Source organism: Natronorubrum tibetense GA33 (assembly GCF_000383975.1).
Taxonomy (GTDB): Archaea; Halobacteriota; Halobacteria; order Halobacteriales; family Natrialbaceae; genus Natronorubrum; species Natronorubrum tibetense.
This window is the reverse complement of sequence record NZ_KB913020.1, coordinates 168,429-214,970: the sequence shown is the minus strand read 5'-3', so window position 1 is coordinate 214,970 and position 46,542 is coordinate 168,429. Positions and strand designations below refer to the sequence as shown.

Sequence of the window (46,542 nt, the reverse complement as noted above, 5' to 3'; positions counted from 1 at the left end):
GACCGTCACCACTCCAGTCGCTCGCCGACCGCGTCGATCGACGACGACTCGAGATCCTGATGGACGGGGAGGACGACGATCTCTCGAGCCAGCCGCGTCGTGACGTCGTAGGCCGAGTTCTCGCGGACGGTGCTGGGAAGTCGCGGCCAGGTGTGAGCGCCGCCGACGCCACGCGCCTCGAGTTCGGCGAGCAATCGCTGTGGTGTCGACACTCGAATCGGGAAGACCTGCGGACAGATCCCCGGTGGCAGTGATTCGTAGAGCACGTCGACGTTCGATCGACCGTCGAAGATCCGTTGCCACGCGCGGTAGTTGTCCCGTCGAGTGGATCGAATCGAGATCGGATCCGCGTCGTCGATAACGTACGCGGACAGTTTCGACATCGATCCTTTTCCGTTCTCGTATCGTGCGTGGGGACCCGCAGTTCCGCCCGACTGCCCGGCAACGAAGTCGTCGACCGACTGGCGGATCGTCGCGTTTCTGTCGAGCAGATCCGTGAGGAGGGATTTGCAGATGAATCGATAATCGGCGAGTCGAAGCTGATCGTCGATGCCGGCCAGCGACGACGGTTCGAACGCCTCGGCGATGGCGTCGTCGTTGCAGTAGAGGATCGCCCCGTTCGGAATCGGCAGCAGCTTCCAGAGGCTCGTGACGCCGATATCGCCACGGGTACCAAGTAACGTCCCGTTGTCCACGCTGAGCGGGGCGTGAGCGTTGTCGTCGATGTGATAGCAGTCGTACTCGTCGACGAGCGCCGTGAACTCTCGAAGACCGGGCTGTGGGAAGCCGAAGTAGTTGACCGACATGATCGCCGCCGTCTCCTCGTCGATTCGGCGCTCGATATCGGCCAGGTCCGGTGCGAGATTCTCCTCGAGGCGGTAGTACCGAGCCTCGAGACCGAGTTCGTGAAACGGTTCGACGACCGCGTCGGGGAGATAGGCGGGGAGGAGGACGTTTCCACCGGGATCGACGAGCCCCGCGAGACCGTCACGAAGGGCCGTCTTGCTAGAGCCGTAGAACGTGACGGACGCGGTATATCGCCCGAAGAAGGATTCAATACCGGCCCGTCGCGGCTCGGACAGCGACCAGCCGAATAGCGACGGACTCTCACTGATCATACGAGTGTGGTTTCGACGGACGCGTGAGGACCAACACGGCCAGACGAGTAGAACTTAGTCGAACGTCGTTTTAGTGATTGGGATAGTACTGTCGGGTGATAGTGCCGCAGGCACCGCTTACAGGGGATCGACATTGGAGACTATGACTCATTGTCCGAAGGACAGTCCGAGCTTACAGGAATCCAACAGTCAAATAACAAAAACGGGGTAGGTGTCATAGTTGGGCATGGAAGGTTCGACCGACGAAACCGACGTTCGGTTGCTGGTGGTTGGTCTCGATGCTGGGTGTCGCTCCGTTCTCGAACCGCTGTTCGAAACGGGCGAAGTCCCGACGCTCGAACGGCTAATCGAGAACGGCTCCAGCGGACCACTCGAGTCACAAATCCCGCCGTGGACAGCCAGCGCCTGGCCGTCGATGTACACGGGGAAGAATCCCGGGAAACACGGCGTCTACGACTTTCTGTCGTTCGACGGCTACGACTGGAACGTCGTCAACTCGACGTACGTTCGGGAACGGCCGCTGTGGGAGTTGCTGAGCGATCACGGGATCTCGAGCGTCGTCGTCAACGTCCCTGTCACGCATCCCCCGCGAGCGTTCGACGGGGCACTGATTCCCGGGATGACCGCACCTGAGGACCCGCCCTGTCACCCCGAGGGGGTTCTGGAGGACGTAAAACTGGCCTGTGGCGACTATCACGTTTACCCGCAGAGTACGGACGCGCCCGAGCGATCCATCGAGGGATACGAGCGGACGATCGAGTGCCGTGGAGAGGCGTTTCGATACCTCTGCCGGCGGGTCAATCCCGAGTTCGGCTTCCTCCAGTTCCAGCAGACGGACACCGTCTTCCACGAACGACCGGGCGACAAGGAAGCGATCGAAGCCGTCTACCGCGCAGTCGACCGACAGCTCGCCGAGACGCTCGAGGCGGTCGATCCGGACAACGTCCTGCTCGTCAGCGACCACGGGATGGGGAAAGTGACGGGCCACGAGTTCCGGGTCAACGAGTTCCTCCGAGAGCGAGGCTATCTCGAGGTACAAAGCGGCGGCGAAGGGATGCCCGACTGGTCGGCGGCGTGGGAAAACGACCTGCTCGAGGGTGACGGCGCAGGTGAGCGCGACGAAAGCGTCCTCGAGCGAGCCATGAACGTCGCCGCGAAAGTCGGCATTACGACACAACGGGTCGCGAGCGCGCTGGATACGGTCGGGTTGAAGGAACCGATCGGGAAACGGGTTCCGAACGAGATGATCCGTGCGGCAAGCGAACAGGTCGACTTCCCCGAATCGAAAGCTTACGTCCGGTCGAAGAGCGAACTCGGCGTCCGGATCAACCTCGAGGGACGGGAGCCGAACGGGCAGGTTCCCGAGGACGAGTACGAGACCGTTCGGGACGAACTGATCGAACAGCTGTCCGCCGTCGATACGCCCGACGGCGAGCCGATGTTCGATGTCGTCGCACCCCGAGAAGCGTACTTCGACGGGCCACACCTCGAGCAGGCACCGGACATCGTAACCGTCCCCGCCGGGTTCGACAACGCGATCGTCGCCGACGTCGGCACCGACCAGTTCGGCGAGCCGATGGAGCCGTGGAATCACAAGCAGACCGGGATCGTGGCGGCCACAGGAGACGAGTTCGACGACGGAGCCGGAGTCGAGGGAGCGACGATCCTCGACGTCGCACCGACGATCTGTACGCTGTTCGACGTGCCGGTCGACACCGCCATGGACGGAACGACTCTCCCCCTCGTCGACGGAAGCACAGAAGCGGACTACCCTGCTTACGAGGCCGACCCGATCAGCGCGACCGACGACACGGCCGTCGAGGATCGACTCTCCGATCTGGGGTACCTCTAACGATGACTATCGAGATCACCACGCTTGACGCCGAGGCGGACGCCGACGAATGGAATCGCTACGTCGAGCGATCGGACGGAACGAATCCGTTTTTCCGCGCCGAGGCGCTGCAGTTACAGGCGGAAGACACCGGTTCGACGGCGCACTTACTGGCCGGTTTCAAGGGACAGGAAGCCGTCGGTCTCTTTCCGGTCTTCGAGTACAGGAAGGGGCCGATTACCGCCGCGTTCTCGCCGGCCCCGCAGTCGTGGTCGTGTTATCTCGGGCCGTCGCTGTTGAACGTCGACAAACTCAAACAACGAAAGGCCGACCGCCGGACGAAACGCTTCCTCGAGGGCTGTATTACGTGGGTCGATCGAGAGATTTCGCCGCTGTACACCAAGTTCGTCGCCGCCGAGTTCGACGACGTGCGCCCGTTCATCTGGAACGGCTACGATGTCGAGCCGGGGTATACGTACGTCGTCGACCTCGAAGGCACCGAAGAGGATCTGTTGAAGCGGTTCAGCAGCGACGCACGGAGTAACGTCCGAAACGCCGACGAAGACGCCTACGTGATCGAGGAGGGGACCAACGACGACGTCGAGCGCATCGTCGAACAAGTCGCGAATCGCTACGAGAGTCAGGGGAAATCGTTCCACCTGAACGCCGAGTTCGCCCGCGCGATCCACGAGCAGCTCCCGGACGGCTCGATCCGGCCCTACGTTTGTCGCGTCGACGACGAGTTCCTCGGCGGCATCCTCGTCGTCGACTCCGAGCGGACCAGATATCGGTGGCAGGGCGGTGTCAAACCGGATACCGGAATCGATCTGCCGATCAACGATCTCCTCGACTGGCACGTCATGCGCGACGGCCTCCGAGACGGCGCCGAGACGTACGATCTCGTCGGCGCCGGCGTGCCGAGCATCAACCGCTACAAGGCGAAGTTCAATCCGCGTCTCGAAACGCACTACCAGATCACGTCGGGCGCGTTCGGACTCGACCTCCTGGTCGATCGCTACCAGAAACACCGATAGCGGCCCTCGACCGAGTCACGTTTGCCACGCGGCCGAATCTGTCGCCGGTCGGAGATCCGATAAGCGAATGAGTCGGCGATTCGAAATCGATCAGTCGGTGATCCGATACTTCGACTGCCGAGCGTCCTCGAGGTATACGCGACTGGTGACCAGTTCTGCGTCCTCGAGTTTTCCGAGCGCATACCGGACGGTGCGCGAACAGAGCCTCGACTCGCCGGCAATCTCTTCCTGGGTCATCGACCCCTCGTACTCGAGTACCTTGTAGACGAGTTTCGAACTCGGCGGGAGTTCTGTCAGCGAACCGCTGGCATCCCCGTCAGCCGCGTCGACATCGTCCGCATCGACCTCGGCGTCGGGTTCGGTCGCGCTCATCGTTGTCCCCGCGTGTCGGTATGGGCGGTTCGTCGCGTGGCGATACCCTTCACATCGGTGGACGACTCGATTCGTGTTCGTCCGGAAGGCGCTGTACCGATCGGAGCGGACCGTCGGCTGTGAGAAGATGACGCTGAGTGCATTCTCGTGAGCATCCAACGCGAGTGGGTCGTATATACGATAACGACAGTTCAGAAATATAGGGAGAGACTAACGGGGTCGTAAACAGTGTGCGATCCGCGGCGTACCGTTCGACGGCCGTCACCCGTCGCGTGCGATCGGGCGTGAAGCGAACGCGGGGTTCTGACGACTACGGCCAGCGAAAACGGTCGGTTGCCGGACCGGGATCCACTTCGATTCCACGTCAAACAACCAGTATAGGAGCAGCATAGGACGCAAAAACGCGACTGTACGAGGAGCCGAAACGAGCGAATCCGTCGGCGGAAACCCGACGAGATTTCGGTGGTAGGTAGTCGGACGGAGAGCCGGACGTGGCGCTATCGTACGGCTGCTGGCCGCTCGAGTGACGGCGGCAGTCGGTCACCGCGAGCGAAGCAAGTGACCCGTACCGATCGACGACGACACGCGGACGAACGAGACGTCAACAAGAGACCGTTATCGCTGTTCCTTCGGAATGAAGTCGGACGTTTTCATCTCACGGTACGTTGCACAGTCGGGACAGGCGTGGACGACGTCGCGATTGTCCCCGAAGACGCGAGCGAACTGCCGGGTGACCTGGTTTCCACAGTTGACACAACGGGGGGCAGTCGTTTGCTGGCCGGACGTCATCGGCGTCCACTTCGTGTCGGTTGGTTCCGTCGACATCAACAACTCGTAGCCACAGAACGGTATTTACTATAGACAGCATAATACCGCGTCAAGGAGGGTCACGGTGAATTCAGCCGAATTGTTTATCGCAAGAAGACAGTCCAGAGAACAGCAGTTTCACACCCTCGCTCGGCAGAAATTCAATATTTCTGTACAGTAATGGTCCGTTTTACCGGGTGGCGACCGCCGCTGGCCGGGGTGTAGCCCCACGGCCGATTAGACGGCCCCAGTGAGGCGGTCGGTCCGGCGGGGGCGCCCGGACAAGTAGTCTGGTCGGACCGACGAAACGACGGCCTTTTTCGACCGGCAATCACCTGCGATTCCCCCGAAAATCGAACGGCAACGGTAGCAACCGTATAATTATCCGCGAAATTAGGGGAGGAAGACGACATGCAAGCCGTTGTGCCCACGGCGGGCGAAGGAACGCGGATCAGGCTGCTCTTCGCGGCACTGCCGAAATCCATGCTGCCCGTCGGCGCGGGGAAGGGCGTCTCGAACCGCCGTCGCGACGGTGCCGACATCGAGGTAACCGTCAAAGGCGAGAGGGTCTCCACGGGCCGACAGCGATTCGGTGTCGTGGCTGGCGACGGCGCGGAGACGGAAATCGGCACCAACCTGACGCCGGGACTGAAACTGACGACCGGCGCGAAGACGCAACCCGGCGAAACCGTCGAACAGGATCGATAGCGCGGGACCGGCTGTTTTCGACGCTCTATACGGAGAGCACGGCGCTCGAGTGAACCGTCCATCGCAAGTGTGGGCTTTATTCAATTGCGAATTGGTATCACATGTGGAGGGGGCGACCGACGGCGATACGATCGAGGCACCCTCCAGGGCGGTTCCGACTCGACCGAGTGCGGGTCACGGGTCGGTGCCCGAAGAGGCCGTGTGGACCCGAGACTATGGGGGTGGTTTCGGTTCCGACGGCGTCGACGACTCGTACTCGTCTCCGTCGACATCACTGCACACCGTGCGTCGAGCGATGCGATCGGGGCGGTCGAGCGCGGCGACGCGACCGCTCCTACTCGATATTGACGCGAGCCGCTAATGGGGAGCCGAACAGAACCGAGGGGTCGAAGCTGAACTCATTCGTTCGCAAACGCCGGATACAAACAGCGACCGCACAGCGCCATCAGAATCGATTCTCGAGCGGTTACTCGACGGTGACGCTCTTCGCTAAGTTCCGCGGCTTGTCGATCGGTCGGTCTAAGAGATCGGCCGCGTAGTAGGAAACGAGCTGGAGCTGGACGTTCGCGAGCAGCCCCGCGAGGTCGGGCTCGGTTTCGGGGATCGCGAGGTGGGCGTCGGCGATGTCGACGGCCCGATGTCCATCCGGACAGACCGCGACGACGGGTGCACCGCGAGTCTGGGCCTCCTCAGCGTTCTTCAACGTCTTCTCGTCTTCGACCCCGTTGAAGACGGCAAACACCGGCGTGTCGGGGGTCACGAGCGCGAGCGGACCGTGCTTGAGCTCGCCGGAGGCGAAGCCTTCGGCGTGCTCGTAGGTGATCTCCTTGAACTTCAGCGCGCCCTCGAGCGCGACCGGGAACCCGAGTCCGCGGCCGATAAAGAAGTACGACTGACTGTTCTCGTACCGCTCGGCGATGGCTTTGGCATCCGACTGTTCGAGCAACGCCTGGAGCGAGTCGGGCATCGCCTCGAGCTCCGGCAGGAGCGACTCGAGGTTCGCGGGCACCTCGCCGTGTAGGTCGGCGGCGATGCGCTGGCCCAGCAGCGTGAGCATCACGGCCTGCGAGGAGAACGTCTTCGTGGCGGCGACGCCGATCTCCGGCCCGGCGCGGATGAACAGCGCCTCGTCAGCCTCGCGGGCGGCCGTCGAGCCGACGACGTTCGTGACCGTCAGCGTCGACGCGCCCTCGGCTTTCGCGTGTCGCATCGCGGTCAGCGTGTCCGCCGTTTCACCGCTCTGGGTGACCGCAATGACCAGCGTGTCGTCGTCGATCGGTGGCGCGGAGACGCTGTACTCGTTGGCAAGCAGCGCGGTCGACTGGACGCCGGCCTGTTTCAACGCGAGCGAGCCGTACAACGCCGCGTGGTAGGACGTCCCGCAAGCGACGAACTGGACGCTGTCGATATCCGCGAACGTCCCCGGCTCGAAGTTCTCGAGGGCGATCCGTCCGTTTTCAGGATCGATTCGCCCCTCGAGCGCCTGGGCCAGCGCCGTGGGCTGCTCGTAGATCTCCTTGAGCATGAAGTGGTCGTACTCGCCTTTCCCCGCCTGTTCGGGGTCCCACTCGACCGTCTCGGGCTCGCGCGTGACGGGTTTGCCCTCGAGGTCGGTGTACTCGACGCCGTCCTCGTCGACGATGACGACGTCGCCGTCCTCGAGGTAGACCACGCTGTCGGTGTACTCGAGGAATGCCGGGACGTCGCTGGCGAGGAAGTACTCGCCGTCTTCGATACCGACGACCAGCGGCGAGCCTTGTCGGGCGGCGTAGAGGACGTGCTCGCCCGAGAGCATGGCCGTGACGGCGTAGCTCCCCTCGAGTTCGTCGATGGCCGTCCGGAACGCCGTCTCGTTGTCCATTCCGTCGTCGAGATAGAACTGGATGAGATGCGGGATGACCTCGGTGTCAGTGTCGCTCGTGAACGTGTGACCGTAGTCGGCCAGTTTCGATTTGAGTTCGGCGTAGTTCTCGATGATCCCGTTGTGGACGACGGCGACATCTTTCGTCTCGTCCGTGTGAGGATGGGCGTTCGCGTCGGTCGGCGGGCCGTGCGTACTCCAGCGGGTGTGCCCGATACCGACCTCACCTTCGAGCACCGTATCGCCGATCGATTCTCGCAGTTCGTCGACCTTCCCCGACCGCTTCTGGACGTCGATACCGGTGCCGTTCTGGACGGCAATTCCAGCCGAATCGTAGCCGCGGTACTCGAGGTTCTCGAGTCCAGTCAACAGCGGTTCGAGCGCGTTTCCATCACCGACGCGGCCGATTATTCCACACATTAGAAACTCACCATCCGAACGGCTGCCCGGGGAGAGACGCTCCCTCGGACGACGTTGCGGTTTGCACAGTAAGCGGGACGACGGCTCGGTCTGCACGCGGTAGCATCGGCCGAACGCGGGCGAACGTTCGCCCGTGACAGCCGTGATCGTGTCATCGGGAGTCGGTCGTCCATGGGGGCTGTTCGAGAGAGGGGACGGTGCACGGACATGATACAGACCTGCCCACCAGCACCCATTACTATAGACGGACTACTGGTCCCGGTAGCTAGGGGGTAACAGCCAGTGACGAATATCCACCCTTAAATATCAATTTTCGATACAGTAACGTGTTCGGAAGGGGTTTTGGAATATTCGTCCAGTTTGCGGTGGCGGTACGAAGATAGTTCGTCCGATGGGCCTTGCAAAAACCAGTATGTCAAGCGAACAGCGTCACAGCGTTCGAGTGTGGAAGGCCGACGTAACAGTATCAACGGCCAAACGACACAGTACGGAGAACGAAACCGTGCCAGTTTTAGTCACGATACTTGTTAGCAAGGGAACGAGTAGACGACGAACCACATCGAAACGAACAAACGTGAATTGATGGCAGGAAATGCCGTAGAAACCACTTACGTAGGCAGCTCCGCGTCCTCGGTCCGGGAACAAATTGAACGCTTATCCGCATCCGTCGTTCCAAATAGGACATTTTATTACCTATCCGGCCATTTTCTCGCAACGATTACGCTGCTCCGACCCGAAACCACACGAAAGTGGCATCGTTTGCCGGAACCGTCGCCCGACGCGCCGCCGGCGACACCTCGATGCAGACGGGGCCAAATCCGTGAATACGAGCGTTCGAACCACCGATGAACACGCCACTCGTCGTCGACGCGCTCGGTCTCCCGCTCGATCAGCCGGTGCTGGTCTTTACGATCGCGATGGCGATCTTTCTCGTCGGCCCGCTGCTGGTCAAACGGCTTGGCCAGCCGGGAATCGTCGGCATCGTCATCTTCGGTGCGGCCATCGGGCCGGGCGCGCTCGAACTCGTCGAACATTCAGACGCGATCGTGTTGCTCGGAGAGGTTGGACTGATCTATCTGCTATTCACCGTCGGTCTAGAGGTCGACATACAGGGGTTCAAGGAGGCTCCGGAGAACGCCGCCCTGTTCGGACTGGCGAGCTTTTTCATCCCGTTTATCGTCGGTACCGTCGCGACCTACACCCTTCTCTTCCCAGATAACCTGTGGGCCGCACTGTTGCTCTCGTCGGTGTTCGCCTCGCACACTTTGCTCGCCTACCCGGTCGTCAACCGCCTCGGCGTGACGAAGAATCGGGCCGTCACAGCCGTCTTCGGCGGTATTCTCTTCACCGACACGCTCGCACTGGTCGTGCTCGCGATCGTCTCCGGGGCCGTCGAGGGCGAACTCACCGTCTGGCTGTTCGCGCAGGTCTTCCTCGCGCTCGTCGTTCTCTTCGGGGCCGCCTGGTTCGTCATCCCGCCGATCTCGCGGTGGTTCTTCCAGAGTTTCAGCGAGGAGAGCTACTTCGAGTTCCTGTTCGTCATGGTCGCGATTTTCGCCGCGGCCAGTCTCGCCGAGATCCTCGAACTCGCCCCCATCCTCGGCGCGTTCGTCGCTGGAATCGCGCTCAATCAGCTCATTCCGGAGGGTGGCACGCTGATGAACCGCGTCGAGTTCGTCGGAAACGCCTTCTTCATCCCCTTTTTCCTGTTGCACGTCGGCATGCTCGTCGATCCGAGCGTCATTCTCGACGGTCCGGAGACGCTGCAGATCACCGCGCTCATCGTCGTCGTCATGGTGGCGACGAAGGGGGGTGCAGCCTGGCTCGTCGCCACGATTCAGGGGTACACGGCCAACGAACGAAACGCCATTTTCGGACTCTCAGTCGGACAGGCGGCCGCCGCGCTGGCGATCACGCTCATCGGGTTCGAAGCCGGGCTGTTCGGCTCCGAAGTGCTCAACGCCGTCGTCCTGATGTTGCTCATCACGGCTCTGATCAGTCCGTGGCTGACCGAACGGGCCGCGACGAGCCTCGCCCTCGAGCGCGAGGTCGGCGAAGGCGACGACAGCGCGAAGGATCCCAACATCCTGCTTCCGCTGTCTCGCAACGCCGAACTCCAGCAACGGCTGCTCGAGCTCGCGTTCGTGATCAAAGGCGAGCGCGGCTCCAGCCCGGTGCACGTGATGACGGTCGTCCAGCCCAGCGACGATCAGACGACCGAAACCGAAGTCGCGAGGGTCAACGACGAACTCGAGGGACTCGCCGCCGCGGGGAGTGCCGCCGAGGTCCCGATCGAAACCGAGACGCGGGTCAACCACAACGTCGCCTCCGGAATCGTACAGGGGTCGGTCGAGGTCGAAGCGAACCAGATCATCATGGGCTGGGACGCCGCCTCAACGTTCCGCCACCGGATCTTCGGAAGCATCATCGATCAAGTGCTCAAACGGACGACGCTCCCCGTCCTGATCTCGCGATTGGGCCACCCAATCAACACCACCAAACGGATCTTCGTCGTCGTCCCGATCGGTGCCGACCACCACGAAGGGTTCTACGAGGCCGTCCACATCGTCAAACGGATCGCCGCGAGCCTGGGCGCAGAGCTCCACGTGATCGTCGTGGAGGGCTCCGCCCACCAGTTCGAGCAGCTGTTCGAACTCGTCGAAGAGGACGCCACGGCCGAGTTCAGCGAACTCGGCGACTGGGGCCAGCTCCTCCCGACGCTCGAGGACGAAACCGATGACGACGACCTCATCATCGCCATCTCCCCGCGTCGTGGCGACGTCGGCTGGCACAACGAACTCGAGAACCTACCGGCCCGGCTGGCCGAGATGCCGCCGGAATCGTTCATCACGATTCACCCGCGCCAGGGCGAACCCGAGTACGACCGCCAGTATCTGCGGCTAAAGTAAGGGGCGGACTCGAGCGACGAATCGATCGAATTGGCTTCGAATTTGATCGGTTTTCGTCGATATGCGGACCGGTTCCGGGCTCGAACACACCACGGTTCCGGTCCAGACCGCACACAGGAACGGTCTCGGGGTGGGTCCGGAAACGACGGTGGCTCGGGCCGACTCTTTCATATCAGAATTAGAGAGTATTTGCCAGGAAGTTGCGAGCGAACCGGCACACCTTTGGCAGTCACTGCGAAAGATAGGGTATGGGTTTTGGTAGCTACGACGAATCCGAACAACAGCAGCAGACGGCCGACGACGATGACGACGTAGAGGCCGTCAACGTTCACGAGAACGATCACGACGGGAAGATGTCGTTCGAGTCCGACGCCTCGACCGACGAACTCGTCTCACAGCTCGACGCGATGAAAGACGACCCGGACGAGGAAGACGAGTAACCGACCGCCGCCGGGCGACTCGCCGTCCGTAGCCGAAGTCGACGTCGCTCGCTACCCGGCTCGAGCGGCTCGTGACGACGAATTCTGACCTTTTCGCGCACAAGTCACTATTACTGTCGAGTTGAACCGATAAAAAACGGACCCGTCGAGTCGACCTGTTTCTCAACAGAAGGCGCTCAAGCGACCTGTGGGACGGTCAGCACAGCTTCGACGCACAGAGTTCGCCGATCGCTCGACGAAGCCGCTGGGAAACCGCCGATTTCGAGACGCCGAGTCGGTCGGCCAGTTCGTCCTGAGAGATGCCGCGAGGGACGTCGAAGTAGCCCTCGTCGTAGGCAACTGCGAGCAGTTCTTGCTGTTTCTCCGTCAGTGCGACGACGCCGTCGTCCTCGTCGTCCGACACGCGTAGGTGGTCGACCGTCACCGAAATGTCGCGCTCGCGGCAGTAGTCGTTGAACGCGACGAGGTTGTCCCGACTGGGGAACTGAAGTTGGACGAGCCAGCCGTCGCGCGAACTCGAGAGTTCGAGCAGCCGACCGTCGGACTCCGCCGTCTGGGCAATAAAGGGAATCGCCCGGCTGGTGAGTTCGACGCGATAGACGCGTCGGTCGGGGTAGCGGTCTGCGAGAATCGGCTCGCTGATCGTCGGGTCCATTTCGAGGGCGCTCTCGAATCCGTCGAACGAGTCGCCGAAGACGCTACAGAAGACGAGCGTTCGGCCCGTGCCGATCGTCGTCCAGTACTCGGGCTCGACGGTAACGTCGGGTGCGCGACGCAGCGTCGGGCGCAGGAACAGCGACGAGTGATCGAGACGGAGCTGGGTGACGATTCCGCCGTCGGCCTGAGACCGGACGCTGGTCCGCTCGTGTTCGAACTCCGTACTCTCGATGCTCACAGGTGAATCCCCCATCCGGGCAGATGGCGGCTGTAATTCCTCGTTACCACGAACTCGCTCATTGAATGCCAAATTCGACCGCGAGTACATGGTGGTAGACGCTATATAGGAAATCGACGTGCCGCCGATACGCTATATCTATTCATCCGCCGTTCGTCCAGAGTGTTTTTATCCGATGGAAACAGCCGGTTACACCGCGTATTCATCGACAATCCGAGCAGTAATCAGGTACTACCCGCCGGGAGGAGGCGAAATCGCCCGTGACGCCGTCGGCCAGAGCGGCGGGATCACGACTCGTCGTCACCGCCGCGCTCGTCGAACAGCAACGCGAACAGCTTATCCTGGGCGAGTCGGAGGTGACGACTGAACGTCGGCTGTGAGACGCCCAGCGATTCGGCCACCGCCTCACCGGTGCTCTCGCGTGGCCACTCGAAAAAGCCGCTGTAGTAGGCCGTCTCGAGCGTCCGGAGCTGGCGCTCCGAGAGCCGACTTCGGAGTTCGGCGTCGAACGGGCGAGCGGATCGCGTGGATCGGTCGCGCTCGCGTCGAGCGACCAGCTCCGCTCCCGCATACCGTCGCTCGACCATGCTGACGAACGAGCGGACGTCGACGGTGCTGGGAAGTTCGACCACGAGCCGAGTTCGGTCGTCGACCGGGAGAACCGACCGCAACGTCCCGCCGTGGTTCGCGAACGGCTCCGCGACGGACGGCGCCGTGAGCACGAACTCGAGAAGGGAGTCCTCGGATCGCTCGCCGACGAGTCGGCCGGATTCGACCCCGGAAACGGTGTCGACGGCCGCCCGAATCGAGGCGTCGTCGGCCGCTGGGACGGTACAGTACACCGTCGATCCGCCGGACGACCGGGGAATCACCGCCTGCACGTCGAGCCGTCGGTCAAGTCGATGGGCGATCGCCGACAGGGGCTCGTCGTCCTCCCGGAGGAGGAGTTCGAGTTCGGTCAGTCGCTCGGCCAGCAGCGCCCGTTTCCGTTCGACAGCCGCGATCGCGTGGCTGGCGACGGCCGCGAGGTGAATACAGATCTGCCGCGTGACATCGTCGAACGCGGACGGCCGGTCGGCGAACACGGTGAGTACGCCGTAACAGAACTCGTCGGTCACGAGGGGAACGGCTAGAACGGACCCAAAGCCACGTTCGGTCGCCCGTCGACGCCACTCCGTGCCGTTCGGTGTGGTGTCCTCGCCACCGATATCGGCGACGGCCGCCGGCTCGAGCGTCGCAGCCGCCACCGCCGTCGGGTGGTCCGGCTCCGCGGCCGCCATCGACACCGACACCGACTCGAGGGACGCACCGTTCTCGCCCGCCCACGTGTCCGGCGTGATCCGTTCGGAGCCGGTATCGACGTGGCCGATCCAGGCCAGTTCGATCGACCCCGGCGTTTCCGCGAACGGAAGCGAGACCAGCGCGTCACAGAGCGACTGCTCGATCTCCCCGCGGCTCTCGCTGGCGAGTACCGTTCGCTCGATCGCTCGCAGGCGCCGACAGCGAGCCACGACGCCCTCGAGTCGCTCGAGTTCCGAGCGGGACGACCGGATCGTCGAGCCGCGTTCGAGCGACTCGAGCGTGATCGATGCTGCCCGCGCGACGACCGCGAGCGGCGTTCGATCGTCCCCCTCGAACGCCATCGGATCGGTGCTGGTAGCGAGCACGACGCCGTGTCCGGCGATCGGAACCGCGAGGATTCGCTCGGCGCGGATCCCCGTCTGCGCGAAGAGCGACTCGAGTTCCGACCGGTCGAAGACGGTCGTCGGCCCGGCCCGGCTCGCGTCCGCTCCCCCGTTCGCGTCCGCGTCGGCGTCCGTCCCGTCCGCCCGATAGATCCGGTCGAGCAGGTCGCGATCGATCGGCGGGAGTCCGACCGGCGAACTCACAGCCGTCGTCGCGACTGCCGCCGGCCTGAGCAGGTTGTCCTCGAGGAGGTACCAACTCGCGAGGTCGGCGTCGGTGCACTCGAGGACCGCGTCGACGGCTGCCTGGCGAACTGCGGGACGGCTCTCGGCGTCGGACATCGCCGCGATCGACCGGTCGATCGCCGATAGCGCGCCGGCGGCGGATCGTTCCCTGTCGCGGACGACACAGAGCGTTCGATCGTCGTCCGGCAACGGCGTGACGAACACGTCGACAGCTCGTTGCTCGTCGCCGAACGTGAGCGTCCCCGTGACGGGCTCCATCCACCGGACGACGGACGAACGGGCTCGCTCTCTGATCGTCGCCGCAAGCTCGTCGTCGAAAACATCGTCCAGGTCCCGATCGATGAGCGTCGCCGCGTCCGCCGACTCGAGCAACGCCGTGTTGGTGAACTGAATCGTCGATCCCTCGAGGACTGCGATCCCGTCTTCGAGTCCGTCGACGATCGACTCGAGCAGGTCGAATCGTTCTCGGTCGACAGCTGCGGTGTCGCCCTCGGCCGCCTCGCGTGCGTGCACCGTGACACCGTTGTCGCCGGGGTAGACGGAGACCGCGAGCCGCGTCTCGAGCGACGGGTACGGAGTCTCGAACTCGACGACCGACTCCGAGGCGGCGGCCTCGAGGAAACGCTCGTAGAACACTCCCCGAACGCTTTCGTCGAGGAGGTCCCAGACCACGGTTCCGGGCAACGTAGAGCCGTCCGCGTCGAACAGCCGTTCGGCGGCCGCGTTCGCGTACCGAAGCTCCCACTGTGGTCCGAGTGCGAACAGCGGCTCCACGAGGCGCTCGAGCGCCGGCCGAACGCCGCTGTCGGCCCCGACGTCGCCGGTCGAGGTCTCCGAGAGCGTCAGCACGACGCCGCCGACCAGCGGGTCCGCAAGGCGGTTGCTACACGTCAGTTCGTAGGCGTGCCAGGTGCCGTCGCCGTGGCCGATCCGGACGGCGACGCGGTCGGTCGTCCCGAACGGAGCCGCCGAGACCGCATCGAACACTTCGGTGAGCGTCTCGCGGTCGTCCGGATGGACGAGTTGAGTGAGCGGCGTCCGCTCGAGTTCGTCCGGCGTGTACCCCAGCCGCGGCTCGACGGCCGCGCTGGCGTACTCGATCGTCGCTGAATCGTCGACCACCCAGACGAGCGCGTCCGAGCGCTCGAGGATCGATCGGTCGCGGCGGACCGACGCGGTCTCGAGCCGGTAGCGCTCGGCCGCGTTCCTGACGCGGGCGGCGACGAGCGACTGGGGGTCGTCGGCGTCGAGGACATCGATCGCACCCGCCTCGAGTACCCGGTCGACTGCGTCGTCGTCATCGTCGATCGAACCCGCCTCAGCTACCGCGATAACCGGCAGCTCGCCGCCCCTCTCGCGAATGTTCTCGATCGGGAATTCGTTCGAACCGCCCTCGAGCGGAGCGACGACGCAGTGAATATCGAGGTGCATCAGCCGGGCGAGTCCGCTCGAGACCGAGCGCTCCCTGACGAGCGAGATCGAGTCGAACTGCGAGGAGAGCGCGTCCATCGCCGTGTCGACCGGCTGCGAGTCGCCGATCACGAGTATCCGAAGAACGTCGCCAACGGCGGTTGGAGTACCGTCGCTCACCGGACACCCACCTCCGCACGGGACGGGACCGCGGACGCGAGCCGGGAGATGGACGACGAACGGGAGCGTAGTCGACCGGTCGCCGGCCGACAGTGGATCGTCGTAAACCGACGGAACACGATAGGACACCTATCGGTCGCTCGGCGGTTAATTATCGATCGCGTATCGGACGCTAGTGATCGATTAGGGCGACGCTGCTGTCCGGCGGGGACACCTGACGAAGCGGTCGAGCTTTACTCCGCCTGATCCCGGACCGTGACGACCGGAACCGGCGCGTTTCGGACGATCTCCTCGGCGACGCTGCCGACGACCAGGTGATCGAGCCCGGTCCGTCCTTCGGTGCCAACGACGATCATATCGATCGCGTTCACCTCGGCGACGTCGACGATCTCTTCCTGTGGGACGCCGTGACGGACGGTCGTCGTCACCTCGAGGTCGCGCTGTGTCGCGGCCCGTTCGGCCTCCTCTAGGGCCTCCGCGGCTTCGCCCTCCGTATCCGAGCGCATGGCATCTTGCTTTTCGCTACTGTGCGGGCCGTCCTCGGACACCGAGACGATGTGGAGCGTGGCCCCGAGCCGGTCGGCGAGTTCGATCGCGTGCTCGGTCGCCTGTCGAGCGCCGTCGCTGTCGTCCGTCGCGAGTAACAGATCCTGATACATGACCTGAACGTTCACCGGACGGGCGGAAACATATCGCACTTGCCGTTGCCGGGAGTCTATTCGGCCCTCGAGCAGGGGACTCGGGGGACCCGGTGGTTTCGGGAGACGGTCGCAACGTCGCGATGAGTTCGGAGTGGAGACGGAGACGTCGAGTCCCCGCTCGTCGTCTCACGTCGTAGGCGTGACGTTCTGGTTCAGGCTGAAGCGGTTCGTCGGATCGTACTCGTCTTTCAACGCAACGAGTCGGTCGTAAGCCGATCCGAACGTGGTTTCCATCAACTCGTCGTTGTCCTCTAGCAGGCCTGGAAAGTTCAGGTAGACCGACCCGTCCGAAAACTGTCGCATGTCGGCCAGACAGTCGCGGGCCCACTCCACGTTCGCGGTATCCCGCTCGGGGTCTTTCCAGTTCGCTTCGACACCGAGGAGGTACGGCGCGTGCCGACCGGCGAAGGAACTGTCGTCGATATCGACGTCCGCGATCGCACCGCCGAGTTGCCAGATATCGACGGTCGAGAGCGGTGAGGGGGCAGCATCGGCCCAGTAAGCGATCCGGTCGATGGCCGGTTCGGAGAGGCCGTCGAGGTAGATCGAGGTCCAGTAGTATCGCATCCCGTCGGGGTAGTCTTCGTCGAGAACGCGCTGGAACTCGACGTACGGCATTGTGTCGCTGAGATCGGCGATCGGCTCGGCGAACTCCCGGAGCGGTGCGAGCGCGCGCTCACCGTCGGCAGCCGGACCGGCGTAACAGCCCATGATAGCGAACTTCTGTTCGTGAACCCAGTCAGGCGGAAACAGTTCAGCCTCCGGAAGTTCGCCCGCGAAGACGAGCGTGCTAACCGCGTCGGGCGCGTTCGAAACGAACGCTCGATACGCTCGCAACACCGACGCGAGTCGATCACCGGGGTAGAACACCAGACACGTCGCGACGTCCGGCCCGACGGGATGGAGGTCGAACTCGAATCCGGTCACGACCCCGAAGTTGCCACCCCCACCGCGAAGCCCCCAGAACAGGTCCGGATTCTCGTCCGGGCTGGCGGTAAGGAATTCGCCCGTCGCCGTGACGAGTTCGACGGACGCGACGTTGTCACAGCTCAACCCGTATTTGCACCGAAGGTGGCCGAGGCCACCCCCGAGGGTAAGTCCCGCGACGCCCGTATCCGAGACGACGCCGCCGGGCGTCGCCAGCCCGAACGCCTGGCACTCGTGGTCGACGTCGGCCCACGTCGCGCCGCCCTGGACCCGGACCGTCCGGTTATCGGGGTCCACCCACACGCCGGTCATCTCCGAGAGGTCGACGACGAGTCCGTCGTCACAGACGGCCGTTCCGGCGACGTTGTGCCCCCCACCCCGGACCGCCACGCGGAGGTCGTACTCGCCGGCGAACTCGAGAGCGCGAGCGACGTCCGCCGCGCCTCGACACCGAACGATCACCGCCGGGTACTTATCGATCATCCCGTTCCAGACCCCACGGGCGTCGTCGTACGCGGTATCGTCCGGCAGAATTACGTCCCCGAGCACGCCAGCCCGAAACTGCTCGATCCGTTCGTCGCCGATGGTGGATTGGTCCATACCGAACGATCGGCCCCGAGGGCGTTAGCCTCAGTTATCGAACGTCGTTCGACGCAGTAGGCCCGTCTCAGGTCGTGAACCGTCTCTCACCGTGCGAACGGGATACCGTTACTATCCGTGCCACCGTCACTCTAGCTACTGGTCCACATGGAATTCCAGAAAGACGATCGCCCAACCGACGAGGAACGCCCGCCCCCCGGCTCCCCGATTCTGGAGGCAGTCCTGGAGAACGCTCGAAATCAACGCTACCTCGGGCAGCGACTCGGCGCTGCGGACGACCGCGTCGACACGGACCTGCTCGGCGACATCGTTCGACACGGACCGGTTCTGGAAGCGCTTCGCGCGGAGCCGCTCGACCGCCGGGAGATCGAAGCGCGCCTGGACGTCTCGAGAGCGACGAGCCACCGGTTCACGCAGTGGCTCGGTGAGCAGGGATTCGTCGAAAAAGCCGAGGGACGATTCCGGCTGACCGGACGGGGTGAGGCCGTCACCGACGAGGTGCTCCGGTTCGAAGCAAACGTACACACCGTCGACCGTCTGGCCCCGCTTCTGGACGTGATCTGTGAAGACCACCAGGAGTTCGTCCTCGAGCCGTTCGTGGATGCGACGGTAACACTCGCCGAGCCGACCGATCCCTACCAACCGGTCGAGCGGTTTCTCTCGCTGCTGAGTGAGTCCGAGACCGTACGGGGGTTCAACACGACCCACATGGCCCCGCTCGCTCTCGGCGAGTTCCACCAGCAGATTTTCGAGGAGACCGACACCGAAATCGTCTATCTTCCACACGTCGCCGAAACACTCTTTCAAACGTACCCGGAGCGTGCCCGAGAGGCGATCGAACGCGGCCACCTGACGCTGCGGACGCGCGCCCGGTTGCCCTACGGTCTCGCGATCTTCGACGAGCGAGTCGGGATCGGCGGCTACGACGAAACCACCGGACTCATGCAAGTGTTCGTCGAGACGGATTCGCCGATCGCGTACGAATGGGCCGAGCGGGTCTACGCATCGATCAGAGCGGATTCGAACCCGCTGGACCGGAGTTTACAGCGGCCCCGCTCGGACGACAAGTGAGTTCAGACGCCGCTGGACGGTCGGAAGGAGGGGGACCACCGGTACCGTACTAAAGCTGGGGCTGTTCGCGTCCTTTCGCCTGTAAAGAGCCTCGAGTCGACGAACTCAATCCGTCGACGGCACCGCGGGACTCCGCAACCTCGACCAGCAGATCGGAGAGGTTCACCAGATCCGCGACGTACGCCTCGCGTCGCCGCTGCCAGCGGGCCGCGGCGTCGTCGTCCGTGAGGACCTCGAGCGAGCGCTCGAGAACAGCCTCGTACTCGTCGAACTGCTCGGCGAGGCCGGCGCGCTCGAGTTCCTGGAACTCGCCGTACTCGTGGTCGTCGGTGCCTCGGTACCGGAAGGCGGGCGTTCCCAGCAGCGCCGCCTCGGTGGCCATCGTCCCCGTATCCGCCACCAGCAGCGACGCCTCGGCCATCGCATCGTGGATCAGCGCGGGGTGGAGATCGTACGACCGGGCGGGAAGGTCGTCCAGATCCATGTCGTCGCCCTCGTCCGAGACGAAGACGGTCGCGTGCTCGCTCAGTCGTTCGATCAGATCGCGGCGCTGTTCCGGTTTGAATCCCTCGAGCGTGGCGTCGTGGAGCGCGTCGAGCGCGTTGAACCGAACGAGGACGTACGGTTCGTCCGGGTCGACGCCGAGATACTCGCGGACGCCCTCGTCGCGCTCGAAGACATCGGGGTGGAGATAGGCGCACTCCTTGAACCCCTCGAAGGTGTAGTGGGCGTCGCCGAGGTCCCGGCGGGTGACCGCCGGCGAGAGGATGCAGTCGGCGAAGGGCCGCGAGACGGCGTAGTTGAAGTCGCCCGGTTCGTCGTCGAGAACGAGGACGACCGGCGTGCGCGTGAGCGTGCCCGCGTAAGCCGCGTAGGGTCCTCGTCCGAAGATCACGTCCGGATCGAACCGGCGGGCCTCGCGCCCGATCGTCACCACCTGTCCGCCGAGTTCGCGGGCGAACCGGAGCTTCGAGTAGCGATCGGTCCCGTGGCCGCCGTAGACCCGGTACGGCATGTCGAAGAACTCGAGTAGGTCCGTGGTACAGGCGTACTCCCGCGTGAGAACGCGGACGTCGTGTCCCGCGTCCTCGAGGCGGTCGACGGTATGTCGATACAGGTGGACGTGTGCAGGCGTATTGGCGAAGACGAGGATCCGCATCGACAGACTGTATCCGTCTCTGAACCTTTGTAATCGTACAGCTACCCAACATGATCCGCTGTGCGGAAATTCAGCGTCGATAGATGGCGGTCGTGACGGGGGAGAAACGACTCGGAAACGGATATCAGAAATCCGCTACCCCCCGGCGGACGACAGCACGGCGAGGTTCAGTCACCGAATACTGACTCCGGGACGAGCGAATCGCGCGTCGGCGAGACGATTCAGCGCCGCTACAACGACGATACAGCGGGCAAAGAGCGGATACGCAGCTAGCGCACCGTTCGATCGAATCGAACGAACGGATCGGTTCGGGATAGCCGCCGACGTATAAGAGTACGTGAAGAAAAACTCGAGCGTCCGCGTCCGACGGCGCCGTTCTCAGCAACTGAAACGAAGATAGTCGGTGATTGCGTCTCGGCGGGCGCGGGCTGTTCGCTCTATAACAAAACGCCGGTCGCTGGTAGCTGACAGCCAGTCGGCTAATGCACGTCCTCACCCTCACGAACAGCGCCGACGCACCGTTCATGAACCAGCAGATGGCCGAACTCGAGCGCCGCGGCGTCTCCTTTACGACGCTGTCGGTGTCGGGCGACGTGGACGCGACGACCGCGCGCGGACCGACGGACTACCTCCGGACCGTCCCGAAGGTCATCAGCGAGTCGAGCCGCGGCTACGATCTGATTCACGCCCACTACGGGCTGATGGCCCCGATGGCGCTCGCCCAGTTCGGAACGCCGGTGGTGCTGTCGCTGTGGGGGTCGGACGTGCACGGACCCGTCAAACCGGTCAGCAGCCTCTGTGCGCCGCTGTGTGAGGAAGTCATCGTGATGTCCGAAGAGATGCGTGAGGAGCTCGGACGCGATGCCCGGGTGATCCCCGACGGGGTCGACCTCGATCGGTTCCAGCCGGAGCCACAGGAACGCGCGCGCGAGAAGGTCGGCTGGGACGACGCCGGCGACGCCTACCAGGTGCTGTTTCCCTATCCCCCCGAGCGCGAGGTGAAGAACTACCCGCGAGCGCGCCGGATCGTCACCGCGGCCGACAACTTACTCGATCGACCGGTCGAACTCCGGACCGTCCACGGCGTCGACCACGATACCGTCCCGGACTACATGAACGCCGCGGACGCCCTCCTGTTGACCTCCCACAGCGAGGGGTCGCCCAACTCGGTCAAGGAGGCGATGGCCTGCAACCTGCCCGTCGTCGCCGTCGACGTCGGGGACGTGCGGGAACGGCTGGCCAGCGTCGAACCGTCGTGGGTCGGAACCAGCGACGAGGAGCTAATTACGGGGCTAATGGACGTCCTCGAGCGCGGGGAGCGTTCGAACGGTCGCGAGGCCGCGAAGGAAGTGAGTATCGAGCGAACGACGGAGCGGATACTCGAGGTTTACGAGCGAGTCGCCGGCAAACAGGCCCAACGGGTGCGGGACGCGCCACAGATCGAGTGATCGCTCGAGGGTGGCGGACGCCGCGCAAATGGCAAAACATCGTTTCCGTCCCAAAAACTATTTTTCCACAGCGCGTAGGGATTCGTATGGACCAGAGCGACCCGCAGGTGTCCGACATCGACCCGTTTCCGGAGACGGACGCCCAGAGTAACGTAAACGACACCGCCGAACAGGAGTGGAAAGCCGCGACGACGGCGTTCGAACGCGTCGACGCGGTGCTCGGGCGGACGACCGAGTGGCAGAGTGCGAGCGAGATTGCGAATCGAGCCCGCGTCTCGGAGCCGACCGCTCGAAAACACCTCGTCGCCCTGGCCGACTCCGGACACGCGTCGACGAACCAAACCGGGAACGCCACGCAGTTCCGACGCGATCCCGATCGACGACGGCTCGAGCGCGTCCAACAGCTCGCCGACGAGCACTCGCGACCGGAACTGGAACGGGCGATTCGAGAGATGAAAACGCGTGTTCGCGAGTTCGAAGACGAGTACGGAGCGACGAGTCCGGAAGAGCTTGTCGACGGTTTAGAGCCGGACGACGAGGCGGGATGGAACGACCGCTCACGGTGGAAGACAACGCGCCGAAACCTCGCGTTCGCGAAGACGGCGCTCTCGTTCAAGGAGACGCGGCTCGTCGATGCGATGAGCACCGGTGAAGACGGCGCCGTCGAAAAGAATGCCTGAGGAACGCGGTCCGATCGACTGGGATGCGTTGCAAACCGTCGAACGCGTCTTCCGCGATCGGCTGGACGGGCTGGTGACGGCCACGGAGTACGTGCCGAACGCTATCGACCCCGTCGAGTTGCGCCTCTCGATCGGCACCGGATTCGACACGGACAGCAGCCGGTTCGACGTCCAGTGGTGGACCAACCACGGCTACAAGTACCACTACAGCGAGCGTGACCTCGAGTTCCGATTCGGCTGGGAGATCCGTCCGAAGTCGCAGTATCCGAAAAAACACTTCCACCCGCCCGAGAACCCGTCCGCTCATCGCGAGTCCTGCATCACCCACGAGGAGCCCGAACTGGTCACGCTCGCCGTACTCGCGTGCTGGTGGAACGCCCTCGAGGCCGACGATCCGTCGGTTTTGAACGCGACCGAAAATCCGCCGTGAGAAACCGGTTCAAAACGACGTTCGACGCTACTGCACGTCCTCTCGATACCACGCCATCGTCTCCGGCAGGTGGGCTTCGATCGGCTGGTACTCGTAACCGAGTTCGCGCTCCGCCTTCCTCGAGGTGTAGAACATCCGCTGAGTCGCGAGTTTGGCCATCTGTCGGTCGAAGGGGAACACGCGCACGTCGGCGACGGCGCTGGCCGCTTCCGCGACCGGACCGGCCGCGTGGATCGCCATCGCTGGAACCGGAATCCGGGCGGGCGACCCGTCGGTGGCGTGGGCGATCCGCGAAACCGCCTGATCGAACGTCAGGTTCTCGCCGCCGAGGATGTAGTGTTCGCCGCTGGTTCCCCGTTCGTCGGCCAGTAGCAGGCCGTCGACGACGTCCGAGACGCCGACGATGCTCAGCCCACCGGGCAGGTACGCCGGCATCGTCGGCTCGAGCCCCATCGCCAGCAACTGGGCGGTGAACTCCTCGTCGCCGGGGCCGAAGATCGAAGTCGGGTGGACGGTGACGGCGTCGCCGCCAGCGCTCGCGTACTCGTCGACCAGTCGCTCGGCCTCCGCCTTCGATTCCTGATAGGCACCGATCGGCTCCGCCACGTCCGTCTCGTCGGCGAACTCGTCGTCGCCCGACTGCCGACGCGTGCCGGACGTGCTGGTGAAGACGAGTCGGCCGACATCGCCGGCTCGACAGGCCTCGAGGACGCGCTCGGTCCCGTCGACGTTAACCCGGTGGACAGTTTCGGGGCCGGCGCTCCAGAGCCCGATGCCGGCGAGGTGGAAGACGGTGTCCGCGCCGTCGACCAGTTCGCGTAGCGTCTCGTCGTCGAAGAGATCACCGACGTACCAGTCGATCCCCTCGAGATCCGGGCGATCCGAGGTGGGGCGGCTGAGCCCGCGAACCTCCCAGCCCTCCTCGAGCAGGCGTTCACAGAGCGCCGAGCCGAGAAAGCCCGTCGCGCCGGTGACCGCCGCGGTTCGCTGGTCGGTCATCGTCCACTCTCGAGCTGTGGCGGGACGGCGTCACCGGCCACCCGCGCGTAGAGTCGGTAGGCGAGCGTCACGGCGGGGTGGGTCTCGTCCCGCGGCGGGAGCTCCCCGTTCGGGAGCCGGCGTCTGAGCGTCGTGAGGTCGACATCGGGACCGGTCCCGCCGGTGTTCTCGACGGTGATCGACGGTTCTTCCACGCCAAAGGCCGAGCGGAGTACCGGATCCTCCTCGATCGATCGCTCGAGCAGCGACGAGGCGATCGCGTCGACCCGCTGTGTCGGCCCGGCGAACAGGGTGTCCGCCGCGATCGGATCACCGGCGTACGCGGTCGTCGCGTCCAGCACCGAGAGGGCGGGTTCGACCGTTCGCGTCGCCGCGACGGCCGTCGAGTCGGCGTCGGCCGCGCTCGAGACGAGTCTGCCGAGCGCGCGCATCCCGCCGGCGACCGGGCCGGTTTCGGTCGGGCGCAGCGTCGGGACGACCACGACGGTGCTGTCGAGGAGTCGCTCCGGCACCGAGACCGACACCTGCTCGTCGTCCACGGTGACGACGCTGTTGCGCCGCGACTCGTCCTCGAGGTCGACGATCTCGGCGCCGAAGCGCTCGACGATGTCGGGATAGCTAAGATACTCGGCGGTCCGGTCGAACGCGATGCGATCGTCGCTTGCCCCGGCGATAGCGACGTCGGCCTCGGTCCAGCCCGCGAGGTGGTCGGCGATCGAGCCGACGACGGCGGGGTCCGTGACCATCCCCGTGGAGGGGTGGAATGGATAGTGCGCGTCGGGGACGATCGTGATCCGGTCCGTCGCGGTGAGCGAGCTAACGTAGGGCTCGAGGACGGACCGAGCCGGCGACTCGAACGACGCGAGTCGCGCGTCGGTGTCGGCGATCCATCCGCCGCGTCGGTCGGTCGCGTCGACGCCGGCCACGTGAACGCTCACGTCATCACCTCCGGTGGCTCGAGCTCCGCACCGTCGCCCTCGGCCGCGAGTTCGTACGCGGTTTCGGCCAGTTCGAGCGTTCGCAGGCCGAGTTCGCCCCCGACCGGCGGTTCTTCGTCGTTCCGAATCGCGTCACAGAAGTCTTCCAGCGCGTCGTAGTGGGCCTGCAGGTAGAACGTCGGCCCGAAGACGTCCGGCTCGCCGCCGGTGAATCGGCTCGCGACGTTCGAGAGTGCGGCCTTGGCCGCGCCCGCGTAGAAGTTCCCGGGCATGTGCGCTTTGTTACTGATCGTCCCCGTGACGCCCTCGAGTCGCAATCGGGTATTGACCTCGGGTAGCTGTTCCCACTGGTAAGTCCCACAGTGGAGGTTGATCGTCGTCTCCGTCTCCGGCGCGCGGAGCAACACCGTCGCGGCGTCCTCGGCCGGAATGTTGAGGGTTTTCCCCATCGTCGCGTCCTGGACCTCGAGGTCGCCGAACAGCCACTCGAGGAGGTCGAAACAGTGGACGCCGAGTTCGATGAGCGAGCCGCCGCCGGCGGCGTCGGGATCCATCGGCCAGGCCGGCGGGGCCTCGTCTGCGGGCGGCTTTCCGAGCGGGTGATCGTTGAGCCGCGTGATCGAGGCGTAGGGGACGTGCCCGACGCTGCCGTCGTTGTACTCCGCCTTGACGCCCTTCATGTCGGGCTGGTAGCGGAGCGTGTGGTCGACGCCGAGCGCGATGTTCGCCTCGCGGGCAGTCTCGATCATCGCCTCGGCTTCCGCAGCCGTTCGCGCGAGCGGTTTCTCGACGAACACGTCGACCCCGGCTTCGGCGGCACACTCGACCGCGTCGGCGTGGAGGAACGGCGGCAACGCGACCACCGCGGCGTCGAGGTCCTCCTGCTCGAGCAGCGTGGTGTAATCGTCGTACGTTCGGGTCGCGCCGGCGCTAGCGGCCTTGTCGCGGTTCGCCGGCATCGCGTCGGCGGCCGCGACGACGTCGACGCCGGGCATCGCGAGTGCCGACTTCAGATGTACCATGCCGATGTTTCCGACACCGAGGACGCCGAGTTGCAGCGCGCTCGAGTCGGACCACCGGTCGAGAAAGGGTGGAGCCATTCGGTCGAAAACGGACCAGCAGCGGGCTTTGTTATCGTCGCCATACCGACGAGAGCGGGCGGGTAGCACCTGCATTCGTTCCGCCCGTGGGCGCTCGAGGTGCCGAGATAGCAGGCGATTCGGCTGAGAACAACCGTCACTGGCGGGAGCAATAGCCGTCAGTTACCGCTCGCCGGGACCTGTCCGTCGGCCCGTTCCATGACGCCGGCTCCCTCAAATCCCTGAAACCGCCGAGCGACCGCACCCATCGTTTCAACCGTGAGATCCGTCTCCGCGCGCCGCCGCTCGAGGTACGCGAGAATCGCTCGCATGCGACGGTCGTCCCGTTCGCTCGTCAGGTTGTTCGGGTGCAGCCACATGTGGAAGACGCCGTCGGACTCGACCGCGTCGTCGATGCCGCGACGAGCGAGTTCGAGCATGGGATCGGTCCAGACCGACTCGACGACGGTCCGTGCCGGTCCCTCGAACCCGAAGAGAAACATCGAGGCCGGAACGTTGACCAGCCCGTACTCGTCGATTTCGGGCTCTGTGATCATCGATTGACCTCGGAGTGTCGAGTCGACGAGGCCGCGGACGCCGTCTCTGGTCGGGGATTTGCCGCGATACGCCGAGAGACCGTGATCCGCAAGGACGTCCCGATGGCCCACATCGTTGCGCGGGTAGACGAACGAATCGATCGACTGGTCCCAGACGTCGGCAATCTCGACCGCCCGCTCGAGTTCGGCGTCGGCCAGTTCTCGGTCCGTCCCCTCGTCACCGAAGAGCACGTGGGAGAAGGAGTGGCTCGCGAACTCGTGGTCGGCGTCGGCCCGGAGAATGTCGGTGACGAGATCCGGAGCGAACCGGAGGTCCTCGCGGTCGCGCCACGAGCCGCGTTCGCGATCGAACCAGCCCGGCGGGGCCGGGTGGTCGGCGTGTCGGCCGTCACACTCCTCGAGCATCAGGTGGCCGACGACGGCCCACGTCGCGGGGATATCGAACTCGTCTAGGAGTTCGAGCATGACGTTCCAGCCGCGACGGCCCGATTCGACTCGATCCTCCGGTGGGTCCTCGAGATCGTGAAAGCCCCAGCCGAGTTCAGCGTCGAGAGAAATAATGACACTACCCACGACAGTCACCACCAGCGTACAGTCGATGAATCCGTCTCATATGTCACAGCTATCCGACGTATAGTTTTGTTATGGATTGCCTGTTCGGGACGGCGGAGGTCTTGCCGACGTATAGTGGTTGGATATAGGCGTGGTAGATGAGAACACGATAGGAGGCCACATTCGACAATAAATCGAGCAAATTCGCAGGCCATCGTCCGGACGGTAGGTGAAATCTCCCCATAACAAAGCCGACAACCAGTAACTTCCAGCACAGCAGACGTCCCCAACGTCTCAGATATCCAATCATGAGCAGGTCTTCCCAGACAGTCGAGCGCGCATTCGTGCTCGGATTCGACGGCGTACCGTGGAGACTCATCGAACAATGGAGCGACGAGGGCGAGCTCCCGAATTTCGCCCGGATGCGCGAAGACGGCGCCTCCGGCACCCTCGAGAGCACCCAGCCGGCGACGACGCCGCTGGCGTGGCCGACCATCGCGACGGGCGTCTGGCCCGACAAACACGGTCTCTACGGCTTCCAGAACCTCTCGTCGAACTACACGCACGAGATGTACACCAGCTACGATATGCAACAACCGACGCTCTGGGAGCAGCTCTCGCCAGCCCACGTCGGCAACGTCCCGATGACGTATCCGGCTAAGGAGATCGACGGGACGATGGTCACCGGCATGATGACCCCGTCGACCGAGAAGGAGTACACGCACCCGCCCGAGTTCAAAGACGAGATCGAGTCCCGAATCCCCGACTACGAGATCAGCCTGGACTACCCCGACTACGCGGACCGGCTCGACGAGTTCGAGGTCGCGGTCGACGATATGCTCGAAAACCGGCGCGAACTGATGCGACTCCAGATGGAGAAAGCCGGCGACGACTGGGAGCTGTTCTTTTTCGTCTTCACCGCGCCCGACCGATTCCAGCACCTCATCTGGGATATGGACCGGCTGCTAGACCACTACAAGAAACTCGACGACATCCTCGGCGAGGTGATGAACTACACCGACGAGCACGATGCAGACCTCTACACCGTCTCCGACCACGGCTTCGGGCCAATCGAGGAACTGGTCTACGTCAACCACATCTTAGAGCAGGACGGCTACCTCTTCCGGGAGGAAGACGACGGGACCCGCGGTGCGCTCTCGAGTCTCGGCATCTCCCGGGATCGGATCACGGACGCGCTCGATCGAGTCGGCATCTCCGAGGAGAAGATCGTCTCGACGCTCCCCCGATCGATCGTCGACACGGTCGCTGAACAGATTCCGGGCGATCACGCCCTCTACGACGTCGACTACGAGCGGACCGTCGCGTTCGTCCACGGCGCCGGCTGCCTGTACATCAACGACACCGAACGCTTCGACAGCGGGGTCGTCGATCCGAGCCAGGTGCCGGCGGTCAAAGACGAACTCACCGACCTCTTCGAGTCGGTGACCGACGACGACGGCGAGCCGATGCTCAAGGTGTTCGACGGCGACGAACTGTTCCCGACCGACGACGGCTCGCCCGATCTGATCGTCAACGGACGAGGCGTCTACGAGGCGCGAAACGCGCTCACCGACGAGCCGACCGGCGACACCGGAAACTACGATGCGAGCCACCGCAAGGAGGGGATCGTCCTCTGTCGCGGCCCCTCGATCGATGCCGGGGCGGAGCTGCGCGGCGCGCGCGTCGTCGACATCGCGCCGACGCTGCTCCACGGCATCGGCAAACCGGTCCCGAAGAACGCCGACGGTCGCGTCCTCTTCGACGCGTTCGACGAGGAGACGGCCCCCGCGTCGACGAAAGTCGAACGGACGGGCGTCTCACAGGGTGGCACCGACGAGGAGGTCGACGACGACTTCGGAGACGTAGAAGACCGCCTGAAGGGCCTCGGCTACATGGAGTGACTGGACGACGTGCAATCTGCCACGACTAGTCCTCGGGTTGCGGTTTCGATCAGCGCGGTAACGGATACGGGATGAGGTGACAGCCGCCCGGAGCCGGTACTGTGTCGGCTCATCTATCGATCGAATCGGCGTGTTCAGGCTCAGAGCCGTTCGGTTATCGTGATGAAACGAACATATTCGGCGTGAACCGAACGACCGACTACTCGCGCGCTGTTAGCACGATACTTCATCATGGGAGAATCCACATCGCCGGCGACCCAGCCGTCGTATACGATCCGCTCGTTCGAGCCCAGCGACCGCGACGCGCTGTTGTCGCTGTACGAGACCGTCTTCGAGAAAGAGCGCGGCGCGGACTGGTTCCGCTGGAAGTACGCCGAGAACCCGTACGTCGACCACGTGCCGATCGTCGTCGCCGAAGCGGACGGCGAACTCGTCGGCTGTCGGGCCTTCTTTGCCCTCGAGATGCGCGTCGGCGACGACTGCACGGTCGCGTTCCAACCCTGTGATACGATGGTTCACCCCGAACACCGGGACCGGGGTCTGTTCAGCCGCATGAACGAGTACGCCCTCGAGCGATACGCCGACGGCTCGCCGTCGTTGTGCTTTAACTTCCCGAACGAGAGCGCCAAGCCGGGAAACCTCAAACACGGCTGGAAGGAGATCGCGACGGTACCGACGTACTACCGGCCACAAGACCCAGTCGAGAGCGTGAAAAAAGTCGCAACCGACGGTGACGAAGACGACATAGCAGCGTGCGATGAGACAGCGGCGAACAGCGATACAGCGGCGAGCGCCAACACGGCGGTGAGAAACGATACAGCGGTGACCAGCGATAGGCAAGACGAGTGGGTGTACCGCGATCTTCCATCCGAGGGCGTCGATTCCGATCTTCCCGGCAACGACGACGGCATAGCCGAGGTCCTCTCCGACATCATCACGGGCTCGCAGCTCGCGGGCGATACGCTGGTAACGCAGGCCGACTCGGAGATCGCCGCGATCCGATTCGAGACGCCGCCCGCGAAGGTTCTCGAGACGGTCTACCGACGATCGATTCCCGACGAGATACACACGAATCGCACCGCCGAGTTCTACCGATGGCGCCTCGAGAACCCCGCACGGAGCTATAAGACCTATGTCGCGACGCGAGACGGCGAAACGCCGATCGCGGCGCTGGTCTGTTCGCGCGTCGACGACCACCTCCGGATCGTCGAGACCCTTCCACGAGCGATTACGTCAGCACAGGGCGCGATCAATCAGCTACTAGCGGCAGCACTAGCCGATTGCCCGGATCGAAACTACGTCACTGCGTTCGGGGAGACGCTACCGACGCCGATCCGGTACCGGTTCTATCCCGACACCCGGTTTCCGCTCTCGACGCTGGAGCAGCCGACCGCGCTGACGCTACTCGCTCGTGACCTCGATCGGGAAACCGAATTCGAGGAGACAACGGGGGACGAGTGGTCGCTCTCAGGCCTCGATGTAGACACGTCATAACATTTCTATTCCGGACGGGAACTGGGCGTATGGAGACTGCTGGTCAGGGTGGGACGAAATCAGTCGTCATTCCGGGAGTCGCCGCACCGAGTTCCGTCGCCTGCGTCAGGTCGCTCGGTCGGCGCGGCATCCGGACGATCGTCGTCTCGAGTGACGAATCGACGCCAGCGTTCGCGTCGAAGTACTGCGCCGAGGCGGTCCACGCCCCGTCGCCGCACGAGGATCTCGTGGCGTACAAGGATGTCCTCTGCTCGCTCGCGAGGCGGCCCGACGTCGAGACGGTTATTCCCGTCCGAGAGCCGGATATCTACGTGCTGTCGAAGTACAGAGACGAGTTCGCAGAGTTCGTGAGTACCCCCTGGCCGACGTTCGAGACGCTGTCGCGCACCCAGGATCGGATACAGCTGTTCGAGGCCGCCGCCGCGGCAGGGGTCGCCGCGCCGGAGACGACCCTCTTCACGGCAACCCCCGACAGGGAACGCGAGTGGATCGTCAAGCCGCGGTATACGATTCTGGGCGACGAGTACCTCGAGGAGTACGCGCCCGAACGGTGCGTCGCACCGCCATCAACGCAGTATCTCGAGTCGAACCCCCCCAGAAGCACTGAGGATGTCCGGACCGAGATGGAACACGTCCCGCTGGTCCAGGAGTACGTGTCGACGACCGAGGAGTACGGCTTCTTCGCCCTCTACGACGAGGGCGAGCCGGTCGCGACGTTCCAGCACCGACAGCGACGGGGGTACAGCTACGCCGGCGGTCCCAGCGCGTTCCGGGAGTCGATCGACATTCCGGCGCTCGAGGAGTCCGGACTGGCGCTACTCGACGAACTCGAGTGGCACGGGCTCGCGATGGTCGAGTTCCTGCGCGACGACGAGACCGGCGAATTCAAACTGATGGAGGTCAACCCGCGGTTCTGGTCGTCGCTTCCGTTTTCCGTACAGACCGGCGCGGACTTTCCGTACTACTACTGGCTGCTGGCCAACGGGATGCGAGACCGAATCGATCACAGCTACCAGCCGGGAATCGGCGGCCACCTCCTCCGCGGCGAGCTGCTGTATCTCCGCTCCGTCCTCACCGACGAGATCGATCTGGTCGAGAAGCCGGGGCTGGCGGACGCCGTCTTTGATATCGGTCGCTCGCTCCTCGAGCAGCCGCGATTCGACTACCTCTCTCGCGACGACCCACAGCCGTTCGTTCGGGATTTTATAAACACGCTCTCGGCGATCCGGCGGTAACGCGATCGGTTCCGATGGCCGAAAATAGCGACGAACGATCACACCGATCTGGCAGTATCAGCGACCGTTCCGACCGATCCATCACCGACCCTGGCTGTCCAGTTCTCGTCAGCAACAAGACGGCGGTTCATCGCAGTGTCAGTATCCAACCGAGTGTATTTCCAAAACAGCTACCATTAATTCGACAGGAAAGCTTATACCGGGATACTCGGGTTACCACAGTATGGCACGTGACACTCCGGTACAGAACAAAGCTGCCACGACCGACGCTGAACCACTCCCGAACCTCGTAACGATCGTTGGACGCGGCGTTCCCTCGAGTTTCGAGATCACCGTCGACGGTGAGATCGAGATGGACACAAACGATCCCGTCGAGGAAGCGACCATCGTTTCGGGCAGCGTCGCCGAAGGATCGATCGACTTCGGCGTCCAGCGGTTCCGATTCGACGGCCAGGTAACGAACGTCCACCTCGTCGACTGGAACGGCGTCCCCGCGCCGGAATCCGCGAGCGTTCCGAACGTTCACGTCGACTACGGCGTTCCCGAGCGATAGACGCGCCGCGTCCAGGTAGGGGTCCGGTTTTTGCGGCTGACAGTCGAGTGAGCGACCAGTCGAGCGTGGCGAGGTTGGGTACTGCCACACGCCGGTTGCGGCCGCCACATCGTCAGCGACTTCGCACGCGCTGCAGTCCGGACTTCGCGCTCCGCCAGGCCGGGTAGACGGTGTTGTAGACGCGGGCCGGCGTGTTTCTCGCGCCCGCGTGAAGGATTCGATGGGACAGCGGCGACCCCGATTCGGAGACGAGTTCGTCGAGGTCGGCGTCGTCGAGCCACGCGAAAAAGGCCGCCTCGTCGGGTGAGGACGGCTCCGTCTCGCGCGCGCGATCGCGGATATCCTCCCACATGTAGCGTTCGTCCTGTCCGAGAACCCACTGGCCCTCCTCGAGTGCGGTCCGGATCTCCCGGTAGTCCTCGTGTTCGAACTGGTAGCCGTGGGCCGTCGGCTCGAGGCCCGAGAGGCGGAGGCCCACGGCGGTCCGGTAACACTTCTCGCACTCGCCGCAGTTGCCGTCCATTCGAACGTTACAGGTCTGCAACTGGAGGTCCGGCTCTTCCGCTTCGATGTAGTCGGCGATGGCGTCGAGTCGCTCCTGTCGGGTCAGATCGTAGGAGTCGTGGTGGCACTGCGTGCCGGCCCACCGGACGTGATCGTCGATGTCCGGTCGCGAGCCCCACTCGAGGTCGATCCCCTCCCAGTGGGTCGCGGCGACGTAGAGGTCGTCCATGCCGCGCGCGTAGGCCATCGGCGCACAGAGGCCGAGCAGCCCGAGACCGTGGCCGACGGAGCTGTACCACGCGCCGTCGACGTGGCGCTTGTAGTGGGCCAACAGCATCGGGTGGGCAAGAAACGAGAGCATGTTCGACTCGATGAACTCGGTCTCGAGACCGTGATCGTCGGCGAACGACGAGACGCGGGAGCGGAGGTGGTCCCACTTGTCGTCGTCAACGGCGTCCGGCGTAATCGTCCAGCCGCGGATACTGATCAGCGTCGGCTCCTCCTCGCGGTGGCGAACGTACGAGCAGGTCGAGTCGACGCCGCCGGTAAACAGCAGGCCGCTCTCGCCGCCCGCCGCTCGCTCGACGTCGACGGTCTCTTTCGCATAGAGGGTGCCGCCCTCGAGGAAGTCGTGCATCGAGCACAGCGACGTCTGAACGTCGTCTAACGCCGCGGCGAACGTCGCGTCGACCTCGTCGACGTAGACGTCGGCACCGTTCGCCCACGCGACGGGACAGACCTGCGCGAGAACGGGAATGACAAGAACTGCGTCGGGAACGTCTTCGATCGAGACGTTGTACTCGGTTCGAAACGATTCGTCGGAGAAGAACCGCTCGAGTTCCGTAGACGTCCGAACGTCACACTCGAGGGTCGTACCGTCTGCGCTGACGTGGTCGATGACGATTGATGACATAGTTGGATCGGGATCGCGCCACAGTGTCGGTTGCGCACTGTCCGCTGTCGACTCGACGGATCACGAACGAGTACAAAAAGCATCAGAATCGTTGATCGTTCCGAACTCGAGAATGCAATCCATAGCAACGGGTTGGGATCGGTAATAGATGCCTACTGCCGATCGATAACGGTCCGGAAGTGGATGGTTCGAATCGGCCGGAGAGCGATCGGCGGGCCGGATGAGCCGTTCGAAAGGGGCGTCGGCGGGACGTGGGCGGCTACAAACCTGAAGGAACGGGCTGGCTGATCCGCTCGCGTTGGCGTTCGTTGCCTGTCGGTCAGCTGTGACGACGTCGGAGTGAGCGAGCAACCGACCCCTTCTCCGCGTGCAAAACCGATAGGAGCCGTATAACAAACGTCGCTATCGATGACCCTCCGTCCAACACATGCGTATCGCCACTGGACCGGACAGCGCCCCTCCTGAGAGACCATGAAACGGTCGACACTCAACGTCACGTTTGCCATCGGCTTCTTTGCGACAGCGATCGCGATCCTCGTCGCGAGAGCCAATCCCGCGAGCAGCTACGAAGCGTCGATCTATACTGGCACGCCGACGATTACGTGGATCGCGTTCGCGTTCGCGCTCGCGATCGCCGCCAGCACGGCGCTCACCTGCCGTGGTCGCGAACAGGCCTACGGAATCGCACTCGGCGGAACGACAGTGACGGCGATCGTGAGCCTGCCGACGATCAGGAACTACCGGTTCTCCGGGATGGGGGACGCGCTTACCCACCTCGGCTGGACCCGGGACATCATCGACGGGGCACTGGCCCCGCACGAACTGTTCTATCCCGGGTTTCACGCGATTTCGACGGTCTTTCACTACGTCGGCGGCGTTCCGATCGAGCGCGGAATGCTGTTCGTCGTCGCGATCGCCTTCCTCCCGTTCGTGCTGTTCGTGCCGCTCGTCGTCCGAGAAATGGGCGGCAACGGGATGGCGATCGGCGTCGCCGCGATCGTCTCCTGGATGGTGCTCCCCATCAACAACATCGCGACGCACATGGGCATTCATACGAACTCGAACGCGCTCTTTCTGGTGCCCGTCGTCATCTTCGCGTTCCTCGCGTATCTCCGTCGACGCGCGACGATCGAACGGCTTCCGTTCGGTCTCTCGCCCTTCAGCCTCCTCATTTACATCACCGGTATCGGGCTGCTGTTCATGCACCCCCAACAGATGATCAACGTCGTCGTCCTCATCGCCGCAGTCACCGGCGTTCAGTATCTCGCCCGGCGACGGTACGACGATCACCCGATGCTCGATCACCCGACAACGTACGCCCACACGGCCGTTCTTGGCGTCATCTTCACCGCCTGGGCGGCGAGTAACGCGCGGTTCAGAGGGGCCGTCGAAGGGCTCATCAGCGGCGTCTTCGCAGAAGACGTGGGCGGGAGTGCCGAAGTCGACCAGGCTGAAGCCTCGCTCGGCGAAGTCGGTGGCAGCCTCGGCGAACTGTTCGTGACGATGTTCCTCGATCTCGCACTGGTCTCACTCGCCGTAGGGCTGTTCATCCTGCTGGTGTGGCTCGGCCGAACCAGACTCGATCCCGAGACGAAGTCATTTGTCAACTACTTCGCGATCGCGCTGATTCCGCTGACGGGGATGTTTTTCATCTACTTCGTCGGCACGCCAACGATGGCGTTCCGCCAGATCGGATTCATTGCGGTCATTCTGACGATCCTGGCGGGAGTTGGAATCGCACGCGCCATCGATGCCCTCTCGGGCGCGATCACGGTCCCAGGTGGGACAGCCGTCGCAGCGCTCCTGCTCGGCGCCTGTCTCGTGCTCGGGCTGATGACGGTGTTCTCCTCACCGATCATCTACAATCCCGGACAGCACGTCAGCGACCAGAAGTTCAGCGGCTACGAGTCCACCATGGAGTACGGGGACGAAGACATCCCCCTCGTCGGGATGGGGTACGATCCGTACCGATACGATCACGGCATCAACGGCGTCGAAGGACAGGAGAGTCTCAGCGCAGCGACAACCGCCAGCGGAACCGTCGAGCCCGATGAGTTCGAAGAGGGCAACTTCAGCGGCGCGTATGGAGGGGTGAGCTACAACTTCATCGTGACGGAGTTCGACACCACCCGTGAGATCGAGGTCTATCAGGAACTCCACCACAGCGAAGCCGCACTCGCTGCCCTCGAGAAGGACTCGGGTACGAACAAAGTGGTCTCGAACGACGAGTTCCGGATGTACAACGTCCAGGGCGACGACTAGCTCGGCTCGGTTGCCTTGGTTGACTTATTTTCTTCGTGCGCGTGTGTCCGGAGCGCCTATTCCCGTTCGGCACTCGAGGCGTGACGCGATTCGATCGTCATTGATCGACGTCAATCCGCCGACCGTCACTCGGTCCCGTCGAACGGTCGGCGGTCTCGCGTTTCGCGAGACACGGTTCACCGATACCGACGGCTACGTCCGTCCGGACACGCGAGCGGTTGCCGGCACCGATCACCGAAGACGAGCGTCGGCGTGGTCTCGAGCCAGCAGTTGTGACCGACGGAACCGCTGAAACCGCCCCGTTAGACGGCATCGCACAGCCGGGCTATCGGCGTCCCGGGATCGAGTCGCGGTGGACCTGGGGCAACGGTTCGGCTACGCGAGCGCCATTCGTCCGTTCTCAAGGACGACAGTTCGCGCTCACCGCCGACAGCTGCCACCAATCGACGGGACGCGTTCCCACGAACGTCGGTCACGACGAGCGGCGAGGAGTCGGACAGAACGCGAGGTGACCGCTGAGGACCAGCAAGCGAACTGACTCACGTGAAAGAGGAGGTATCGTCGAACGTGATCGTCGATCGAAGCGTCAACTGTGACTAACTCACACGCTAGAACGGAGAGTCGAACGACCGGCCGACTCGATCAGAAATCGCCGATTGTTCACGCCGTTTCGAGCCGACGCTGAACGGTCAGAACGATCGACCGTCGCCAACCCTCGTTTCGCAAAACAGGCCGTATACGGCTCCTCGAGCGGAGTAATATCCTATTTCTGCTGAAAACAGTGGCTCTCAGGCGCCGTATTTCCTGCTATTCATTCACAATTTCTTAACTATATGTCCACGAATTGTGCCATATTTTCTAATGATAGGAATATATTCTGTAATTTCAGGCTATATCGCCAAGGAAAAGTTTATGAGTATAAGCCCAGGTTACGAAAGTGTATGGCGCAGAACCCCCGCTCGTCCGAGACGGACACTACGCCGACTGCAGACCGTAACAGTGGCTTACATCGCCGCACCTACGTGCGTTCGCTCGCAGCGATCGTGACCGCCGCAACCTCGCTCGGTACGGCCGGCACGGCCGCCGCAAAAGACGAGAACGACTACGAAGTCATCGAAGCCGCAAACCAGGAGATCACCATCGAAGACGGTGAAACCTGGGAGAACAAACTCTTCGATATGACCACCGGGCAGGATGTGACGGTCACGACCGTCGGGAGTGACTGGACCATCCGCAACGTCGGGTTCCACGGCGAGAACACCTCCGGAACCGGCTCCGCTACGTTCGGTATCTCCGACGCCGGCGGCTCGAGTACGATCGAGAACGTCTACCTCGGTGACGGCTCCGACGACCGCAACGGAAGTTCGACCGGTCACGGACAGACCGCGTTCTGGGTCAACCCCGACCACTCGGGTCACATCGACATGCAGAACGTCAACATTCAGGGCTTCGCGGACAACGCGGTCTACGGCTCTGCACCCGGAAACAGCGGCGGCGGAACGGTCCACATCGACAGCTGTTTCGCAGCCAACTGTCACGTCTCCCACTTCCGTCTCGCGACAGAGGGGAGCAAGGTGACGAACTCCGCCATCTTGGTCGACGAGGACGGCTACGCGGGCCGCGGCATCTGGGCCTGGGCCCCCGGGACGATCGAAATCGAGGACTGCCAGATCGAAATGAACGGCAATCACACCGCGATCGACGCCGGTGCCAACGGGCAGGGAACCGAGGTCCTCGTCCACGACACCGACTACGACAATCAGGCCGGCATCGCCGAACACGCCGGCTCGTCGGTCCAACTCGAGGGCGATTCGGGAACCGATCCCGAAGCGTTCATTCCCGAGGGCACCCCGACCAGCGCCGAAGAAGCCGCCGCCGGTGACAGCTGACCGAGGATGTTCGACACCCCGCTGACGACAGTATCGAACGATCCCCCCGAATCCCGCTGACGACTCGCCCCTCCGACGACTCGGCCCTTATCCCCGCTGACGACTCGCCCCTCCGACGACTCGGCCCCATTTCCGCCGACATCTCGCTCCTCCACCCCATCGACGACGCTGCTCCGTTTTTTGCTGGACACTCATCTCTCACCCCCTGTCGACGGTTCCTCCATCTCCACCGACGAACTCGCTGTCGTTCCTCGCTACCAGCCTCTTTGTTGTCCGTTCCCTGGTGACGGTTCATTTCTCGTTCCCCGTTCCCTGCCACGTTGGTCTTCGTCTCGACCAGTGTAACTACCGAACGTGAGAGTCACGCTCTCCTACTACATCGGTAGTGCGCTCCGCCGTGACCGTCTCTCTGGGAAATAAGTCTCTAGCCGCTGTCAGTCCGATGGGCCGCCGCATCGAACCGTTCAGTCAGTTCCCGGCCTCCTGAACGGACCGGAATCTGTAGTAATATACTATTACTATAGGGTTAGAAGCGATCTCGAAGCAGATTTATCGGTAATTTATGATTATCTGGGACGTTCCACGGCTACGTCGGCATATAAGATTTCAAAGAAATATATCAATGATTTCGTGAATGGAGTTTCTGGTTGGATATATAGTCTGTAAATTTTAAGTAAAGGAGAGGAGAAAGTTTATGGTGGTAGTATCAGATTACCCGATTGCATGGCACGCGAATCTTCGGTACCGGATGACGATCGATGCGTCGGCGGCGAACTGTCGTCGACCAGTAGTGACGAGACCAGTGAATTACTCGGCCGGCGATCCTACATGAAGTTGGCTGGAACGACCACCGCGGCCGCAGCGGTGTTTAGTACCGGCGTGAGCGCCGACGAAGACGATTTCGACGTCATCGAAGCGCGCGGACAGGTGATCAGAATCGGTGACGAGACCTTCGAAAACAAGCTCGTCGACGTCTCGAACGGAAACGGCATCACGTTCGTCGTCGACGGCGCGGCAACCATCCGAAACATCGGAATCAGCGGTCTCTACCAGGGAGACGGCTTCATCTTCTCGATCACCGCTCCTCGAGGAACCGTCGAGTTCGAGAACATCTACATCGGCGACGGCGCGAACAAGTCGGGCTCGAGCTTCGTCCACGGTCCCGGCGCGATCTTTTATCATGCCGACGCCAGCGCCGACGTCGTGTTCCGAGAGTGTAACGTACAGGGCTATCCCAACAACGGCTGGTACTGTTCGAACAGTTCCAGGGGCGGCTCCGTAACGTGGGAACGGTGCTTCGGGAAGAACAACGGCGTCACGACGTTCCGCGCCGCCAGCGGCGGCGACACGCTCCGTGACTGTGTCGCGTACAACGACAACACGGACTACTCGACCGACTACGGCAGTTGGGGCAACTACAACGAAAGCTCCGGCCGGCCGCTGTGGGTCTGGCAACCCGGCGGCTGCACCGTCGAGGACTGTCACTTCGACGCTGGCCAGTACAACGCGGCCGTGATCACGCATCAGGGTGCCTCGGTCGCGCTCGACGGCGGTGCCGTCGCGGGCGGCACACAGGGACGCGTCAACACCTCTAACGCGGGGAACAGTCCCGACCTCTCCATCCCCGATGGCGTTCCGACCAGTGCAGAGCAAGCCGCGTCGGGCGAGTCGGATAGCGGGAGCGACGGCAGTTCGGAGCCCGAGGAGGAGGAACTCGAGCACACGCTCCTCTTCGACGGCGACACGTCGGACGTGACGCGATACGAGTTTTCAGTCGACGGCGACGTCGAACCATCGAACTACGAGGGCGCGACGATCGACGACGCGGCCGGGATCGAAGACGCCGTCGCCCACGGCGTCGTCGCCGACTGGCGCGACGCCTTCCGTTTCAGCGGCGACCTCGAGGAACTCACCGTCGACGGGCCGGCGACGGTGTTGCTCGACGACGAAGAGATCGATCCGGCCGACTACGGAGAGGATCTTCCACACGTCCTCGAGGTCGAGGGCCAGGGTGAGCCGACGAGTTTCGAGATCACGGTCGACGGCACGATCGAACTCGACTCCGAGGACGAGCCCGAAGACGAGGTGACGACGATCTCGGGATCGACCGTCCAGAGTTCGGTCACCGACGACAGCCTGACGTTCCGGTTCTCGGGTGCGCTGACGGACGTCTCCATCATCGACGGCGAAGCCGATGTCAGTCTCGACGACGAGAGAATCGATCCGGACGACTTCGGCGACCACGAACTGCTCCCCCACGCACTGATTATCGACGGGACCGAAGACGAGGAGCCGAGCGCGTACGCCTTCGAAGCCAGCGGTGCGGTCTTCAAATCGACGTACCAGGACGCCACGATCGACGCGGACGACGTGATCGAGGGGCGAGCCGTTCGCGGCGTCGTCGACGACCATCTCGACGCCTACTGGTTCGACGGCGGCATCGAGGACTTTACGCTCCGCGGCAAGGCGGAGGTTGACGTGCAGTACAACGTCCGAGATCAGTAATCAACGTCCGGAATCAGTAATTGCCGTCACTCGAGCCCTTCCCGAGGTCGCTTACGACGCTCAGGTCAGTTGGGCGATCGTCTCACGCGGATCGATCACACCGCTGACCGTGATCAACACGCCCCAGATAGCGATCCCGGCACCGATCACGCCGAACAGTGCCGGCAGATTCGACGCGTACGGAATCAACAGCAAGACCGCGAGACCCATCCCGCCGGCGATTGCCGTCGTCACGACGAGCGAGCGAGCGATCCGAACGAAGTCGAGCGAGAGTTCGCTGTGCATGACGTAGACGTTCACCAGCGTGTAGATTCCGAACGTGATCACCGTCGCGACGGCAGCGCCGGTGACCCCGTAGATCGGGATCATGACGATGTTGAGACCGACGTTCGCGACCGCCGTCGATCCTTTCGCGTACGCCCGCGTTTTCGCCCGTCCCAGAAAGTCGAGCCCCTGGGTCGTCACGTCGGTAATCGCCTGGAAGACGACGTAGACGCCGAGTACCTGCAACACCGGCGCCGCCCCGGCGTACTCGGCACCGAAGACGAGCGTGACGGCGGGCTCTGCCACGAGCATCATCCCCACCGCGGCCGGCACGTAAAGCAGGAACATGTACTCGAGCGTCGTTTCGTAGATATCGGCCGCGTGCTCGAGCGAATCGTTGGCCTTCTCCTCGCCGTACGTCGGCGAAACCGAGAACCCGAGCGAGCCGGCCGGAACGAGCACGAACTCCGTGATCTGCTTGCTCAGCACGTAGTAGCTGACCGCGACGGGGTTGATGAAGAACGCGACCAGGACCGTGTCGATCTGTCTGTCGAGCACGCCGGCACCGTGGGTCGCCGTCAGCGGCACGCTGTACTTCAGCATCCGGTTCCGGAGCGACTTGCTGCCGCCGCCGTCGGCGTACTGCGTGTAGAAACGGCGGTAGAGAAAGACCAGGCCGACGATCGTTCCGAGGAAGACGCCGATTATGTACCCGAAGAGCGCGCCGGCGACCCCCAGACCGAGCGCTGTCAGGATAACGACGAACACCAGCCGTGAGACGTTGTTGATGACTTCGATAATCGCGCTCAGATCGACGCGGTTGAACCCCTGAAACAGGGTTATGTGGTAGGAAAACAGCGACTGGAAGATCAGGTAGCCGACGGCGACCAGCATCAGCGTCGAGAGCTCCGGAATGTCGAGGGCAGCGGCGAGCGGATCGCGGGCGACGACGAGCCCGACGGAGACGATCGCGAGCAACACCAGACGGTAGCTAAGCGAGGACCGGAGGAGATAGGGGATCGTCGAGGGTTCGGTTTCCTTCTTGTCCGACACGTATCGGGCGGCCGAGCGGCCGATCCCGAGGTCGGCACCGAGCTGGGCGACGGCGATAACGGAGATGATCGTGAACAACAGTCCGTACTCGTCGTTCGTCAGCAGGAATCGCGCGAGGACGAGCATCAACAGCCCGTTCGCGAGGTTGTTTACGAGTCGGGCACCCAGCGTCGCCTTGAACCCGTCGACGATACGATCAGTGAGCGACATGCTCGAGTATGCGTCGACCGTCGGTGTTATTTCGACACGGGTCACCTGAACGGCACTCGACGTCTCCACCGACCGAGCGTCGGAGCCACGAAAGATCGGCTGCACCACCAGCGGACTCCAACGGGGGATTCGACCATCGAGCAGGTAGAGACGGTTTCGCTGTCACTGACCGATACCTACCCGAACGAAGCCATTGTAATCCTCCACATACCCGATGTTTTATCGGTCATACCGCTAGCCGACTGCCGGACGCAGACCGAACGTGACGGAGCGAAAACCGATACCCCCTCTCAGTCGGTTTCAGGGCTACTGTTTCGCAGCTTCGTCCGACCTATGAGACGGGGAGATAGTACGTCGAAGCTAACAAAGCAGTACGAGAACAGTTCACCGGGTATGCAAATCGGGTTCTATCACGACGCTGCTGGGACCCGCCACGCCGGCGGGATCGCCGTCTACACCCAGCAGCTAGCCGCCGCACTCAGCCGATCGAACGACGTCTATCTCTATACCCAGCGAGGGGAGCTGTCGTCCGTGCTGAGCGAATCGGACGTCACCATCGTCGAAACGCCGTCGTTCGACGACCACTGGCTCCACTCGATCGACGCGCTAAGTCCGCTCACCGATCAGGACCACTCGAAACTCCTCATGACGTACTGGGCCGCTCGGAACGACGTTATCGACCACATCGACGATCACCTCGACGTACTCATTACCGCCCAGTTCCTTGACGATCTCCTGCTCTCGAACCTGACCGACGTGCCGACTATCTACACCTTCCACCAGTTCTCCGACGGCGGTCTCGGAATCAAACTGCGCGACGCGCTCTCCCAGACGGAGCTGATTCTGGCGAACTCCGACGATACCGCCCGGAAGGTGTCTGAGACGTTCGACTACGATATCGGGGAGGTAATCTACCCGGGTATCGATCTGGATGAGTTCCGGCCAGGTGTCGCTCCGGCGATCGACAGCGACGACCCGATCGTCCTCTTCGTCGGTCGGCTCATCGAAGCCAAGGGGATCGGCGACCTGCTCGAGGCAGTATCACGTCTCGACGGCCGCCAGGAACTCCACGTCGTCGGCGGCGGCGACGAACGGTGGGTGAAGCGCCGAGCCCGCTCCCTCGGGATCGCGGATGCCGTCACTGTTCACGGGGAGGTTCCCCACACGGAGCTACCGTCCTATCACGCCGGTGCCGACGTGTTCTGCCTGCCGAGTCACGACGAGAGTTTCGGCATGGCAAACATCGAGGCAATGGCGTGTGAACTCCCGGTCGTCACCACCGATCTCGAAGGCATCGAAACCTACCTCGTCAACGGTGAGAACGGACTCCTCGCCAGAGTCGGGGACCCGCAGGACCTCGCCGACAAACTGACGATGCTACTCGACTCACCGCAACTTCGAGAGCGACTCGGCACGCGTGCTCGCCAGGACGTACAGCGATTCGACTGGGAGGAGCAGGCGCGGTCCCTCGAGCGGTTCTGTTACGAAACGCTCGACATCGACGACCCCGCCGACCGACCCGAACCGGAGCCCCTTTCGGGAGTGTAGAACAAGATAGTCGAACCAGAATCCGTTCCGAGAGTGACGGACAAGACGGCAGCGGCCAGAGCCACGGCTCGCGATGTGAGTTCGAAAGGTGGCTCCCGCGCCTGAAACGGGAACAGATGCTGGCACGCGAACTGCTCCGATACTGGATGACGGTCGTCGGGAGCCGATCGTGTGTTCGAGAGCCGTCAATAAAAGTCCTTCCTAACAACAGCACCTTCCATAATATCATATCATCTGCCAGCAATAATCGGCGAGAGTGGGTTCGCCCCCTTGCTGCTTCGGTCGATCTCAGTATCCACGGTCGCACGGACGCGACGTTACTCGTCGCCGAGGGCGTCGGGATCGATTCATTCGTCGTCGATGAAGATCGTTGGTGATCGATCCTTCGAGTGTCTCCCCGAAATAGACGTAGCATCATCCGAGTCGTCAGCAGGCGCTTGTCAAGCGTTTCATCGACGCTACCCTCGTAATTCGAGGGCGTGCCGTTGCCGACGATGGTCAGTACGTGTGGACGATCGTCGCTGTAGTCGGTCGGATCAATTCGTTCCCCATCGATCAGAACCGTCGGCCCATCGACGGTCAGTTTCTCGAGGGAGCCTGTAAGTTTCTCGAGAGTGCCTGTAAAGTCGAACGGTTCACGCCACCCGATGACCGTCCCTGCCACGGTTCCACCGTCGATCACCTCGTCGTCTCTGGTAACCCTTTCTTCATCTGATTTCTTGATATCACCACTGACTGGAAACTCGTATCCCGTTCCGCCCGACGTGCCGACACAACCGAAGGGGATCGTGTGTTAGGATCCGCCGTCATGCCACGGCATATCTCCCTTCCAGTCGTCGCCGGTCGCGCCGTCGCGAGGATAGCGATTGAGGTGTGATTGCTGGTCGTTGACGATCGGCTCGGCCGGCCCCTCGACGGTGGCGTCGACGAGCAGTGTGTCGAACTCCCAAGCGTGACGGCCGTCGACGACGCGGCCCGCGGCACGAGTCCCGTCGTCGCTGACCCACATGTAGTCGTCTTCGATGGTCGCGCCGTTGTACATCGAGGGCTCGATACTGCTGCCGTCTTCGATCTCGAAGTAGTAGTCGGTCGGCTCCGACTCGCCTTCGGCAACGAACTCGTAGGTATGTTCTCCCGTGACGTGCCACGGCATATCCCCCTTCCAGTCGTCGCCGGTCGCACCCGACAGCGGGTATCGGCTGAGATGGGACTCCTGATCGTTGATGATCGGTTCGGCCGGCCCCTCGACGGTGACATCGACGAGCAGCGTGTCGAACTCCCAGGCGTGACGGCCGTCGACGACGCGGCCCGCGGCACGAGTCCCGTCGTCGCTGACCCACATAAGGTTGTCCTCGATCGATGCACCGTTATACGTCGATGGAACGATGGTGCTGCCGTCTTCGATTTCGAAGTAGTAGTCCGTCGGTTCCGACTCGCCGTCGGCGACGAACTCGTAGGTGTGTTCCCCGGAGTCGTGCCACGGCATGTCGCCTTTCCACTCGTCTCCGGTTGCACCGGAGAGAGGGTATCGGCTGAGATGGGACTCCTGATCGTTGACGATCGGTTCGGCCGGCCCCTCGACGGTGACGTCGACGAGCAGCGTGTCGAACTCCCAGGCGTGACGGCCGTCGACGACGCGGCCCGCGGCGCGGGTGCCGTCGTCGCTGACCCACATGTAGTCGTCTTCGACGGTCGCCCCGTTGTAATTAGAGGGTTCAATGGGGCCGTCTTCGATCTCGAAGTAGTAGTCGGTCGACTCCGACTCGCCCTCGGCGACGAACTCGTAGGTGTGGTCGAACTCGTGGCCTTCGTCGTCGTCCTGGCCGTCCTCCTCTTCGCCGTCGTCAGTCTCCTCTTCTTCGTTATCGTGCCACGGCATATCTCCCTTCCAGCCGTCGCCGGTCGCACCGTCGCGGGGATAGCGATCGAGATTCGACTCCACATCGTTGATAACCGGTTCAGCCGGCCCCTCGACAGTGACGTCGATAAGTAACGTGTCGAACTCCCAAGCGTGATGGCCATCAATAACGCGGCCCGCCGCACGCGTGCCGTCGTCACTGATCCACATATAGTTCTCTTCGATCGTTGCCTCGTTGTACGTCGAAGGCTCAATCGGCCCCTCCTCAACCTCGAAGTAGTAATCAGTTGGCTCGTCTTCGCCGACGAATTCGTACGTGTGTTGGAGGTCCTCGTAGTCCCCTCGAGTTTCGTCTTCGCCCTCGTCGTCTGAACCACTGGACCCCGATGCAGCTTCCTCCGGCGATGTCGGAACCCCACCGGGAACAGAGAGATCTGCACTGCCGTTTACCACATCGTTCCCTTCGGAGTAGCTACCCGATCCGGACATACTGTACCCACTGTGGTGGGTGTCTTCGACGTATGTCGTGGAACCGGATCGGCCGTAAATCGACGAGCCGTTAGCGTAGGGACCCCCGTCGAGATTACAACCGACGATCTCCTGGTCGCCCCAGCCCCAGAACGGCCGACCCTGATAGCGGCCGTTGCCATCGTTGTACGCGACACAGTCGATCACTTTCCCGCCGTCGGACACCCGCAGCGAGGCGACGTAGTTGTTCTTCGCGAAACAGTTCTCGAGCGTGACAGTCCCCGGCGTGTCGTAGGCAGCTGCACTGGCATAGATGCCATTGTTCGGCCAGTCCTCGGCGTAGACGTTTCGGATGTCGAGGTGGCCAGAGTGGCCACGGTGGACGAAAATTCCACACTGACCATGTGAGCTGTAGGAGTCGGGACGCACACAACCATCTCCGAGATAGACGTTCTCGATCGTAGACGAGTTTCCGCCCGAATCCTGTGCGACGATTGCGTTGTGATCGTGGTCGTGAATACCGCGGAACCCGACGTTCCGAATCGTCCAGTTCGTCGCATTTGCGATGATCGTCAGCCAGTTGCCGTTCGAGAAGTCAATGATCTTGTTCTCGAAGACCTCACCGTCGTCGAGGTGGTAGTTGCTGTTGTTCGCTTCGATAACCTCGTACTCGTCCCCGGACGCAGAGACTGCGCCGGACGCGGCGACAGCAGCCGTCGTCACGCCGGTGAGTTTCAAGTACGAACGACGGTCAAGTAGGGTGTTACTAGTCCACTTGTCGCCGTTTTCAGGCCGTTCTCGGCCCGAATTGGCTTCATCCAGTTCTGA

At 63.1% G+C, this 46,542-nt stretch carries 32 protein-coding genes and 1 pseudogene (1 of these 33 cut by a window edge); 17 read left to right on the top strand and 16 right to left on the bottom strand.

The window, feature by feature from the left end:
- Positions 1-5: 5 nt before the first annotated feature.
- The gene (locus NATTI_RS0124120) at positions 6-1,118 is read right to left on the bottom strand and encodes a DegT/DnrJ/EryC1/StrS family aminotransferase (RefSeq protein ID WP_006090874.1); all 1,113 of its coding nucleotides are present in this window, start codon (positions 1,116-1,118) and stop codon (positions 6-8) included.
- Positions 1,119-1,344: 226 nt separating this feature from the next.
- On the opposite strand from NATTI_RS0124120, the gene NATTI_RS0124115 reads away from it, so the two are divergent.
- Both NATTI_RS0124115 and NATTI_RS0124110 read left to right on the top strand, forming a co-directional pair.
- On the top strand, positions 1,345-2,970 hold the full coding sequence (locus NATTI_RS0124115; RefSeq protein ID WP_006090875.1) for an alkaline phosphatase family protein: 1,626 nt from the start codon (positions 1,345-1,347) through the stop codon (positions 2,968-2,970).
- A 2-nt stretch (positions 2,971-2,972) separates the two neighbouring features.
- On the top strand, positions 2,973-3,983 hold the full coding sequence (locus NATTI_RS0124110; protein WP_006090876.1) for a lipid II:glycine glycyltransferase FemX: 1,011 nt from the start codon (positions 2,973-2,975) through the stop codon (positions 3,981-3,983).
- Positions 3,984-4,073: 90 nt separating this feature from the next.
- Here NATTI_RS0124110 and NATTI_RS26845 read toward each other — a convergent pair whose 3' ends face one another.
- On the bottom strand, positions 4,074-4,355 hold the full coding sequence (locus tag NATTI_RS26845) for an ATP-binding protein (RefSeq protein ID WP_027119299.1): 282 nt from the start codon (positions 4,353-4,355) through the stop codon (positions 4,074-4,076).
- Positions 4,356-4,970: 615 nt separating this feature from the next.
- The gene (locus NATTI_RS0124100) at positions 4,971-5,180 is read right to left on the bottom strand and encodes a DUF7563 family protein (RefSeq protein WP_006090878.1); all 210 of its coding nucleotides are present in this window, start codon (positions 5,178-5,180) and stop codon (positions 4,971-4,973) included.
- 477 nt (positions 5,181-5,657) lie between these two features.
- Between NATTI_RS0124100 and NATTI_RS0124095 the strand changes: the two are divergent.
- Positions 5,658-5,870, top strand: a pseudogene (locus NATTI_RS0124095) (glucose-1-phosphate thymidylyltransferase); the annotation flags it as partial.
- Positions 5,871-6,336: 466 nt separating this feature from the next.
- Here the strand turns inward: NATTI_RS0124095 and glmS are convergent.
- Positions 6,337-8,151 (bottom strand): glutamine--fructose-6-phosphate transaminase (isomerizing), encoded by a 1,815-nt coding sequence (gene glmS / locus NATTI_RS0124085; RefSeq protein WP_006090881.1) that lies wholly within the window; start codon positions 8,149-8,151, stop codon positions 6,337-6,339.
- An 845-nt stretch (positions 8,152-8,996) separates the two neighbouring features.
- Between glmS and NATTI_RS0124080 the strand changes: the two genes are divergently transcribed.
- The gene (locus NATTI_RS0124080; protein ID WP_006090882.1) at positions 8,997-11,060 is read left to right on the top strand and encodes a cation:proton antiporter; all 2,064 of its coding nucleotides are present in this window, start codon (positions 8,997-8,999) and stop codon (positions 11,058-11,060) included.
- A 248-nt stretch (positions 11,061-11,308) separates the two neighbouring features.
- On the top strand, positions 11,309-11,500 hold the full coding sequence (locus tag NATTI_RS0124075) for a DUF5786 family protein (RefSeq protein ID WP_006090883.1): 192 nt from the start codon (positions 11,309-11,311) through the stop codon (positions 11,498-11,500).
- Positions 11,501-11,696: 196 nt separating this feature from the next.
- On the opposite strand, the gene NATTI_RS0124070 is transcribed toward NATTI_RS0124075, so the two are convergent.
- From NATTI_RS0124070 to NATTI_RS0124055, 4 genes are all read right to left on the bottom strand, one after another.
- A complete protein-coding gene (locus NATTI_RS0124070; RefSeq protein ID WP_241434355.1) occupies positions 11,697-12,410 on the bottom strand; it encodes a helix-turn-helix domain-containing protein in 714 nt (237 codons plus the stop codon).
- Positions 12,411-12,682: 272 nt separating this feature from the next.
- Complete coding sequence (locus NATTI_RS0124065) at positions 12,683-15,916, bottom strand: bacterio-opsin activator domain-containing protein (RefSeq protein ID WP_027119298.1); 3,234 nt, start codon at positions 15,914-15,916, stop codon at positions 12,683-12,685.
- A 233-nt stretch (positions 15,917-16,149) separates the two neighbouring features.
- Positions 16,150-16,575, bottom strand: coding sequence for a universal stress protein (locus NATTI_RS0124060; protein ID WP_006090886.1), 426 nt, complete (start codon positions 16,573-16,575; stop codon positions 16,150-16,152).
- A 168-nt stretch (positions 16,576-16,743) separates the two neighbouring features.
- The gene (locus NATTI_RS0124055; RefSeq protein WP_006090887.1) at positions 16,744-18,144 is read right to left on the bottom strand and encodes an FAD-binding oxidoreductase; all 1,401 of its coding nucleotides are present in this window, start codon (positions 18,142-18,144) and stop codon (positions 16,744-16,746) included.
- Positions 18,145-18,291: 147 nt separating this feature from the next.
- On the opposite strand from NATTI_RS0124055, the gene NATTI_RS0124050 reads away from it, so the two are divergent.
- The gene (locus NATTI_RS0124050) at positions 18,292-19,215 is read left to right on the top strand and encodes a helix-turn-helix transcriptional regulator (RefSeq protein ID WP_006090888.1); all 924 of its coding nucleotides are present in this window, start codon (positions 18,292-18,294) and stop codon (positions 19,213-19,215) included.
- 49 nt (positions 19,216-19,264) lie between these two features.
- Here NATTI_RS0124050 and NATTI_RS0124045 read toward each other — a convergent pair whose 3' ends face one another.
- Positions 19,265-20,374 (bottom strand): DUF354 domain-containing protein, encoded by a 1,110-nt coding sequence (locus NATTI_RS0124045; protein ID WP_006090889.1) that lies wholly within the window; start codon positions 20,372-20,374, stop codon positions 19,265-19,267.
- Positions 20,375-20,856: 482 nt separating this feature from the next.
- On the opposite strand from NATTI_RS0124045, the gene NATTI_RS0124040 reads away from it, so the two are divergent.
- The 3 genes from NATTI_RS0124040 to NATTI_RS0124030 all read left to right on the top strand — a co-directional run bounded on the left by NATTI_RS0124040 (position 20,857) and on the right by NATTI_RS0124030 (position 22,932).
- On the top strand, positions 20,857-21,822 hold the full coding sequence (locus tag NATTI_RS0124040) for a glycosyltransferase (protein ID WP_006090890.1): 966 nt from the start codon (positions 20,857-20,859) through the stop codon (positions 21,820-21,822).
- 86 nt (positions 21,823-21,908) lie between these two features.
- Entirely contained in the window at positions 21,909-22,502 is a 594-nt protein-coding gene (locus NATTI_RS0124035; RefSeq protein WP_006090891.1) for a DUF7342 family protein, read from the top strand.
- Positions 22,495-22,932, top strand: coding sequence for a hypothetical protein (locus NATTI_RS0124030; RefSeq protein ID WP_006090892.1), 438 nt, complete (start codon positions 22,495-22,497; stop codon positions 22,930-22,932). The genes NATTI_RS0124035 and NATTI_RS0124030 overlap by 8 nt, the downstream gene beginning before the upstream one ends.
- 27 nt (positions 22,933-22,959) lie before the next feature.
- On the opposite strand, the gene NATTI_RS0124025 is transcribed toward NATTI_RS0124030, so the two are convergent.
- From NATTI_RS0124025 to NATTI_RS0124010, 4 genes are all read right to left on the bottom strand, one after another.
- On the bottom strand, positions 22,960-23,931 hold the full coding sequence (locus NATTI_RS0124025; RefSeq protein WP_006090894.1) for an NAD-dependent epimerase/dehydratase family protein: 972 nt from the start codon (positions 23,929-23,931) through the stop codon (positions 22,960-22,962).
- Positions 23,928-24,869, bottom strand: coding sequence for a DUF362 domain-containing protein (locus NATTI_RS0124020; protein ID WP_006090895.1), 942 nt, complete (start codon positions 24,867-24,869; stop codon positions 23,928-23,930). The genes NATTI_RS0124025 and NATTI_RS0124020 overlap by 4 nt, the downstream gene beginning before the upstream one ends.
- Entirely contained in the window at positions 24,866-25,969 is a 1,104-nt protein-coding gene (locus NATTI_RS0124015; RefSeq protein ID WP_006090896.1) for a Gfo/Idh/MocA family protein, read from the bottom strand. The genes NATTI_RS0124020 and NATTI_RS0124015 overlap by 4 nt, the downstream gene beginning before the upstream one ends.
- A gap of 158 nt (positions 25,970-26,127) precedes the next feature.
- On the bottom strand, positions 26,128-27,078 hold the full coding sequence (locus tag NATTI_RS0124010; RefSeq protein WP_049806297.1) for a polysaccharide deacetylase family protein: 951 nt from the start codon (positions 27,076-27,078) through the stop codon (positions 26,128-26,130).
- A 287-nt stretch (positions 27,079-27,365) separates the two neighbouring features.
- Here NATTI_RS0124010 and NATTI_RS0124005 point away from each other — a divergent pair, with 287 nt between their 5' ends.
- The 4 genes from NATTI_RS0124005 to NATTI_RS0123990 all read left to right on the top strand — a co-directional run bounded on the left by NATTI_RS0124005 (position 27,366) and on the right by NATTI_RS0123990 (position 32,240).
- Positions 27,366-28,958: an alkaline phosphatase family protein gene (locus NATTI_RS0124005; protein ID WP_027119297.1), complete on the top strand. Its 1,593-nt coding sequence runs from the start codon at positions 27,366-27,368 to the stop codon at positions 28,956-28,958.
- Between the two features lie 231 nt (positions 28,959-29,189).
- A complete protein-coding gene (locus tag NATTI_RS0124000; RefSeq protein ID WP_006090900.1) occupies positions 29,190-30,452 on the top strand; it encodes a GNAT family N-acetyltransferase in 1,263 nt (420 codons plus the stop codon).
- 29 nt (positions 30,453-30,481) lie between these two features.
- A complete protein-coding gene (locus NATTI_RS0123995; protein WP_006090902.1) occupies positions 30,482-31,687 on the top strand; it encodes a carboxylate--amine ligase in 1,206 nt (401 codons plus the stop codon).
- Between the two features lie 223 nt (positions 31,688-31,910).
- Positions 31,911-32,240, top strand: a complete 330-nt coding sequence (locus tag NATTI_RS0123990; RefSeq protein ID WP_006090904.1) for a hypothetical protein — start codon at positions 31,911-31,913, stop codon at positions 32,238-32,240.
- A gap of 112 nt (positions 32,241-32,352) precedes the next feature.
- Here NATTI_RS0123990 and NATTI_RS0123985 read toward each other — a convergent pair whose 3' ends face one another.
- The gene (locus NATTI_RS0123985; RefSeq protein WP_006090905.1) at positions 32,353-33,657 is read right to left on the bottom strand and encodes a hypothetical protein; all 1,305 of its coding nucleotides are present in this window, start codon (positions 33,655-33,657) and stop codon (positions 32,353-32,355) included.
- 471 nt (positions 33,658-34,128) lie between these two features.
- Here NATTI_RS0123985 and NATTI_RS0123980 point away from each other — a divergent pair, with 471 nt between their 5' ends.
- The 3 genes from NATTI_RS0123980 (at position 34,129) to NATTI_RS0123960 (ending at position 40,313) form a co-directional block, all read left to right on the top strand.
- The gene (locus NATTI_RS0123980; RefSeq protein WP_006090907.1) at positions 34,129-35,919 is read left to right on the top strand and encodes a hypothetical protein; all 1,791 of its coding nucleotides are present in this window, start codon (positions 34,129-34,131) and stop codon (positions 35,917-35,919) included.
- Between the two features lie 941 nt (positions 35,920-36,860).
- Positions 36,861-37,808 carry a hypothetical protein gene (locus tag NATTI_RS0123965; protein WP_006090911.1) on the top strand — a complete coding sequence of 316 codons (948 nt, stop codon included), beginning with the start codon at positions 36,861-36,863 and terminating at the stop codon, positions 37,806-37,808.
- A 723-nt stretch (positions 37,809-38,531) separates the two neighbouring features.
- On the top strand, positions 38,532-40,313 hold the full coding sequence (locus NATTI_RS0123960; protein WP_006090913.1) for a hypothetical protein: 1,782 nt from the start codon (positions 38,532-38,534) through the stop codon (positions 40,311-40,313).
- Positions 40,314-40,373: 60 nt separating this feature from the next.
- Here the strand turns inward: NATTI_RS0123960 and NATTI_RS0123955 are convergent, their stop codons facing one another.
- Positions 40,374-41,840 carry a flippase gene (locus tag NATTI_RS0123955; protein ID WP_027119296.1) on the bottom strand — a complete coding sequence of 489 codons (1,467 nt, stop codon included), beginning with the start codon at positions 41,838-41,840 and terminating at the stop codon, positions 40,374-40,376.
- A gap of 393 nt (positions 41,841-42,233) precedes the next feature.
- Between NATTI_RS0123955 and NATTI_RS0123950 the strand changes: the two genes are divergently transcribed.
- Positions 42,234-43,388, top strand: coding sequence for a glycosyltransferase family 4 protein (locus NATTI_RS0123950; RefSeq protein WP_006090917.1), 1,155 nt, complete (start codon positions 42,234-42,236; stop codon positions 43,386-43,388).
- A 793-nt stretch (positions 43,389-44,181) separates the two neighbouring features.
- Here NATTI_RS0123950 and NATTI_RS0123935 read toward each other — a convergent pair.
- Positions 44,182-46,542 carry the 3' portion of a right-handed parallel beta-helix repeat-containing protein gene (locus NATTI_RS0123935; RefSeq protein WP_241434356.1) on the bottom strand. 15 nt of this gene lie beyond the right edge of the window, so 2,361 of the gene's 2,376 nt are visible here — the last part of the coding sequence; its start codon lies beyond the right edge, outside the window — the gene reads right to left on this strand; the stop codon is at positions 44,182-44,184.

Bases quoted from the DNA above. Each gene is read 5' to 3' on its own strand.
- NATTI_RS0124120 (WP_006090874.1), bottom strand. From the start codon at position 1,118: ATGATCAGTGAGAGTCCGTCGCTATTCGGCTGGTCGCTGTCCGAGCCG.
- NATTI_RS0124115 (WP_006090875.1), top strand. From the start codon at position 1,345: ATGGAAGGTTCGACCGACGAAACCGACGTTCGGTTGCTGGTGGTTGGT.
- NATTI_RS0124110 (WP_006090876.1), top strand. From the start codon at position 2,973: ATGACTATCGAGATCACCACGCTTGACGCCGAGGCGGACGCCGACGAA.
- NATTI_RS26845 (WP_027119299.1), bottom strand. From the start codon at position 4,355: ATGAGCGCGACCGAACCCGACGCCGAGGTCGATGCGGACGATGTCGAC.
- NATTI_RS0124100 (WP_006090878.1), bottom strand. From the start codon at position 5,180: ATGTCGACGGAACCAACCGACACGAAGTGGACGCCGATGACGTCCGGC.
- glmS (WP_006090881.1), bottom strand. From the start codon at position 8,151: ATGTGTGGAATAATCGGCCGCGTCGGTGATGGAAACGCGCTCGAACCG.
- NATTI_RS0124080 (WP_006090882.1), top strand. From the start codon at position 8,997: ATGAACACGCCACTCGTCGTCGACGCGCTCGGTCTCCCGCTCGATCAG.
- NATTI_RS0124075 (WP_006090883.1), top strand. From the start codon at position 11,309: ATGGGTTTTGGTAGCTACGACGAATCCGAACAACAGCAGCAGACGGCC.
- NATTI_RS0124070 (WP_241434355.1), bottom strand. From the start codon at position 12,410: ATGGGGGATTCACCTGTGAGCATCGAGAGTACGGAGTTCGAACACGAG.
- NATTI_RS0124060 (WP_006090886.1), bottom strand. From the start codon at position 16,575: ATGTATCAGGATCTGTTACTCGCGACGGACGACAGCGACGGCGCTCGA.
- NATTI_RS0124055 (WP_006090887.1), bottom strand. From the start codon at position 18,144: ATGGACCAATCCACCATCGGCGACGAACGGATCGAGCAGTTTCGGGCT.
- NATTI_RS0124050 (WP_006090888.1), top strand. From the start codon at position 18,292: ATGGAATTCCAGAAAGACGATCGCCCAACCGACGAGGAACGCCCGCCC.
- NATTI_RS0124045 (WP_006090889.1), bottom strand. From the start codon at position 20,374: ATGCGGATCCTCGTCTTCGCCAATACGCCTGCACACGTCCACCTGTAT.
- NATTI_RS0124040 (WP_006090890.1), top strand. From the start codon at position 20,857: ATGCACGTCCTCACCCTCACGAACAGCGCCGACGCACCGTTCATGAAC.
- NATTI_RS0124035 (WP_006090891.1), top strand. From the start codon at position 21,909: ATGGACCAGAGCGACCCGCAGGTGTCCGACATCGACCCGTTTCCGGAG.
- NATTI_RS0124030 (WP_006090892.1), top strand. From the start codon at position 22,495: ATGCCTGAGGAACGCGGTCCGATCGACTGGGATGCGTTGCAAACCGTC.
- NATTI_RS0124025 (WP_006090894.1), bottom strand. From the start codon at position 23,931: ATGACCGACCAGCGAACCGCGGCGGTCACCGGCGCGACGGGCTTTCTC.
- NATTI_RS0124015 (WP_006090896.1), bottom strand. From the start codon at position 25,969: ATGGCTCCACCCTTTCTCGACCGGTGGTCCGACTCGAGCGCGCTGCAA.
- NATTI_RS0124005 (WP_027119297.1), top strand. From the start codon at position 27,366: ATGAGCAGGTCTTCCCAGACAGTCGAGCGCGCATTCGTGCTCGGATTC.
- NATTI_RS0124000 (WP_006090900.1), top strand. From the start codon at position 29,190: ATGGGAGAATCCACATCGCCGGCGACCCAGCCGTCGTATACGATCCGC.
- NATTI_RS0123995 (WP_006090902.1), top strand. From the start codon at position 30,482: ATGGAGACTGCTGGTCAGGGTGGGACGAAATCAGTCGTCATTCCGGGA.
- NATTI_RS0123990 (WP_006090904.1), top strand. From the start codon at position 31,911: ATGGCACGTGACACTCCGGTACAGAACAAAGCTGCCACGACCGACGCT.
- NATTI_RS0123985 (WP_006090905.1), bottom strand. From the start codon at position 33,657: ATGTCATCAATCGTCATCGACCACGTCAGCGCAGACGGTACGACCCTC.
- NATTI_RS0123980 (WP_006090907.1), top strand. From the start codon at position 34,129: ATGAAACGGTCGACACTCAACGTCACGTTTGCCATCGGCTTCTTTGCG.
- NATTI_RS0123965 (WP_006090911.1), top strand. From the start codon at position 36,861: ATGGCGCAGAACCCCCGCTCGTCCGAGACGGACACTACGCCGACTGCA.
- NATTI_RS0123960 (WP_006090913.1), top strand. From the start codon at position 38,532: ATGGCACGCGAATCTTCGGTACCGGATGACGATCGATGCGTCGGCGGC.
- NATTI_RS0123955 (WP_027119296.1), bottom strand. From the start codon at position 41,840: ATGTCGCTCACTGATCGTATCGTCGACGGGTTCAAGGCGACGCTGGGT.
- NATTI_RS0123950 (WP_006090917.1), top strand. From the start codon at position 42,234: ATGCAAATCGGGTTCTATCACGACGCTGCTGGGACCCGCCACGCCGGC.